Origin of the sequence: Pseudooceanicola lipolyticus (assembly GCF_002786325.1) — a bacterium.
GTDB classification, from domain to species: Bacteria; Pseudomonadota; Alphaproteobacteria; order Rhodobacterales; family Rhodobacteraceae; genus Pseudooceanicola_C; species Pseudooceanicola_C lipolyticus.
The window spans coordinates 1-57,671 of the sequence record NZ_PGTB01000011.1 but is presented as its reverse complement, the minus strand read 5'-3'; the positions used below and the strand labels follow the sequence as shown (position 1 = coordinate 57,671).

Sequence of the window (57,671 nt, the reverse complement as noted above, 5' to 3'; positions counted from 1 at the left end):
GGCAAGGCCTCAGTCTCATAGTGGTGGCTGTCCACATCGCAAATGAAGAAGTCTTTGTAATTGCGATCTTCCGCTTGCTTACGTGCGTTCTTCAGCAGCTTGCTGGTGTTAAATTCCTGGATCGCCGGATCGTTATCCGAGCTGTAGTTCATCGTGTTGCCCGTTAAAGACATTTTATCTCTCTCCCCTCGTGTTACGGATTCAGCGTCTGCCACATGCCCAACTCGAACACCGCCATATCGGCAGCATCGAGAATGCCGGTCGCGGCTATGGCGACAGCTGTCGCCGAGACATCGTTGTCTCGTGGGAATGCGGGCAAGCCGTCATTGGTTTCGCGAAGTTTCGCATATGCGGTCACAACATGTGAAAACAGCGCCTGAAGCTGCTCGGCGCGCAGGCCACTGCTTTCGGGGTTGCGAAGTGCATTCAGGACAGCATCGAGCGATGCCTCCAGAGCAGGAGCTTCAGCGGTTATCTGGTCAAACTTCGACATAGACCTCTCCTCCTCTTTCCACCACGTTGTAACGTTTCATTTTGTACTTCGGATCGCCGACGGCTTCGCCCGTCGCAATCTTGAATTCCCAGCCATGCCACGGGCAAACGAAATGCAGTTCGTCTTCGTTGAAGGTCTGCCGGAGCGTGCGCTGCTGGTCGTCGAGTTCAACGCAGACCTGCGGCATCTTTAGGCCTTCGCATACCGGGCCACCTTGGTGCGGACACACGTTCTTATATGCAACGATGTCTCCTTTGTGCCGAATGACCCCGATCTCGACCCCGTCGACCTCGCAAATTTTTGCCGTCTTGTCGCTCAAGTCCGACACCGCGCATAGCAATCTTTCTGGCATCTTAGCTCCTCCGTCTGTTGCCCAGTCTTGCTTCAAGTTAGTAAGATTGCCTTACTATAAGAACGGCTTTAGAATTGTCAAGAAATAAGACATCTAAATTAGAGGGCGCAAATCGTGCCGCAATCACCTTCTAGGAAACGTGGTCTTGGGGCGTCGCTCCGCCTGGCGCATCATCTTTATGGTAAGCTGCTGCAGGAGCAGTTGCGCGAAACCGGGCTCAGCATGGCGCAGTACATTCATCTTCGGTGCCTGAGAGAGGAAGGCAAACTAAAACAATCCGAGCTTTCCGGGTTGCTGGGCATCGAAAAGGCGTCGTCCACACGCGTCCTGGACGAGCTCGAAAAACGAGATCTTATCACGCGTAACCGCAGCCAGTCCGACCGGCGCGTGGTTCATGTCGACCTGACTGACGCAGGGCTTCGAACGATAGATGGCGCAATGAAATCTGCGCGTCTCGCGGCAGATCACGCCTCGGCGGGATTTGAACCCGACGAGTTGGGTCACCTTTTCGCTGCGATGGACAAGCTGCTGGACAATCTCGCAAGCGCGTGTTGCCAGTCCCACTAACCAAACCTTGGCGCAAGGGCGAGAAGTGTCACACCGGTCGCGGCTAGTGCAGACGACAGGTAGAATCTGGGACCCGGGCGCCGTTCGGTTTTGAAGATATGGCCTGCGAGCCAGGCGGCAAAGAACATCTCGATTGAAGACATGATCGCGACGACGGTCACATCAGTGAACATAAGCGAAAAGAACAGCGCGACTTGTCCGACCGTCATCGAACTGCCAGCCAGAAGTTGCCACCCGCTCGGCCGCTGAATTCGCCAGGCAAACGCGTCGCGCGATTTGAACCGGAACACCCAGGAGACCGCAAACCACATTAGACCCGTCATCGCACCGATGAAAACTCCGGCCAGAGGGTCCGGCAAAGTCTGCATCGCGAGCTTTCGGGAGACGAACGAGCCGCCATACCCGGCGGCGGACGCTACGGCCATCGCCCGGCCCTTGTTCTTCTCTCGAGGGTCAGGATCTCCGACCGCCAAGTCAGAAGCCGATTTGACCGAAGCGCGTGACATCATGATTACCACGCCGCTGGTAACCAGGAAGAAGGCGATGACCACAGGTGTCGTGATGACCTCACCGAGCAGAAAGAACGCCAACAGCGCCGCAAACACTGGTATCAGGCGTCGGATGAAACCGGTCTCGATGGCTCCGGCAAGCTCTACCGAGCGGAACAGCGTAAGACGGCCGACAACGTTGCCAAGCACCCCGGCTGCAACGAAATAGGCCACACCAATGAGTACACCGCGGTTAAGTTCCGGCATCGTTGGGCCCAGGAGCAGCCAAAGCGCCCCAGAGACAACGGCGGTCATCAGGACAGAGATAAGAACGTCGTTGCCGCGGCCCTGAACCGATTGGGAGCTCTTTGCAATGGAAACCGAACTGAAAGCGTAGCAGAACGCTCCGAACACGGCCAAGAGGCCGCCGAACCCCGCGGTCATCGCGCGTGTCGGCGCGGATTGTTCCTGCTACTTGTCATGGGCCAGCAACTGATCCAGGAAGTGGCCTGAAGACATAACCTCGCGCATTGGCAGCGTCTCCTGCTGCTCCATCAGCTCGGTAGAATAGGTCAAGCCCTGACCATCCCAGAACCACCAATAGATGATCTCGCCCTGTTTGTCGCGAATCGGCATCCGGAAAATCGGGAAACTTCTTTCAGAATGCGGAATGTCCGACCTTCCGGCAAGCGCGTGCTTCAACCCTAACCGATTCAATACCCCCGTTAGGGGGACCATGGCCATCGGTGCGGGTTTTTCGGCCAATACAGTCACATTGTCGGGCCGGTGCTCGCAAGGCCCCGGGAGGAACTTGACCACAGGGGGATAGCTCGGATGGGTATGGGTGAGCTGCACGTAAGCCAGCCCCTTCGTTGTTTCGACCTCGACGATATCTCCGGGTGCGTACTCTTCCATTGCGGCGCTCCTCTTAAAGGCTGTAGGCTTCTAGGGTCGAGGGATGGAACAGTTCTTCGATCTCCACTCGGCGTGGGGACAGACCCTGACTCGCGTGGTAATCCAAAAACTTGTTCAGGACATGGGCGTTGCCGCCGACGCCATAGCTCCAGGGGTCGTCACCCATTAGCGCATGCACGCGGTTGAGATTATCCTCGACGAAGGGCATCGTTACTTTCGTTGCCGAGGTGTCAGAAAGTGCTTCTTCTGCCAGCAGCTTCGATTGCGTGAACGCCTTGAGCAGGGCGGCGGGTAGGAATGGGTATTCTTCTGCGAGGCTGCGGCGCAACCCAAGAACATGCATGATCGGAAAGATCCGGGTCTTTTCGAAATAGGCTTCGGCCGTAGCGATGCTGTCTGCAAAGAGCCGACCTACGTGCGGATGCCGCTCGGCGAAACAACGCGGCCAACGCGGGCCGATGAAGCCGTCGATCTCACCGGCCTCGAGCATGCCATTCAACGTGCTGCCCACCGGCGCCTCTTCCATGCGGATATCGTCGGGCAACTGGACCTTGATCTTTTCGGGCCGGCCCGGCGTATCCATACCGCCGCGCACCCAGATGATATCGGAGGGTTTGACGCCGTATTCCTCTTCGAGAATGCCGCGCACCCAGACATTGGCAGACAGCTGGTATTCGGCAATGCCAATGCGCTTGCCCTTCAGATCCTGCGGCGTGTCGATCCCTTTGTCGGTTCGAATGTAGACTGAAGTGTGACGGAACGCCCGGCTCAGAAAGACCGGGATCGCGACATAGTGCGGATTTCCGCGGGCGACCGAGATCGAATACGAGGACAACGAAATTTCGCTGATATCGAACGCTTCGTGGCGGAACGCCCGGAAGAACATTTCTTCTGGGGACAGTAGCATGGGAACGGGATCGACACCGTCTATCTGCACTCTTCCATCCACAATGGCACGCGTCCGGTCATAGTTTCCCATGGCAAGGGATAGTTTGAGACTGCTCATCCTGTTTGTTCCTCCTCACTTGTTTTGCATTGTTGCCGCAAATCGACAGGTTGGCCGGTCGAGGCGGACTGCAGGATCGCATGGCAAACCTCCAGGCTTGCCAGACCCCATGCGCCTGTCTGGACGGGGGCCCTGTTCTGGCGGACAGCGGCCACCAGCGCATCGTTTACGGTTCTACGTGGCGCGGGCCCGAATTTTGCTTCGATGAAGCTGCGCTCGGTGTCACCGAATACTTCGACGCCGTCCGGAGTCAGCTTTAGATCGGCACGGTCGCAAAGCGCGATAACTGGGCCAAAATGCTCGTTGTGCTCTGCGTCGACAGTCTTACCGCTGCCGAATGTGCGCGTCGTCTTGAGGCGTGCCTCGTCATCGGGATCGAGGTCCATCAGTGCCCGCCTTGCATCGCCATAGGCGCCGGCGCGTTTTAGCTGCCCCAGCTCTCCGACGTCGTTCATCCAAATGTCGCTATCGAAATGGGCGTAGCCCGAATAGGTGAGATTGGCGACGCATCCACCCTCAAAGTTCATCAGCGCTGTAAAAGCACCTTCTGTTGGACGCTTTGGATCCCATGCCCCGGTCATGGCATAAATCTTCTCTCCCATGCCGCCTGCAAGCCGTCGGACCACGTCGATCTGGTGGATGGCCTGGCTGAACAGCACACCTCCTCCTTCTTCGGTGCGCAGCTCCTCCGGGCGTCGGGGACGATACAGGAAGTCGGTGTAGTTAAGGGCTTGGATCATTCTCAACTGGCCGAACTTGCCGCTCGCGATCAACTGTGCGGCCAAGTCGACCGGCGGATCGAAACTGTGGCTGGGCCCAACGATCAGGTGAACCCCCGCCGCGTTCGCCGCGGCGACCATGGTCTCGGCGTCTTCCATCGAGATCGCGAGCGGCTTTTCCACGAGAATGTGCTTTCCAGCGCGCGCCGCGGCCAGAACGTGATCTACATGCATTTGGTGCGGGGTGGCGATGTATATCGCTTCTACAGATGGGTCGGCGCATAGATCCTCGACAGTCGCATAGGCGACACCGCCATATTGCTCTTCGAATGCGGCCCGGCTTTCCGCTCGCGGCGCGGCCGCGGCCGTGAGCTTGACGCGTGCGTCGGCATCAAAGGTGGGGACCATCAGCATGAAAGCCCGCCCCAATCCCGCAACTCCGAGGCGGACGGGATCAGAGGTCAAGAACCAGCCTCCCCGATAGCGCGCGCGATACACAAATCATTATATGGTCGCTCTTTTCCTCTTCCATAAGCACCATGTCGCGATGGTCAGCTTCCCCTTCGAGGAGGCGGGTCTTGCAGGTGCCGCATGTGCCACTTTCACAGGAACTGGATGTTGCGAATCCGGCGTCACGCAATGCTTCCAAGATCGAACGATCTTCGGGCACCGTGACGGTTTCGCCACTTTTTTTCAGCTCCACTTCGAAAGAGACATCGTCTTGGCGCACCACATCGACGGGCTTGAAATCCTCGAAGTGAATTCGCCCCTCCGGCCAGTGCCCGGAAACGGCCTTGATTTCATCCATCAACGGTTTCGGTCCACAACAGAATACATGAGTGGCACGAGGTGTGACCAGATCGTCCCAGAAATCGTAGACCGCATCCGGAGCGCCGCCGTCATGGTGCACAATTATCCGGCCATCGAAATCTCTCATCAGTTCATCCAGATAGGCCGATTCCTCCGGACTGCGGCTGACGTAGATGATTCTGAGCATCTTGCCCTTCTTGTCGAGATACCGCGCCATCGACAGAATCGGCGTGATCCCGATACCGCCGGCGATGAGCAGGTATTTCTGAACATCGGTTAGCGGGAAATCGTTTTCCGGGAACTCGACTGTCAACTCGGAGCCGACGGTCGCCTGTTCGTGCATCGACGCGGAGCCCCCGCGCGAATTCGGCTCTTTCTTGATCGCGACAACAAATTCCTTTGGATCGCTGCCATCGTTGATCAGTGAATAGCGGCGCATTGCGCCGGACGGAGTTTCCAAGGTGATGTGAGCACCAGGATCGAAACTAGGGAGTACATCGTCTCCAACCGGCACCAGGGTGAATTCGGTGATGCTCGGGGTCAAGTCACGCCGTTTCTCGACGCGCATCTTGATATTCTCCATGAGGTCCTCCCATTTGGTCGTGATTGTGAAATTGTTTAGATAGCTAAGTTGTGTGTGTCAACCGACCATGTGCTGCGCAGTCATCCTGAACGTTGGGCGAGCCATCGAGAACGTGCAGGTTCTACTGGTGGAGGAACCTGTTATGACCGTCGGGTTTCGACGTTGACACCTGAGACAGCGGACACGGATCGTGCGCCCACAAAGGTCATGGTTCTCGTCATCTCATCTTCAAGGATCGAAAGCGCCCGTGACACGCCCGCCTCGCCTTGCGCCGCCAACCCATAGAGTGGCGCGCGGCCCAGCAGAACGCCCTTCGCACCCAAGGTGAGAGCTTTCACGATATCACTGCCGCGACGAATACCGCCGTCCAGCAGAACCGGGAACTTCCGATCCAGAGCCGCGATGATGTCGGCGAGAACATCGATCGTGGCAGGAGCGCCATCAAGCTGCCGACCACCGTGGTTCGAGACGATAACTCCATCCACGCCGGCGCGTTGCGCGTCAATAGCATCTTCTGGGCACATGATCCCCTTGATCAGCAGCGGGCCTTTCCATTTCTCCCGAATGCGGCGAACATCATCCCACGAAAATTCCGGGTTCCGCTGAGATCGTGTAAACTCGGCCAGCTCGCTGTCGCTAGCGCTGTTTCCGACAAAGTCCAAGAGGTTCTCAAGTCTGGGACGGTGCGGCCCGAGCCAAACGGAGCTCAGCCAAGCAGGATGAAGAAGCCCATCGAGAACAGTCCGCGGGCCAATGCGGATTTCGTGGGCGAAGCCATGCCGCAGATCACGTTCGCGCTTGCCGCCCACGAGTGAATCGACAGTCAGCACCAGAGCCGAGTAACCTGATGCCTGCGCCCGGTCGATCAGCGCTTCGGCGAACGCGCCTTGCCCCCAAGGGTAGAGCTGGAACCAGAGGGGACCCTTGCTCTTCCCTGCGATCTCCTCCAACGTCGTGTTCGAGGCGGTCGAAACCGTGAACCCGACCCCGGATCGTTCGGCCGCAGCGGCGAGGTGCAGATCTCCCTGGGGCCAGTAGAGGCCGTTCAGTCCTGTCGGCCCTATAAAAAACGGCTTGGAGTATGTTTCCCCGAACAGCTCCAAGGTGAGATCGACGCTCCCCCCTTTGAGGATTCGCGGCGTGAGAACGATATCCGTGAAGGAACTGCGGTTCCGCCGCAGCGTCACCTCTGCTTCCGCGCCCCCATCCAAATAGTCGAACACCACCCGTGGCAGGCGGCGCCGTGCCTGCTCCCGCAAGTCTTCAATATTGATTGCTGTCGTCATCACGCCTGTCGCCCGTCGAGCAGAATCCGTCGAGGCAAGCTTTGAAAGTCCGACGGCACCACGAAAAAAGAGCCGCCCAAAACCCCTTGAGGCTCTGGACGGTTCAGGGAGGAAACATGTAGGCGGGTTATTCCGCCGCTTCCGTCTTGCTCGACGTGTCCACAAGTGTTCGCCAATCGACGTCTTTAGGATACACGCCCTCATGAGAGGCGATTACCCTTTGCGGAATCTTCGAGTCAGTGCCGATCGCCTGACCACCTTCGGCGACTTTCTTTGCTGCATCGGCCATCAGCCGACGGAATTCGACAATCGCCAGGTCGGAAGCCCCAAGAATATCTGTGTGGCGCTGCACGCGGCTGCCCATCGAAACCCACATCACAATATCTTCGTTCGGAATGCCGTCCACGCCTGTAAAGTGGCCTTCCTTCATCCTTTCGCGGTCCTGTTTGAAGTCGTTCTCTAAGGTCCGGAGAGAGCGCCATTTGTGGTCGACATCCACACCCGGTACGGCATGGGCAAATTTGCGCCACTCTTCGGTAGAGGGAACGTTAGGTCCGTCGAAGGCTATGAAGTGAAATGCTGTCTCATCGTCATTGATCGGCACGATGACGCTTGCGACTCGGTAGTTGTTGTTGGGCGGAATCAGCGAGTAATAGGGCGCGACAAATTCGGTGATCCGAAGATAGTTGTGCGTCTGAGCGTTTTTGATTGGCTTTCGGATCGCCGCGTAGTGGAAACCGTAGCTCGTGGTTTCAGTCTGCATACGTGGGGATTTGTCGGTCGACGGGCGGTACCATGATTTGTCGTCCGCCGCGGCGCCCTCGACCCGTGCCGGAACCATATTCGACGAATGGAGCGACGACGAGTGCGCGCTGTCGATCTGACCCTCGTGGATCTGCGCCCAGTTTGCAGGAACGCGAATTTTCAGGATCGAAACTGGGGTGTCCTCGGTCGGGGCAAAGGCCGGCGGTTGGAACTCAGGCATGTCATCTTTCTCGCCGAGCCAAGCCCAGACGAAGCCGCCCCACTCCCGCACGGGGTAGGAACGATGTTTGACCTTGTCCATCAATGGACTGCCTTCCGGCTCCGAAGACATGGCGACGACATTGCCTTCGACGTCCATCTTCCAGCCGTGATAAAGGCAGCGCAGCCCACATTCCTCGTTTCGGCCATAGACCAGAGAGGCCTTTCTGTGCGGGCAAAGCTCATCCAGCATCCCCAGACGACCCTTGGTATCCCGGAACGCGACATAGCTCTCGCCGAGAACTTCGACTCGAAGCGGTTTGCCGTCCGACTCTTCAACCTCTTCGATCAGGCATACGGGCGTCCAGTGTTGACGCATGAGTTGCGCCATCGGGGCATCCCCCGTTACGCGTGTAAGCAGTTCATTCTCTTCGGGTGTAAGCATCTGGGCTCCTCCAAGGGCATCCGACTCTTTTAGTGGATGAGTGGTACTCTACCTCTCAAGTATTCTTAGCTCTCTAAGTTTTATCTGTCAACGTAACCTGCAAATTTTTTTGCCCGCGTAGTAGGAACTGACCTCACTTGTTGTCCGAAATAGCGGGTTCTGAACTAGACCAAGCTGACGAGATCGCCTAACCGAGATACTTTCGCGCAATTGTGCTTCTGTACCTCCCCGACAGCGGCTTGCCGGGCCCGTCACTGAGGTGTCATGGCAGCCAGCCTGCGCATGAGTCGCGGCAAGCGCACTATCTCGCTTCACCGTGTGAGCCATGGACGCAATCTCTTGCCCAGAAACGGCGCAACGTAGACACCGTTCACTCCGGTGAGCACCAGCGCAACAAGAAACAATGACACCGGACCTGGAAGGTTTTGCGTGAGCGGTTGCAGCGCGTAGTAGATAAGGATCAGCAGAGGATAGACACCCAGCATGCTGGCGACCCAGGCTTTCCAATAGCGCGGCGCGGCTGGCGGTTTCGGGTCAGTACCGTTGGCTGGCACCTGTTGTCCTACAGTCACCGAAGCGAAGCTCAGCCTCTCTTCGAGATCATGGGCCAAGGCGGCCATTCCGTCTCGGAGCGAAACGGATGCTTCTTCCCCACGCAAGGTCACCGAAAAGATGATCTGGTCATTGACAGTCTGATTCTGTAGCGACATGCGCGCGTCAAATCGGTTCCAATCTAGGTGATCAGGAGCGGCATCGTTGATCGCCTTCGCGACGACCGCGGCCTGTACAAGGGGTGCTCTGATGGTAACCGACAGCACGGAGATCGCGTCGGTGCCGATACTAAGCTGTTTTGGCCCAAGTTCTTCCGGTCCCCGTGTTTCATTCATTTCCTGAACCTCGACGTACTTTGCGCCGGTTGCGAAGTGATCAGTTCCCACCTACGGAAGTAGCCGCCTGTTTTCCGCGTCATAGGCCGAGTCATAGGCCGACCGGCCCGGACCAACCTTAGAAATTGGCCCAGGCCACATGCCGCCTCTGGGTTGAATCCCTCGATGACCAGACTGCACTTCAATTGGGGCAACCTGCTGAGGCGCGACAGCTAGGCTCTGTCGACGTGGGCGCTTTCTGTCGTGAAAGCGATCTGCCGGATTAGCATTGCGACAATCACCAAAATACAGATCGCGGATACCGCCAAATATGGACTTACGGCGCCAATCGCAGCGATGGGAAGTACGCCCCTTTCGATTGCAGTGAGTTGTGTCTTGACCAAGCCTTCCAGAGAGGCTGCGACCGCGAGGGCTCCGGCAAAAGCACCCACGACGGCCAAGGTGTTTGCCAGGGGGCCAAGTTCTAGGAGAATACCTGGGTTCCACACGAAGGCGAAGGGCAGCAGGAAGCCGACGATGGCTAGCCGGACTGCAGAGAACGCGATCTTGAAGGGGTCTTCGTCTGCAATCGCTGAGGCCGCGATTGCAGCCACAGCAATCGGTGGCGTCAGTGCCGAGAGAATCGCGTAGTAGAGCAGAAACATCTGGCTGGGCAACGTCGGGAAACCAAGTTTCGCCAGCGCCGGACCTACTAGCACGGCCGCCAGGATATACGCACTGGGCGTTGGCATCCCGAGACCGAGAACAATCGTGACGAGCGCGGCGATAACGAGAGTCAGCAGTGGTTGCATGTTGCTGACAGTCAAAATGACGTTCGCGGATTTCATTCCAAGGCCGGTCATCGACAGGCCGCCGATCACAAGACCAGCTGCGGCACAAGCGCCTGCGACCGGCAGGATTTGGAGCGTAGTTGCCCCCAGCCCTTCCACCAACTGCCACAGTGACAGCCGTGTGTCCTTCAGGATCATCGCGGCCAGGATGGTTACCAGAACGCCGACACCGGCTGTGAAGGTCGGGGAATACCCCAAGATAAGGGCGACGATGATGCCGATGATCGGTAGCAGGAAAACCCATCCGGTCTTAAACGTTTCCTTTGCTGAAGGAATTTCGTCTGCGGACGGTCGCAGGTTGTGCTTGACTGACCGGAAGTGAACCTGAGCGAAGACACCAGTGTAGTAAAGAAGTGCCGGCACCAGAGCGGCAAGCACAATGGCGTTATAAGAGATGCCGGAATACTCGGCCATGATGAAGGCAGCCGATCCCATGATCGGAGGCATCGCGCTACCACCTGTCGACGCCGCAACTTCTACCGCCCCTGCGAACCGCGCCCGGTATCCGAGACGCTTCATGACCGGTATCGTGATCGACCCAGTCGCAACAACGTCGGATGTCGGGCTCCCGGACATCGTGCCGTAGAGGCCCGACGAAATGATCGCGATTTTGGCCGGGCCGCCGCGCGCATTGCCGGTCACAAGCGCTGCAAGGTTGAAAAAGAAGTCCCCACCGCCCGCTTTTGCTAGGAAAGTTCCGAACATTACGAACAGAAAGACATAGCTCGCAACAACCTGCAGCGGCACACCAAAGAGCCCATCGGTGGTGAAAACTAGAATATCCAAGAGATAGCTAAACTCGCTGACGCGATGCCCGAACGGCGGCGGCAGAAGGTAGCCAAACAGGTTATAAATCAGGAAGAGGACGACAACGCCGGTCAGGCCCAGGCCGGTGGTCCGGCGCGTCGCTTCGATGGTCAGAAACAACAAGGCTGAGCCAAAGAAGAACTGATCGGTGGTGAATTCGTCGAGAAGACTGATCCGGTCCGCAATCGCTCCCGAGGTCACGTAGAAGTACACCCCTGTGGCCAGGCTCAGCGCAGAGAGAAACCAATCATAGATCGGAATGCTATCCGGCGCGCGCGAGGTCGCGCCGATCGCAAGGAAGAGAATCGTGAAAATGCCCGATACAAACAGAATGCCCTGAATGAGCGGATCGGAGATGATGAAGAGGTTTGAGTGGATTACCCAAATCGCGAATGCCGCCGCCAGCACCATGACAATGGTCCTCATCGGCGAGCCTAAACTTCTACGACGACCGGTTTCTGTAAGTGAAGGAAAATTCATGTAGCCCCCGTATCAGGCATAGATGAGAACGGGCCGCGAGGTACAGGCCGCACGATGACGTGACGTGACATCTCACTCAGTCATCGGGGCGCATTGCACCGCGCAGTCGATGAGGAGGCCGGCGCGTGCCGCGGCAGCGCACCGGCCGGATCGTTAGGGTCGACCTTATTCGAGCAAGCCCAGTTCCCTGTAGGCACGCTCCGCACCAGGATGGAACGGCAACGTCGTTTGCGACGTCAGCAATTCCGGTGTGAGCGCCTGCATCGCATTATGCACGCCGCGGATCTCGTCGATATTGGTCGCGATACTCTTGGCGAGCATGTAGCCAGTTTCTTCTGGCAGTACGTCGGAAGTGATCAACATCGCACCCAGTGCGAGCGTGACGACATCTTCGGTCTGGTTTTTGTAGCTGTTGGCTGGAATTGTGTAGGTGCCGGTTCCGAAACGCTCGTTGGTCGCAGCGATGATGTCTTCGGGAACGCTGAGCAGCACCACGTCATTGCCCTCATCGACCTTGCGGAACGACGAATGCCCGACGAAGATGCCGTTGATAACCATATCGGTGCGGCCGTCGGTAATCAGATCCGCTTGCTGTGCCGAACCACCGCGAACAAGCACGCCGCCATTTGCCTCAATCGTGGCTTCGTCATAGCCCGCCTCTTCAAGCATGAAAGTCGTGATGTTGGCGACAATGTTCCCGGCGTTGTTATTCGCGACACGGATCGCTGCGCCAGACGTCGCAAGGTCGTCAATGCTATCAATGCCATATTCTTCGGCGAGGGATCTCTTGATGAAGAAATGCATTGGCGCCCAGTTGTACATATAGCCGACAGCCTGAAGGTTCTCGATCGGTGCGTCGAACGGATCGTCTCCCGCGAGGGCCAATTTTATCTCGGCATCATGCGCTAGTCCTAGGTCGGTCCGTTCACGGCCAAGAAGGCCGATGTTCGCAAAGCCACCGCCGGTGGCCTGATAGGTCACCACGCCGTTCGGGTCATCCGCCTTGACGGCCCGGTCGATACCAGCGCCCAGAAGCGACCAAAGCCCCGAGGGATTGCCGCCTGAAAGGGTCACATTGATGCTGTCTGCGGAAGCAGCGCTCGAAAGTACCGCGACCCCGAGCGATGCGGCAACGGCTTTGATTGGAAATTTCATGTCTTCCTCCCTGTTTTCAGTAGACATCTAATATTAGATGTCTATCTTTAATGCCACTAGTCTATCCACTCACACCCGTCAACCCTGATTGAAGTCGAGACTATTGTTCAGCGAAAGCCACTCAGGTCATAGTTCCTGACGCGGAACACCCTAAAGCTGAATATTCGGCGTGGGTGCTTTGCAATGACACATCGTCAACCGGTGGAACCCCGGGACGGCAGGGCTCATATCCCGTCCCGAGCCGAAAAATCTATCCACAACCGCCACCTAAAGGCCCGCGCCTGACACTCGGCACGTGTGGCTTGCGATTTAGTTTGCTGTGTTGCCCTTGGTCGGAGGTACACGGACCCCTCTCGCGGCCGCATCGTGTTCGTCATTCTCGAGGTTCCGGATCATCACGGAAAGGGCGTTTCGCAAGTCGTCCTGAGCTTTCACGGAAAGGCCTGCCATTGCCGCATCGTTCACTTCAAGCGCCAGCGGTTCGAGAACGTCCCGCAGCGCCCATCCCCTTTTCGTCAGAAAAGCGTGCTGGCGCCGCTTGTTGCCATCGACGTTGCGTCTTTCGATGTACCCCAGCTCTTCCATCTTAATGAGCGCAGTGTGGGCGGTGGGTTCGGTGAGATGCGCCCGGTCGCTCAGTTCGCGTTGCGACAACCCGTCTTCCTGCCAGAGGATACGCAGGAAGATCCACTGACCGAATGTGACATTTTCCGTTTGCAGGCGAAGTTGAAGCGCCCGGTTGAATCCACGGGCTGCCAGTCGTACCAGCCGGGCCATGCGCTCGTCGGGGTGGACAGGTACATGGCTTGATTGCTTATCTTTCTTTGCGTCGCTCATCGCCTGCATCTACACATAGTTTTTGTCCAAACAGCGCGCCCGCTCAGACCTGATAGCTATCAAAACTCCAGTGGCTTTGCTGCACACCTTTTACCGCGAAAAAACACTCGCGTGGCGCGCGAGATATAGGTGCCGAACCGTGGTGTAAAGTCAAGACATGGAGCCTGAAGTGCCTATCATTGGGCCTGAGTTTGCGCCTTCATCCGGCGTATTTTCGCCCCAGTGTCGGGATTGTGTGTGGGGTGCCTTCCGTTTTTCGGCCCTCATGCGTCGAGACCCGTTTGGCTCGCCTGTGCCGCACAACACCGGGGGGCCGTTGTGTAACACCGCCATGCGAACACTAGTCGACTTGGCCGTTCAATCGGTGCAAGGAGCACAGGCTCTCCAGTTTGACGGTGCACGCTGCTCGCACGGTGGGTCAGGTCAGCTCAGATCGCCCAGCTTTTGCCGCCAGCGTTCCACCACATCGGGGTTTCTGACATATTTCGGCAGATCACCTTTCATGATGCGCGTGGCGTTCTCGACCAGCACGTCGGGCATGACCGTGTAGAGATCGACTGTGTGACCGAGAATGTGTGGGGTCAGGATCACCCGGTCGAGGTTGCGCAAGGGATGGTCCTCCGGAAGGGGTTCGGTTTCCGTCACATCGAGACCGGCACCGGCAAGGTGCCCCTCCCCCATCACCCGAACGAGCGCAGCCTCGTCAATCAGCCCGCCCCGAGAGGTGTTGATGAGGATCGCATTTGTCTTCATCGCGCGCAGTTCTGCCTCAGCAATCATGCTCCGAGTCTGCGGGTTGAGCGGCACATGCAGGCTGATCACATCAGACGCGGCAAGCAACTCATCACGGTCCACCAGCCTTACGCCGTCCGGAGCGCTCTGTGGCGTGAGGAACGGATCGTTTACCAAAATCTGCCCTGGGTCGAACGCCTGGAGCCTTTCGATTACCCCGGCCCCGATGCGACCCGATCCGATCAACCCAATAGTGCGCCCCCGCAGCATCCGCGCATACATCTGCTGCGGACGGCTCGCGTTTTCGCGCAGTATACGCTCGGATTCGTGCAGCCGGTAGAGCAGCACGAGCATCAGCATCACCGTCGCCTCTGACATCGCCAGGAAGTTTTCTGGCGTGGCACCGTTAGCGACGATCAAACCGCGAGCGGCACAGGCCTCGAGATCGACCGCATCGACGCCAATGGTCGGAAAGACTAACGCACGCAGGCGCGGCGAAGCATCGAGATCCTTCGCACTCAGCCGCGACCGGGAGCTTGCGACGATTATGTCCACATCCTCGATCAACGCCTGCCGCTGGTCCGCCGACAGGCGCAACGGCACGCCGGGGGTGATCTCTGGTCCGCGCACGACAGTCCAACCGAGGGCAAGCAGTTTCTCCGCAGCGATATCGAGCACGTCTTCCAGCACCGGGTCCTGTGCTATGTAGATCTTCGGCGCCAAGGTCAGTCGCTCCGCGTCAGGCCGGCGACCATATTGGGGTTGTATCCCGGCTGCACCCGCGCATCGATCACCACGCTTTTGCCCGCGCGGACCAATTCGATACCTTCCCTGACCGCCTCCACCAGCTCACCAGCGGTGAAGACCGGACCGATGCCCTCGCAGCCTTGCGCGCGCGCCACGCCGGCGATGTCGATGTCGGGATCGCCGATGCGCTGGCCGATCCACTTGTTCTCCACCGGGCGGCCGCGCGCTACGGCGACCCGTTCCTGGTGGACCTCGTCATTATAAAACGAACGGTTGTTCGAGACGATAGCAAGGAACGGTGTGCCGTAATGTGCCGCTGTCCAGAAGGCAGATGCCGCCATCATGAAGTCACCATCGCCGAGGACTGCGACCGGCAGCCGGTCGCTGTCCTTCAGTGCCAGCGCAGCACCAATCAGCATTCCCGGACCCGACCCGATCCCGGCACCGCCGTCCGAGCCCAGGAAGTCGAGCGGGTGGCGGAAGTGCCAGGCCTCGCCTGCCCAGCCCAGTGGCAGGCGCACGATACTGGCACAAACACCGTCGAGCCCTTCTCCGAGCGCGCCTGCCAGCGTCATGATATCGAGCGCCGCATCTGCCTCCGGCATTCCCAGCGCCGGTTTGACCGGCAGGGTCTCTGGCAGATCGCCCGCACCCACGCCCAGTGCATCGGCAATGGCGTGCATCGCTACATCCGGTGAGCAGGCCAGGTGAAGGTCTAGTGCAGGCAGTCCTTGGTGTTCCATGCCCCAGCCATTGTGCAACTGGTAGTCGAGCGAGGCTTGGATAACCTTCGCCTTAACCTCGCCCGCCAGCTTGATCGTGCCCGCGACATCCAGCCAGTCGAGGCTTAGGATCACGTCAGCCTCGCGCAACACCTCGCCCGCCGCATCGTCGATGAAAAAGGCTGGCTTGCCGCGGTGCTGCACATGGTCGGTCGGGAAAGAGGCCCCGATCCGGATATCGGTGAGGACCTTTGCCCCAAGCGCTTCGACAAGGGCGACGCGTCGCGCCCAATCCGCCGGATCGCGCGACACGCGCCCCGCCAGCACCACAGGGGCCTTGGCGTTCTTCAACAGATCTGCGGCACGCGCTACGCCCTCGGCTGAGGGGGCCGCCGGCAAAGGTGGCTGGTAACGTGCAAAATTAGGCAGCGTCGGGGCCTTCTCGTGTTGCTTTTCCTGGATAGACACGTCGAAGTTTACATAGGTCGGACCTTTCGGCTCGCTCCGCGCAATCACATCCGCCCGCAACATTGATTCCAATGCCGCCTCCATCGAGCCAGGTTGGTCGTCCCATTTGACATAGTTGCGGATCATCGAGGCCTGGTCGCGGCAGGTATGCAGCCAGTCGATCCAGGGCCTGCGCAGCGCCGCATCCACCGGGCCTGTGGCCCCGTAGATCAGAACCGGTACCCGGTCACACCATGCATTGAAGATCGCCATGGTGCCGTGCATCAGCCCCACATTGCTGTGCAGAATCACCGCTAACGGCTCGCCCGTGACCTTGGCATAGCCATGTGCAATCGCCACCGCATGTTCTTCATGAAGGCAGAGCAGCATCTGCGGATCCTCGTTGCCGAGGTGATTAACCAAACTGTCATGCAGACCCCGAAAGCTCGACCCAGGGTTGAGGGCTACATATTTGACCCCTAGACCGCGCAGCATATCGGCAAAGATATCGCTGCCCCAGACCCCGTTGCCGGCAGACCCAACCGGGCGCTCTATCTGTGATGGTCTCTCTTCCGTCATGTGTTCTTCCATATCCATATTAATCTCGTTCAGCCTGCGCTCCGCAGGCATGCTCCCTTCAACCCGAAGACCGGTCTTCGCTAGCCCACACTGGGGCGTAGGCGCGGCGTAGGCGCCACGGGTTTCTATCAGTGACCGTCTCCACTGGCGCACTGTCAATTTCCGGCGGCGTCCGGCCAAACGCGGTCTTACTGACCATTCAGGTTGATGTGGACGTTCTTCTCGTGCGTGAACGAAATGAGTTCCCCGATCCCTTCTTCGCGCCCAATGCCGGATTGCTTGACACCGCCGAACGGCGCTCCGAGGAAATGCCGACCGACTTCGTTTACCCAGACGAACCCAGCCTCGACCCGCGAAGCTGTGCGATGGGCGGTCACAAGGTCGCGCGTCCAGATTGCACAAGTCAAACCCAGTTCGAGGGAGTTGACCTCTTTCAGCATGGCGTTTTCGTCCGACCATTTGCGTACGGCGAGTACGGGACCGAATATCTCTTCACGGGCAATTCGCATCTGTGGTTCGACATCGGCAAAGATTGTCGGCGCGATGAAGCTTCCCTGTCCCAGTGCACCTTCGGTCACCGCATGGCCGCCGGTTACGGCGCGCGCGCCTTCGCTCTTGGCGGATTCGATGAAGTCCATGATCCGGTCGAACTGTGTCCGGCTGACGATCGCCCCCATCGTGGTCTCCGGCTCCGTCGGAATGCCTGGCTTGTACCGTTCGACAGCCGCCTTGAGATGTGAGATGACCGCATCGTGGATGTCTGCATGCAAGAAGGCGCGGCTCGTCGATCCGCAGGATTGCCCGCACCAGCCGAAATTCATGCCGCCGACGATCGCATCGGCGATCTTCTTAGGATCGCTGTCCGGATAGGCGATCAGCGCGTTCTTACCGCCGAGTTCCAACAGCACTGGTTTGACGGTATCGCTCGCGCTGCGCATCACCGCCCGGCCCGCAGGTACCGAGCCGATCAGTGTGACTTTGGCGACGTCGGGATGTTCGGCCAGCCCAGCTCCTGCCTCGACGCCGCCCGGCAGAACATTGAAAGTACCCTTCGGCAGCAGGCCATCGATAAGCTCCGCCAGCCGCAGCGAAGACAGCGGAGCCTGAACCGGCGGCTTGATGATGACGGCATTGCCTGCGGCCAGAGGCGCTGCCATCTTGCCGCCGCAGAACATGAACGGGTGATTAAAGGCAAGAATCCGTGCAACAACGCCCATCGGCTGACGTAAGGTCATGTTGATGCGCTCTGGTCCCATAGGGATCGTATCGCCTTTCATCTCGGTCACGAGACCAGCGAAAAACTCCATCTGCGCTGCCGCGATCGCGGCGTCGCCGCGCATTTCGGTATAGGGGTTGCCACAGTTTGCAGCGTCCATCATCGCCAGTTCATCGCCATGCTTTCGCAAGAGATTTGCGATTTCCTTCAGGATACGTGCACGTTCCAGCGGCACAACATCCCGCCATACCTCGAACCCTTCTTTCGCTGCCGCAACCGCCGCATCCACATCGGCGCGACTTGCCGTCGCAACCGACCCGATCCGTTCACCGGTTCCTGGGTTGAAAGTGTCTTCGTACTTTCCCTCTAGTGGCGGCACCCATGCGCCGCCGTAGTAGAGATGGGCTGGTTCTTGAAGAGAGAGCTTCGCGTCTAGTTTCAGATTTTCCATCTAAGGTATCCTCCCGGCTTGAGGCCCTGATAACTTAGACTTCTAAATAATGTCAATCAGAGAACCCGCCCGAGGGCCGATTGGACGCCAAGCAAGTGCGGCAAGTATGTTTCAATCGTCTGCATCGGTGTCCGGCCGGCAGACGACAAACCGATATTGAGAGCGGCGACGGTCAAACCCTTGCGATCATTCAGCGGAACAGCGATTGACCGTAAACCCGTTTCCACTTCCTGGTCCACAAACGCATATCCGTCCTCTCTTGCAGCATCGATCCGGCACAGGGTCTGAACTGGGTCGAGTATGGAGAACTTGGTCCGCGGGGTAAGGTCCGAGCGTCTGACAAGCAGGTCAGCCTCTTCCCTAGGCAACGCAGCCAACAGAACCCTTCCCATCGAGGTGCAATGAGCGGGGAGGCGTGACCCAGGCATGAGCCCGATGGACATCACACGTTTCTGCGCCGCGCGAGCGATGTACACGATCTCGGTCTCATCGAGCAGTGCTACCGAACAGCTTTGACCAATTTGCTCTGAGAGTTGGTCAAGCCAAGGTTGGACAATCTGCGAGAGTGGCAGGGAGGCAAGTGCGGCCACTCCAAGGCGTAGGATGCGCGGGGTAAGAGTAAAAAACTTACCGTCATAGTCGGCGTAACCTTCGCGGTGGAGCGTCAACAGTACGCGTCGCGTGGCCGCGCGATCCAAGCCGCTGGCGGCAGCAGCTTCGGATATCGACAGACGCGGGGATGTGGGTCCGAAGGCTTCGATCACTTTCAGCCCCTTGGCAAGCGAGGCGATGTAGTCGGTGGGCTTGTTCAACATGCGAACGCTGATATTCACAATTTGAACAAATATCAATATATGAACATTTTGCTCGCTACGGCGGTAATCTAGGGATATTTCGAAGGGTATCTAAGGAGGATCCTGATGAACAAAACATCGCCCAGCCTCGCTGACGCGGTTTCGGATATCCCCGATGGCGTACAGCTTATGATCGGTGGCTTTGGAGGCTCCGGAGCCCCGATCGAACTGATCCACGCTTTGATCGATCGCTTTCGCGCCACCGGCAGCCCCAAGAATCTTACAGTTATCAACAATAACGCGGGAAACGGCGCGATCGGAATCGCCGCGATGATCAAAGCGGGGATGGTCAGGAAGATGATCTGCTCTTTCCCGCGCAGCTCCAACGCCGAGGCATTCAACGAAAAATACCTGGCGGGCGAAATTGAGCTCGAGTTGATCCCGCAGGGTACGTTGGCCGAACGCATTCGCGCGCGCGGAGCAGGCATTCCGGCTTTTTATACGCCTACGTCTTTTGGTACCGAGCTTGCCGAAGGCAAGCCGACAGAGACGTTCGACGGCAAGATGTACGTGCAAGAGTTGTGGTTGAAGGCCGACTTCGCCCTGATCAAAGGTCATGATGGTGACGAGACCGGTAACCTTACTTATCGTTTGGCTGGCCGGAACTTCAATCCGTTGATGGCGATGGCAGCCGATCGCACGATTGCGCAGGTCTCCAACCTCCGCGCACCCGGCTCAATCGATCCTGAGGCGGTAGTCACCCCCGGAATCTTCGTCGACAAGATTGTCGAGGTTCCCACGCCTCAACAAGAAGAAGTACTCGTGCGTAGGGGGGTGGTCTACTGATGTCCGGTTTCAACTTAATGGAAGACAAGCTGACGAACGCGCAGATCGCTTGGCGTGCCGCTCAGGATATCGAAGATGGTTCCTATGTGAACCTCGGTATCGGATTTCCCGAAATGATCGCCAAGTTCCAACCTGATGGCCGCGATGTAACCTATCATACCGAGAACGGCGTGCTGGGATTCGGAAAAGCCCCCTCAGAGGGCGAGGAAGACTGGGACCTAATCAACGCAGGCAAAAAGGCGATTACATTGAAGCCCGGTGCATCCTTTTTCCATCATGCCGACAGCTTTTCGATGGTGCGCGGCGGGCACCTCGATCTGGCCGTTCTTGGCGCGTATCAGGTCGCCCAGAACGGCGATCTGGCGAACTGGCGCGTAGGCACCAAAGGCGTGCCTGCCGTTGGGGGTGCAATGGACCTTGTGCATGGGGCAAAACGTGTCGCGGTTGTGACTGACCACGTAACCAAGGATGGCGGCCCGAAACTGGTCGAGGCCTGTACTTTCCCGCTGACAGGTGTCGCGTGCGTTACCCGCATCTACACCTCTCTGGCCGTAATTGACGTCGAGGACGGCAAATTCGTGCTTCGTGAAAAACTGCCGGGCATCACCCTGGACGCCTTGCAGGCGGTGACTGGCGCGACGTTGCACATTGATGGCGAAGTTGCCGAACTCAATGTTCCCGAGGGAATCTCATGACTGACGTATACATATGCGACTACATCCGCACACCAATCGGCCGCTTTGGAGGTGCGCTTTCCTCCGTCCGCGCTGACGACCTTGCTGCGATTCCGCTTCGGGCCATTGCCGCGCGCAATCCGGGTCTCGACCTTGCCGCGATCGACGAGGTGATCTTCGGCTGCGCCAATCAGGCTGGCGAAGACAACCGCAATGTCGCCCGCATGGCGCTGCTTCTCGCAGGCTATCCCGAGACGGTGCCGGGTACGACGATGAACCGACTTTGCGGCTCGGGTATGGATGCGGTCATCACTGCAGCTCGGGCGATCAAATCCGGCGAGGCCGAGTTGATTGTCGCCGGAGGGGTGGAGAGCATGTCGCGCGCGCCATTCGTGATGCCCAAGGCCACCTCCGCCTTCTCGCGGGCCAATGAGGTCCACGACACCACTATCGGCTGGCGTTTCGTTAACAAGCTGATGAAGGAACATTATGGCGTCGACAGCATGCCCGAGACGGCAGAGAATGTGGCCGAAGATTTTGGCATCTCGCGCCCCGATCAGGATGCCTTCGCCTTGCGCTCGCAGCAGAAAGCGGCCAAAGCCCAAGTCAATGGCCGTTTGGCCCAGGAGATCGTGCCGGTTACGATCCCGCAGCGCAAAGGTGATCCTCTGGTCATCGACATCGACGAGCATCCGCGTTCCACGACTACATACGAAGGCCTGAAAAAGCTTCGGCCCTTCGTGAAAGCCGATGGTACTGTGACAGCGGGCAACGCCTCTGGCGTGAATGACGGGTCTGCCGCTTTGGTCCTTTCGACGAAAGAAGCTGCCGAGAAGCATGGGCTTAAGCCGATCGCCAGAGTGCTCGGCGGGGCGACCGCCGGCGTGGCGCCGCGCATCATGGGCTTCGGCCCGGCTCCGGCCTCGAGAAAGCTTCTGGCGCGTCTTGGCCTGCGCCAAGAGGAGTTCGCAGTGATTGAGGTTAACGAAGCTTTCGCCTCGCAGGGCCTCGCCACGTTGCGTAATCTTGGGATTGCTGATGATGACGTGCGTGTGAACCCAAATGGCGGGGCAATCGCGTTGGGTCATCCGCTGGGCATGTCGGGTGCGCGAATTACTGGCACCGCGATGCTCGACCTCAAGCCTGGTGAGAAATCGCTCTCTACTATGTGTATCGGTGTAGGACAGGGTATTGCTATTGCGCTAGAAGCCGTCTGACTGGATCAACGACAGGTGAAATCCTCTTCAACCCGCCGGTGCAGCAGCCGCGCCAGTAGATCGGCATGGCTGTCTTCGTCGAACGTGAACTTGCGCGTCAGGCCAACCGCCCCGGCCATGTATTCCGATCTTAAATCGAGCGCAGCAAGGCTGCCACGCGCAATTTCCCGCGCCACGACGCCGCGCGAGATGAACCAGAGCATTTCAGAACCTTCGAGAAGCGTCTGCGCCGCTGGCAGGGCCACCGTCTCGAACACCGGTGTGAGATCCGATAACCCCATCGCGGCAAGGTACTGATCCACGCTCTGACGGATGATCGCACCGGGGTTGGGCAGGATGAGGGGATAGCGTAGCAGCGCGTCGGTCACCGGCAGATCCAGCGCTGGATGTCCGGCGCGCGCCACCAGCAAGATCGGCTCATCATAGAGATACTCGAAAGACAGGCCTGCCATGTCGGCTGCCCGTGGCATGCGCCCGACCATAAGGTCAATCTTGCCGCCGCGTAGTCGTTCGAGCAGGTAGTGGTTCGGGCCAGTGATAATACCGATCCGCGCATCCGGGCGCGCCTGCGAGAATGCAAGAGCGGCCGAGGGGAAGAACCCACCGGCCACGGTCGGCAGCAACCCGACCTTCACCAGCCCCGCCGTCGCCTGCCCCGACAGGTCGCGCACCCCTGCCTCGAGGCTTTGCAGCGCGGCGCGGGCATGAGCAAGAAAATTCTCACCTGCTGGGGTTAAGACGGCCCGCCGCCCCGTACGCTCGAAGAGATGCGCGCCAAGTAGCCCCTCCAGTTCCGAGATCGTTTTTGACAGTGCTGGCTGCGACACGTTCCGTTGCCGCGCCGCAGCAGAGATTGTTCCGGCTTGAGCAACGGTTAGGAAAGCTTCGAGATGGCGCAGTTTCAGGCCATTGGGTATATTCATTTGGTTATAGTTTTTGGACAAGATCATATTTTTGTAAAGGAAAAAGTTATGCCAAAATATCGGCAGGAGGATACTATGCAGGCATTGAAACGCGATTGGGGCACCACGCATCTGCGCGCCACTGGCGGCGAAGGTGTCGCGCTTGTCTTCATCAATTCGCTCGGCACAGATCTGCGGATGTGGGACGATGTCGTCGCGCTTCTGCCGGCGGGCTGGTCTAACTTGCGCATGGACAAGCGCGGTCACGGGCTGAGCAGTACCGCGCCGCAGGGATATGGCATTCCAGAGCTGGCCGAGGACGTGCTGGCAGCGATGGACCATATCGGTCTCGCTCGGGCTGTGATCGTCGGTTGTTCCATCGGCGGGCTGATCGCGCAGCACATCGCGCTCATGGCGCCAGATAGGGTGATCGGCTTGGTGCTTTCGAATACCGCCCCAATGCTGGGAAATGCGGATAGCTGGCTGAGTCGGATAGAGGGTGTACGTGCTAATGGCATGGCTGCAATGGCAGACGGCATCTTACAGCGGTGGTTCGGCCCCGAAATGCTTGCGTCTCTTGAAACCGATCTGTGGAGGGCGCTGCTCACCCGGACAGATACGGAAGGCTATATCGCCACTTGTGCGGCGATCGCTGGCACCGACATCACCGGCCGCCTTGGCGAAATCACCCAGCCCGCGCTGGTGATCGGCGGCTATCACGATCAGGCGACGCCGCCGGACGTGGTCGAAAAGCTCGCCGCCGCCCTGCCCCGCTCCGATTTTGTCATGTTCGACCGCTCCGGCCATCTGCCCGCGGTAGAGCAGCCAAAGGTATTTGCCCACACCCTGATGAATTTCGTGGAAAGGATCATCCCATGACAGAGACGTTCGACAAAGGCATGCAAGTGCGCCGCGAGGTGCTGGGAGACGCTCATGTGGACCGGGCAGAGGCAGGCAAGACCGAATTCGACTTGCCGTTTCAGTCGTTGATCACCGAAAGCGCATGGGGAACTGTTTGGGCGTCGGAGCGGATCACCCGACGCGAACGCTCGATGTTGACCCTCGCACTGCTGGCCGCGACAGGAAATTTCGAGGAAATTCCAATGCATATCCGGGCTACCGCTAATACCGGTGCCTCTAAAGCAGATGTCGCCGAGGCGCTGCAACACGTCGCGATCTATGCTGGCGTGCCGAAAGCCAACCACGCGCTGAAGCTGGCCAAGCAGACTTATGCGGAAATGGAGGAAAGTATCTAATGACTGATCAGGGACCACTGATTCCGCGCAACCGCGCGATCCACCCCGAGCCTTATGACCCTGGCTACAAAACGAGCGTCGCGCGCTCGCCCTTCTTGCCGTTGCTCTCGATGGAGAGCACCCCATCGGAAGAGACTGGCCCGAGATTCGGCCACACGAAGCTCGGCGCGCTCGACAACAACCTGATCTTGAACTGGACAAAGGGTGCTGCTCCCGCCGTGGGCGAACGAATCCTGGTGCATGGCCGCTTGCTGGACGAGATGAGCCGCCCGATACCGAACGCGCTGATAGAGATCTGGCAGGCTAATGCGGGTGGGCGCTACCGGCACAAGAAAGACACCTATTTCGCACCGCTCGATCCGAATTTCGGCGGCTGCGGTCGGACCATCACGGATGAAAACGGCTATTACGAATTCTTGACCGTACGTCCTGGGGCTTACCCCTGGCCGAACCGCGCCAATGACTGGCGTCCGATGCACATCCACTTTTCGATATTTGGCCACAGTTTCGGCCAAAGGTTGATCTCGCAGATGTATTTCGAAGGCGATCCGCTCATCAATCACTGCCCGATCGCCGCGACGATCAAGGATCGCAGCCAGCTCGACCGGTTGGTCGCGCCACTCGATTTCTCGAAATCGCGCCCACTCGATTTTCTCGCCTATAAATTTGACATTGTTCTGCGCGGCCGCCGTCAGACCATGTTTGAAAACAAGATGGAGGGCATGTGAAATGGTTCAGAAACTTGAAACACTGATCGAAAGCGCTTCGCAAACGGCGGGCCCTTATGTCCATATCGGCCTGATGCCTACCTATGCGGGAAACGCAGGTTACTATGACGAAGAGATTGGCACCACGCCCTTTCTGGATGAAAGCAAAGCCAAGGGTGAGATCGTTGAGATCGTTGGCTCCGTATTTGACGGCACCGGCTGGGCAATGCGCGATGCGTTGATTGAGAGCTGGCAATGCGATGCCGGGGGCGTGTTCCCGGGGGATAAAGGCGCCGATCCCGCCTTTACAGGCCATTGCCGCTTTGCAGCCGACGCCGAAAGCGGCGAGTTTACCCTGCGCACAGTCAAACCTGGCTCCTACAAGGGGCGCGGTGGTGTTGAGAGCGCGCCTCATATTTCCCTTTGGGTCGTGGCACGTGGGATCAATATAGGTCTCAATACCCGGATCTATTTCGAAGACGAGGACAACGCCAATGACCCGTTGCTGAACCGAATCGAACAGCGTCCACGGGTGAATACCTTGATCGCCAAGAAAACCGGTGACGGCAAATACCGCTTCGACATACGCCTGCAGGGCGAGGGCGAGACGGTCTTCCTCGACATCTGACCAGATCGGGAAATGAGGTATCGAATAGGTTGGTCATCCCGCCCCTTTCGGCGCACCATAAGGAGCTCGATATGAGCGCTTCAGTGTTTGAGAGTCTGTGGCTATCCGGTCTGTTCGGCGATGACGCAATGGCAGCGATCCTCGCCCCGGAACGGCAGCTTCAGCACATGCTCGCCTTCGAGGCGGCATGGTCGCGGGCCTGTGGTCGGGCAGGACTGATTGACGCAACCCTGGCCGAGACAGCTGCACAAGCCATCGAAGTTGCCAATCCCGATCTAACCGATCTTACCAAGGGTACTGCGCAGGATGGTCTGCCGGTGCCGAGTCTGGTCAAACAGCTGAAGGCTATCGCACCTGGAGAAGCCGTCCACATGGGCGCTACTTCTCAAGATGTGGTCGACACCACGACAGTCCTGGTTCTGCGAGAGGCTTCATTTCTCATCACCAACAGATTGATTAAATTGGAGAAACTCCTCAAGGAGCTAGAAGAGCGGTTCGGGGATGAACCGTTAATGGGGCGCACAAGAATGCAGGCCGCCACGCTGATCACCGTACGTGATCGGGTTCTACCCTGGCGCCTGCCTTTGGCCGAGCATCGGGTGCGGCTGGATCAAATCCGTCCCCGTATCGAGCGGGTACAGATTGGCGGGGCCTCCGGCGACCGCAAAGCTCTCCGAAACAAGGCGGATGAAGTTGTTGCCGATGTCGCCAACCAGCTCGATCTTGCGCCGACTAATAAGGCCTGGCACACGATGCGTGACGGGATTGTGGAATATGCCTCTCTGCTTTCAATGATTTCTGGCACTCTCGGCAAGATTGGCCAGGACATCGCCCTAATGGCGCAGCAAGGCATCAGTGCGATCGCGATTTCAGGCGGTGGTACTTCGTCCGCCATGCCACACAAAAACAATCCGATCTCCGCCGAGCTCTTGGTGACGTTAGCACGATTCAATGCGGTGCAGGTCTCGGCTATGCATCATGCTTTGATACATGAACAGGAACGGTCGGGTACAGCCTGGGCTTTGGAGTGGATGGTCCTTCCTCAAATGCTGATGGCAACCGCGAGAGCGTTGGATGCCTGCTGCGCACTCAGTCGGTCAATAACAACAATTGGTGAAGCAGAACCGAAAAAGTAAGATACCAGATGGGCCTGTTCCCTCGCATGCCACACGTACTGTTTGTTCCGATGGAGATTGGGCAGCCCGGTTCACGCCGTCCGGTCCATGCGAAGCTGGTTGCCGACCAAGTATCAGCCGCTCTCAAAGTCCCAACAGTTTCGGTAGGTCAGCCATATCGGTTAACCGTCGTGCGTCGAAGAGGTTCTCTGGTTCCAACGTCGTCTTCGGGTCGTAAGCAAAACAGGTCATCGCAGCATTGGAAGCCGCTTCGAATCCGCTTGCGCTGTCTTCGATTACCACGCAGTGTTCTGGCGCAGCGCGATTCATTTCAGCCGCATGCAAAAACACATCGGGCGCGGGTTTACTTGCGCCGACATCATAAGCCGAATACATCTTTCCTTCGAACCAAGGAAGCAGACCCGACCGCTCCAGAGTGACATGCATCTTTGCCAGAAGCCCATTGGAGGCTACGCAGAGCGGAATGCCAGCCGACGAAATCATCGCCACCGCCTCACGGGCGCCCGGAATTGGCGCAACCTCTGTCCTGAGGGCGTCGAGAACGCTGTCGTAGAAGTCCTGCGGCCATTTCGCTGGAAGGCGGAATCCTCTTTCGCTCACGTAATGTTCGACATCATGTCTGCTCTTGCCGACGAACAGACTGTGGCATTCGACGAGTGACAAACGTGCGCCACTTGAAAGCAAATATTCGTGCAAGACGCGATTGAAGGTGGGCTCGGAGTCGACAAGCACACCGTCACAGTCAAAGATCACGAGTTTCGGAGTGCGTGGCGAAATTGGCAATTCCAGTTCCCGTCCTCTTTGTTTGGTATTAATCATCCAAAGCTGCTTGGAGGACTTAAAGCCATGCAACGTTCCTGCATCCGGAGCAACCCAACTCCTAAAGTTCGGCCAAGCGCCGTCGCGAAACGACTGAATGGTGAACATGCCATATCTGCCCAGTCCAGTCATCCAAATTGTGCAGAGTTTTCAAGCGTCACATTTTTTGGAGCGGCTTCTGGAAGCAGCTGGCCTCGAAAACGGTTGCTCTTACTCTCAAGCACCCGACTCGCACATGCTAACCCATGCAGCATTCGCCGAGCACCCGGTTGGTGTCAGCGCAGCGGATGCCGGTTCGTGAGCGCGCGGTGCAGCATCGCAAACCTCGTGGTCGAACGTGCGACCCGTGCCGAGAGTTTCTGCCGCCAGTATTTTCCCGAGGGGCGCAAGCAGGGCAATTTTTGGCAGGTTGGCGACACCTCTTGCGCTAAGGGGCAAAGTCTCGCCATCCGCCTGCAAGCTGAAGGTGGGCGCAAAGCTGGCTCCTAGGTCGACTATGCGACGGGGTAATACGGCGACTTGATCGACCTGCTGCAGGAACGACATGGCTCGGTTACGCCGAACGAGACGCTGAGGGAAGCCCAGGCACTTCTCGGTGAAGCCCCCTGCCCTACCGTGCCACGAGAGCCGCGAAAAGCTGAGCACCCGGATGGAGCTCCGGCAAACGCATCTCGCGGGCGCGAAAATTTTTCGCCGCTGGCCAGCCGGTGCTCGGGACCCTGGCTGCCACCTATCTGCAGAGGCGTGGCATCACACGTCTTGGCCCGGCCCTGCTCTATCACCCGCGGGTCTTCCTGTGGCAGGGTGAGCACGATACCGATCCGCCGCAAAGGGCCCCTGCCCTGCTGGCCAAGATCACCGACAACCGGGGTCAGATTACCGGATGTGCGCGGTTCTATCTAGATCCGTCCATCGGCCGTTTGGCCGAAATCGAGAGCCCGAAGCGGATCCTCGGACAACCTGCACGGCTATGCCGCCCGCTTCTGGTCCGACACGGGCCGCTCCGATCTCATCGTCGGCGAAGAGCTCGAGAACACTCTCTCGGTCGGCACAGCCCTCCCCGAATTCGATCTCGCCTCCTGTCTTACTGCCAACCATCTCGGCCTTTTCGTTCCGACGCCGAGGATCAGGCGCATCTGGATCGCGCGGGACAATGACGACGCAGGACGCAATGCATCAATGAGATTGCGTAACCAAATAGAATTGCTCGGAATTGACTGTGGCGATCTCGTGCCAGCCAGGGGCGATTTCAACGACGATCTGCGGGCATTTGGAAGAGATGCACTGCCCCGGTACCTGCTAAAGGCCATGAAAGCACAAGGTCAGGAGATCGAGGACGGGTGACCGCTAACCTCCCCTGGGATGCCTGACAGGGCAAATGTTCCGCGGGTTCGATCTGATCCCGGTTGGAAAAGGTAGCGATGGACCGGCGGGTCGGGACTGAGCGCCACTCGTCCGGGCAGCAATGCGCACCGCACCAGAAATTTCCCCTGCCCCTTTGGGGCATTACTCGCGGGAACATGTGTGGACACCCATCGGTCAAGCATTTTTCGAAATCCGACTTCCAGTTCAGTGCGCTCATGTGTCCGGCCTATTCGTCGCGGCGGAATCCGCTGGCCCTGATGAAGTCCGCAGATCATGGTCCCTATCAATCTTACGCATATGACAATGCGGTCTCGCGTACGGGTTTTCCTGATCTCCGGCTGGCACCGGTTTTCATCATTCGAAGTACACGCTCTCCCGGTCTCTGTGTTTCTCGCCTTGCTTAAACGGTGAGCACCGCCTTCTCAGATTTATTCTCGGCCTTCCCGGTCATGACTGACCAGACGGTCCTCGCAATCTTGTTGGCCAGAGCTACGGTCACCAGCTGCGGTGGCTGGCCAGTATTGATCAGGCGTTTCACCCAGCCATAGAGCGGCGTTTCCCGCCCTGAAGTCACCCGCCTGATGACAGAGCTCGCACCGAGCTCCAGCAGCGTTCTCAGCGTCCTGTCCCCGTCTTTCGAGATCTTCCCGTTGCGTTCTTTCCCACCTGAACCAGGACGATCCGTCCCAGCAGGCGGTCATCCCCTAGTGCCCCAAAGACGCTGAGTAAGCTATCAGCCAGACCGCTCCGGCGGTCTGACTTTTCCTCGTTTCGAGGTTTTTGCACGCGTGCAAAAACAACTCGGCGGCTCAGGTTGCTGTCCGTATTTTCAATCGGAGTAGCCCATATTGTGCGCCGGAAATCCTGTAGGCGTACAATATCTGTACATTTCCTCAAAAACCGTGCTATTTACAACTCGGAGCGATTCCTTGAGAGAGTCGAAATGAGAGCGGTGTAATGGGCGGCAGTATAGAACAGTTCCTTCAAGAGCTCGAGCGGGGCCTTGGCCGGACCATGGTCTCGGTCAACAAGGAGTTGACTATGCGTGAGCGCATCAAGCGCTCTTGGTCGATGCGCCAATGTGCTCGCTTCCTGAACATTAGCCATCAGCATCTGACGAAGTTCGCTAAGGACAATGAGGATTTTCCTGCCGGCAAACATGTAGGGCGCGAACGTGTTTTCACCCTGACGGAGCTGATGCACATCCGGGCTTTGATGGCTGCCTCAGCAAAGCGGCCTGAGCATTTTCTTGCTTGGCGCAAACTCGACGATCCTTTGCCCGTCATTTCATTTGCAAGTCAGAAAGGTGGAACTGCGAAGTCGCTTAGTGCTGCGCACTTCGCTCAGTTCCTGAGTCTGCACTACGGCATGCGAGTCGGCGTCATGGACGCTGACCCCCAGAGCACGATCACGCTCTATTTTGTTGGCGGCGAAGAAATGCCAACTTTGCCAGATGACGAAACTCCGACGATGGTTGACTTCGCGGGGCTGTTTCAGACCGACGAATCCATCCCCTACACTGACTATGATGCGGAGACGCTTGACGGGTTTTTCAAGAAAACCTCTTGGCCGGGCGTGCGGCTAGTACCTGCGCATGGCGAAACTTCAGAAGGTGAAATTCAGATCGCTAGGTTGTTGCGAGCGGGCACCCCGGAAAAGCGGTTCTACAGGTTCCTAAGAGACTCCATAGATCGTTGGAATGAGGGGCATCCACCGGTCACCCGTCCGAATGAACTTGTGAGCAACGGTAGGGTCGACCAAGCGAAGCTTGAAAGTGCCCTCAACGAGACCTTGGACTGCATCATTATCGACTATCAGCCTGCGCTGACACTGTTCCAGCTGAATAATGTGATGGCGTCTACTTCGTTGATTATCCCGCAGACGATGAAAGGGTTCGACATTGCGACCTTGTCCACCTTTGTGACTGGTCTCCTCACCATGCTGCGCCACATTTTCGCGACGGATCGGATCGATATGGGCGGTGCGGCACATATGCTGTTGCCCACGATCGTGCAGAGAACAAATGAGCAAGATCTCACACAGGTCGGCAACCTGCTCGAAAACTGCCCAGATGAGGTGCTGCCGGTATTCTATCTTCGCTCTGATGCTATTTCGAACGCATCGGACGTTTATCAATCCGTCTACGAGTACGACCCAGATACGCCAGGCAAGCGAAAAGGCATCAACAGGTTCATCGAGAATGCTGACGCAGTGAATGACGCCATCGTCTCACGCCTCTGGCCCGGTCTTGAGCGTGGCTATGCCGAGGATTGGATGCAGAACTTCTACAATTTCGAGGAGGAAGCCGAATGAAGCGAACACTGAGCAGCTCGGTCCTCAAGAAAAAGCCCACGCGCCCAGATGAAGATGTGTCTGCGGCTCCTGAATCTGTTGCAAGCGAACAGGTTCACGAAGACGAAGCGAAACTGGTTGGTGGGGTTAAGCCAAGACTGGGCGGCTCTGGCAGTGCTTGGAAGGCCGGAGCGCTTTCAGACGCCAGCCAGATGCTTCACGTTGAGCGCGCACAGATCGTGGAGCGCATTCTCGCGGGTCGACATGAGTTGCAGATTGATCCGTCTCAGATCGTGGACGTGATTGGATCGGACCGGCGTGAAGATTGGCGCGACCAAGAGGCATTCGAGAAGCTCAAAGAGAGTATCGAGAAGAATGGTCAAGATACGCCCATTCATATTCGGCCAGCGGATCCTGATTGGCGACCGGATGAACGTGAGCCCGAGAACATAGAAGGCGTGACGTTCCAGTTGATCGTGGGTCGGCGACGCCATGCGATCCTTGAAGCTTTGGGATTGCCTGTCCGCGCCATTCTGGTTCCACAATCCCTTCGGGGTTCCCGTGAAGAGCAGTTCGAGATGCTATTCATGCGCTTCCGGGAGAATGAGGAACGTGAAAACCTCAGCGCTTTCGAGCGACTGGTTTCGATAGGCGAGATGTTTGAGCGGCTACAAGATGCCAAACCGGACGAGAAGATAACTGCAACCGAGTTCGCCAAGCGTGTGGGTGTTCATAACAGCGCGGTATCACGTGGTCGCGCTGTCTATGCCGCTAGAACTGAGATTTTGCACGCGTGCAAAGATGTCTACGATCTCAGCCACCGTGACCTCGAAAAGGTTCTTGGTGACCTGACTGAGAAGCAGTCCAAGCCTGCAAAAAAGAAATCGCAGAGCCCCAAGAAACTCACTGTACAGCGAAAGATCGGTTCGCGGAAATTGAGTATTACAGGGCAGGGCGGGAAGCTCTCGGTCGCCGCCACGGGGCTAACATTGGACGAGGACATTCTCAGAGGTTTGAGTGATGTCATCGCTGAGTATTTGGAGAAACACGGATCGAAGTAAGAGGCAGGAGCCGCGGAGACGGTGGTCTTCGATCCAAACGAGGTAAGAAACAGGAGCGGATATGCTTTGAGATAACGGCAAAAGAAAAGCCCCCAAGCTGAGGGCCTGAGAGCTTATCAAGATTAGTTTGGTCGCTATCAAGATAGTTCTCTGGCGAATCACTGTCAACAGCAACGCTCCTGAGCGAACGGGATTCTTTTGCCCTCCATCAAGCAGAGGAGGCGAGAACTATCCATGAAACATACAGGTTGGCGCAAGCCGACACCGGGTCTTGGCATTGCAGAGCAACTTGCCCAAGCCGGTGAACAGGTAGCTGTACCCAAAACGCGGGCCTTCGTGGCCGTGAAGCGGGTCGGTGCATATATTGGCCTCAAGGCCGGAGACATGATGCTCCTCGACACGCTCGGGGCCTTTACCCAGGCCCAGGACTGGGAGGAGGGGCAGCGCCCGATCGTCTGGGCGTCGAACGCCTATCTGATGGAACAGACGGGCTTCTCGCTCTCCGCACTCAAGCGCCATGCACGGCGCCTGGCCGAGATCGGCGTGATCTCCTTTCAGGACAGCCCAAACGGCAAGCGGTGGGGCCGCAGGGACGCCGAGGGGCGCATCGTCGAGGCCTACGGCTTCGATCTGTCGCCGCTGTCGGCGCGTGTCGAGGAATTCGAGGAGCTTCATGCCGAGTTGCAGGCTGAACGCGAGCTCTGCCAGCGCCTGAAGCGCCAGATCACGGTTGCACGCCGTATGATCCGCGCTCGGATCGAAGCGGCCGTCAGCAGCGCGCTGCGAGGACCCTGGACGCAATTCACGGGTCTCCTCGAGGAGCTTCTGGACCGGCTTCCTCGCCGCCATGAAGCTTCAGAACAGCTTGAGCGGCTGCTAACCTGGTTCAAGGAGCTCCAGGAGCGCGTTGAAGCTGCCTATCTCAAGGCAACAGAGGTCGTTCAACCTGTGGAAAACACGCCGGAAACCAAGGAGCAAGTTACTAAGACCACTCAAGAAATGAACCCCAGGGAGGTCATTTCTGACCCCCATATACTAATTACAAACCAACTTGATCCTGTAACTCGTAATTCCTCAGAAAATGAGGAAGCCGTGGCCGTGGTGCCCAATGCTCGACCCGAAGATCAGGTTGATAGGGAGCTGGAAGAATGGGTAGCCGAGGTGCGCAAGAAGCGCGCAGCGCTGGATCTGCCCACTGTGATGCAGGCCTGTCCCGAATTCGCGTCGTGGGCGCGCAATTTGGGCGGGTTCCTGAAGGATTGGGGCGATCTGCACCGGGTTGCTGGTCAACTCAGGCCGATGATCGGCATTTCTGAACATGCCTGGAACGTGGCACAGGACCGGCTGGGCAAACAGGTGGCGACAGCGGCGCTCGCGCTCGTCTTCGAGAAGCATTGTGCCGGCGAAGTTTCCTCGCCGGGCGGCTATCTGCGCGGCATGGTCGAGAAGGCCGGGGCAGGGGAGCTGCATCTCGAGCGGAGCTTCTATGGCAGGCTCAGCGGTCAGGCGGCGTGATGGAGCAGGGGGTCAGAGACCTGCGGCTTTGCTCAGGTTCACGCGGAACCGGTCACGACGGCGCTGGTAGCGGCGGGTCATCTCGGCCGAGGCGTGACCGAGTTGCTTCTGGACGTAGCGCTCGTCAACTTCGGCCGAACTGGCGAGGCCGGCGCGCAGCGAATGACCGGAGAACAGCGCCAGTCGGTCTTTTTCGGGCAGCTCGGATCGGATACCCGCGTCCAGCACCGTACGCTTGATCAGGCGCGCGACGTGCTTGTCGTTCAGTCTGGTTTCGGTCGCGCGTTTGCCATCCCGTGAGGTGCCGACGAAGACCGGGCCGAAATTGATCTTCGCGAAGTGCAGCCATTGCTCGAGCGCATGCACGGGGCAGGTCTGATCCTTGGAGCCCCGGCCGATCTCGACTTCACGCCAACCGGTCTTGGCGTTGAGGGTCAGGAGGGCGCCTTTCTCGAAGATCTCGATCCAGCCGCCGGAATCCGGCGTATCGTCTTTGTGCACGTCGAGGCTGACGATTTCCGAGCGGCGTAAACCACCGGCGTAGCCCATGAGCAGGATCGCCCGATCCCGGAGCCCGCGCAGGTCGAAAGGAAGGGTGGCCACCATCGCGAGGATGTCCTCCGCCAGGATCGCCTCCTTCTGCACCGGGGGACGCGCATGCTTGCGCTTGATCCCGGCCAGCACGGTGGCGATGTGGCGGTTTTTGCGATCAAGGTTGAAGCCGCGTTGCGCGTAGTTCCAGGCGAGGCCCGACAGGCGGCGGTCGATGGTCGAGACGGATAGGGCAGGGGAGGGGCCCGACCCTGATGCCAGATTGGCAAGGTAGAGCCCGATCATCTCCGGCGACGGGGGCAGGGGCTCGGTGCCTTTCATCCGGCACCACCGAGCGAAATGCGCCCAGTCTTTTGCATAGGCCTTCAGCGTGTTCTCGGAGGCCGCGGCGCGGGCATAGTCTCGGGCCGTGTCCACCAGCCGATCGAGACTGCCGGAACCGGCGACAAAGGACGGCAGGCTCAAGGCCCCGCCGTCAGGGAGATCTCTCTCGTTGTCCTCGTTGGACGAAGGCCCGATTGGCGCTTCGGAGCTGTCGCGTAGCCCTTAATTGTGAGATGAGAAATCCAACGAAATCAACGGCCTTGCTTTGCCCTTAAATATGATATTTTGCCTTTAAATCCGATATTTTTGCCCTTAAACCTGAGACAGGGTTCGCAGCTTCGTGTGGCAAATATTGATGGATGATGATCGCGAAGACTTCGTTGCCGCTGGTGCTGAGGAGGCGCGCAGGGCGGCCGTTCTGCGTCCGCTTGTTCAGGCATATCTCAAAGGAACTGGCAGTCTGGAAAGTGGCATCAATGACGCCGTTTGGGAGCTTGGTGTCAGCAGGGCGACTGTCTGGCGCTGGATAAAGCGTCTGGCCGAAGAGGGTGGGCGCACCAGCGCGCTGGCTTCTCGGAAACGGGGCCGCCCGACTGGTACAACCTTGATATCCGGCAAGGTGGAAGCGGTGATCGAAGAACATCTTCGCCGTTATTTCTTACGGCGGGAACGCCCAAGCCTGTCGCGCATCGTGACAGAAATCCGAAGCGCGTGCTGGCAGCAGGGCTTGCAACCGCCGACACGTCGGACGGTTCAGCGCAGGCTGGATGCAATGGATGCCCGTGAAATTGCCAAGGCACGCGAAGGCGCAAAGGCGGCCCGCCAGAAATTTGCGCCGGTCGTAGGCGACAACAAGGCAAACCGGCCACTGGAGGTCGTGCAAATCGACCATACGCCTGCGGACATCATTCTCGTCGACAGTTTTGAACGCAAACCAATTGGGCGGCCTTGGGTCACGCTGGCGATCGACGTCGCAACGCGGATGGTGACCGGATATTACACCTCTCTCGAGGCACCTTCGCGTCTGTCGGTGGCGCTTTGCCTGACACAGGCTGTGGCCCCCAAGGCGGAACTTCTGGCGGAATTGGTGCGCAATGTTCCTTGGCCCGCGCAGGGTAAACCGCATAGCATCCACGTCGATAACGGGCGCGATTTCCGGTCGCATGCCTTTCGGTCGGCATGTGCAGAATGGGGGATCGATCTGGTCTATCGGCCGCCAGGCAGTCCTCATTTCGGAGGGCACATCGAACGATTGATCGGCACGATGATGGGGGCCGTGCACCTGTTGCCTGGAACAACGCAATCCTCGGTCGTGGCCAAGGGCGACTATGACGCCGAGGGCATGGCCACGATGACCTTAAGCGACTTCGATCGCTGGTTTGCTCTGGAAATCTGCCGCTACAACAACAGCATTCATTCAAGTCTTGGCTGCACGCCCGTTGCCAAATGGGAGGCGCTCTCAGAGCAAATGATGGGCGATATCCCCTTCGAGATTGAAGCCTTTCGGGTGAGCTTTCTGCCAAGTGAACTGCGCAAGGTCAGGCGTGACGGCATCCATCTGTTCCAGATACGGTACTGGTCCGATGCGCTTGCAGGCCACATCGGGCGCGGGGATGGAAAGGTGGTCGTCCGCTACGACCCTCGCGACCTCTCGGTGATCTGGGTCGAACTGGATAATGACCGATACGTCGAAGCTCGGTACCGAAACCTGGAAATTCCGCCTGTGTCGCTCTGGGAATATCGCGAAGCCATGAGGAATGCCCGTGCCCTTGGCAAGTCCGGGTCCAATGAGCTGGTCCTGGCTGAGCTGATCCGACAGCAACGCCAAATCGAGTCTGAAAGCCGGAGCCTGACGAGGGCCGAACGCCGATCCCGTGAAAGAAAAGGGACATTGGAGGGCGCCAACTCGGCCGTCTCAACAACCGAAGGGCTGCGCGCGATCGATACGGGTGATACATCGCGCCCATTGTTCAAGGTGGAGAGATGGTGAATTGAGGGCAGGAAAAACAGAGGAAGACGGTCGGATCACCCTCATTCAATCGGATATCTGGATTGGCTTTCCGCGGGCCGAACAAGTTCTGGACCGTTTGCAGTGTATGATCGAAGCGCCAAGGCAAACCCGTATGCCTGGCCTTCTTGTGCATGGCGCGTCCGGGATCGGAAAGACGATGATCGCCCGCAATCTTTCGCGCAGATATGCACCGGAATATGACCCAGCATCGGGAATTACGCGAACGCCGCTGTTACTGTTACAAGCACCACCAGCTCCCGACGAACGACGGTTCTATCTGCACATCCTGGCGACCGTCGGGGCACCGGCCACGGCACTGAGCGCGCGCGCTCAAAATGTGGCCTCCCTCGAAGTCCGTGTCGTCGCGCTCTTGCGCGACCTTGGCCTGCGGATGATCATGATCGACGAAGTCCACAACCTCTTGGCCGGGACCCACCGCGAACAGCGCCGCTTTCTCAATGTTCTGCGGTATCTCAGCAATGAACTCGAAGTGTCGCTGGTCTGCCTGGGGGTCAGCGAGGCCGTCGATGCCATCCGTGGTGATATCCAGCTTGCCAGGCGGCTGGACGAACATCACCTTCCAAACTGGCGCGACGACGCCGAGTTCTCGGACATGATCCAGACACTCATCGCGGCAATGCCCCTCGAGAAGAAATCCAATCTGAAGGTCAAGTCACTAAAGCAGATACTTGCGCTGACCGGCGGGGTGACCTCGCGCATCTTCGCCCTGATCAAGGATCTTTCCATCGACGCCATTGTCACAGGTGATGAATGCATCACCGATGACGCAATCGCAAAATGGACGCCGGTTTGGTCGCGCCATGCGAACCCCCATCGGCGGCTCGAGAAGTCCGGGGTGTGAAGCCGCACCCGCTGCCCAAGACTGTCGCGCCGCTGCCCGACGAGTTGTTGTCAGGTTGGTTGTCTAGGCTGGCGGCGGCCAACTACTGTGATGATGCGGAACTACTGGCTCATCTCAGAATCGATACCGCGCATGGCACCGCCTTGAACTTCAACGTCGACGCGGCTGCGGCGGCGAAGATTGCCAACGCCGCACGGATTGACCCAGATGTTGTGCGATCTTTGACCTTCCCAGCAATGACGACACGAGAAGCCTCGCTGACGGCCCAGATACCATTCCAGCATTGCCTGCAATGTTCCAGAGAGGGCCTTTCGCTCAAGCATTGGAGGCGAGCCTGGGCATTCGACTGCCAGGTTTGTGGGACGAGACTTGTGCCGACGCTCGGCAAGGCCAGTGGCGAACAGATGCCCGAAAAGCTGATAAATCGTGCGCGCAACGGCGCCGCGCGGCTTGAATACGCCGCGCGATTACGCAGCTCCAAGCAATTTCGGCGCGCAATGCGCGCGGTCACCTTTGCCATATCATTAAAGGCCTTCCGCGGAGATCCGTTATACGCTCTTCAGGGCCACAGGCTGGAAGTAAGGCTGTTTTGCCTTGCTGCAATTGATGCAGCCCAATCCCGTCCACTGGTCAAAGCGGCCATCTCAAGCTCCGGCATCGACGACTATGCAAGGGTTGCTCTATTGCGCGCCTTCGATAAGGAGCCACGTCTGCTTGCCGCGGTCGATTACATCGCCCGGCAGCGCGCGAAAAGCATAGGCGCGATGGCAGTGGAATCTCATAATTAAGGGCAAAAAATATCCCCGAACGCGTCGTGTCTCAGATTTAAGGGCAACGCGACAGTTGCCTGACCATGCTGCGGCTGCCATCCATGCGTTGATCTGCCAAGCGGAGGCGATTGCCGATCAGGCTGAGGCCCTGGAGAAACGGATCCTCGAGTGGCACCGGACGCACGAGACGAGCCGGCGACTGGCGACCATTCCCGGTATCGGACCGATCACCGCCAGCGCAATTGCTGCAAATGTTCCGGATCCGAGCCTGTTCCGCTCGGCACGACAGTTCGCGGCCTGGCTAGGCCTGACGCCACGGGCGAACTCAAGCAGTGGCAAGGATCGACAGACCGGGATCAGCAAGCAGGGTGATGGATATATCCGGCGACTGCTCGTTTCCGGCGCGACTGCGGTGCTTCGCTTTGCAAGGCAGGGCGATGCCGGCAAGGCTTGGATGCTTGGGCTTAAAGCACGCAAGCGACCGAAAGTCGTTGCGGTCGCGCTCGCCAACAAGACTGCCCGGATCGCTTGGGCGCTCCTGCGCCGCAACGAGATCTACGCGGCCCCTGTCTCCTGAGCGCGGAACCGCTGACGGAATGCGTGAAGCTGAGAAGAGATGACAAACCGGTCGAACCGGGGATCGGGACACCCCAGGGGGTCAAGGCGCAGAAAGCGCGCAATTTTGATTGGGACCCGATCCGCGGACTTCATCTGGGCCAGCGGCTAGACCGCACCACAAAGGCCGTAGACATGACTGCTTTCGGCATAGGCGCGTCAATTCCCAGCTTGCGCAGCAGGGGTCGTCCAGACATGGGAACACTTGCCCTCGCCAGAGATGCCCACTGCGCGTTGGCGACGGTCCACCAATGACTTGCGCCACCGGACCTGTGGGGGAACCGGCGCAGCGCCAGTTCCCCATCGGCTCATTCTGCCGGAACCCAGGGCCGGTTATAGGCTGCCACGCGCCAATCACCGTGTTCGATGAACCGGGGGGCGCTCCCGGTTTCCAGCGCCTCGGCTGCGGCGTTCAGCGCCTCGGGCGATGTCTCGGGCCAGGCGCCCGTTTCGATCCGTTCGACCAGGGTCTCGACGATGGCCGTGCTTTCGGCAGCCGTGAACTCGCAATGGCCCGTGCCCTGGACCAGCGCCTGCCGATACAGATCGCCGGTACCCTGCTCCTGCACCAGCGCGCCGTAGCCTTCCATCAGCGTGTAGGGAATGGCCCAGTCGCCCAGCATGTGGATGCGGATCGCCGGAACCTGCAGATCGCCGGTCGTCGTGCGCCCGTCTGCGGCCCAGAAATCGCGCGCATAATCCGAGGCCGCGATGCGGGGGGCGGCGTTGATCCTGGCAATGTCGGCCTGAAGGTCCAAACCGGCCTGTTCGTAGAGCGCCTCAACCGTCCGCGCCATCGCGGGTGCGGCATTCTGGTAGAAGGCGGCATAGTCGACCCCCTCGTTCCCGGAAAGTTGCTGCCCCGATGCGGCGTTTTCGAACAGAAGCCGCGAGGTCCCGCCAACATTACCGCCGATGCGCAGCGCCGAGGCCACGATCATGTCGGCCATGGCGCCGGCATCCGCGGTGTCGGGTAGTTCGGTCCCCTCGACCATCCACGGCGACCACTGTCCGATGGCGAAGGCAAGCGCCAGCCGCGCGCGGCCCTCCGGGCTTTCGCCCGCCGTTTCGATGGCGGCCATCCAGGACGCACGGATCGCGTCAAGGCTGCGCTCGCCACCCGCTCCGGCATTGGGCAGGCCGACGATGGCGAGATCGCTGGCCGGACCGTGCCCAGCGGCCTCATAGCTTTCGCCCAGCAGGGTCTGCATGGCGAACCAGCCATCCAGGAAACTGCTCATGATCCAGACCGGCGTATGGGCGGCAAGCACGGCGGCACCGTCGATCCTGTCCGGGTAATCCTCGGCCGAAGCGAGGCTGTCGAGCCCTCCGCCAGAACAGCCGTATTGCAGCACCATGTCAGGAGCGCGCTCCAGGTCCGTGAAAATGTCCTGAACAGCTTGTAGATTCAGGATTTCACGCTGCGGATCGTATTGCCACAGGCGCAGCGGGTGCCGGGCGAGCCCGGCGAAGGCATAGCCACGACCGAGCAGGTCGTCATACCGCTGGACCGCTGACGCGACCGAAACGTTGCTGGCGAAATCCAGATCCCTGAGTAGTCGACCATTCCAGTTCTCGGGCACGCGGATCAGCCATGCCGTCCCGTCCGGCAGGGTTCCCGCATGTTCGTTGAAGGCGGGCTGCTCCTGCGCCGACGCGAGCGGGGCGAAGCCCGCGGTCAGAGCGAGGCAAAGCACCACCATTCCGGTCCGCGAACGCGGGCCGGCCAAATTGGCTGTCCGTGACATGAATTTCCTCCAGTTTGATGCAGCGATGAAATCCGGCTCCTCTTCCGGGGAACCATAGCCGGGAAAAACATAGATAGCTAATTATTAGTGTCAAGGGCTCTGATGCACAAATCGGCTTAAGGCCGAGGTTCCCCTTTCCCCGGACGGACTTATCCCACAGCTTCCGTGACGGGTATTCCGAGCGCGGTGTAGCCGTTCAGGACGGCGATGCGGACCTGGAGTTCGGCGACCTGTCGATCGAAGTCCCGTGCCATGAGCCGCTGGCCCAGCAACTTGATACAATGCATCTTTGTCTCGACGCGGCTTCGGCGGTGGTATCCACTCCATCGTCGCCAGAGCGCGCGGCCCAGGTATTTCGCCGCGCGCAGGGCCTCATTTCGCGCCACGGCTCCGGCGGTGATCGTCTTCCAGGGCTTCGCGTTCTTGCGGGGCGGGATGACGGCATGGGCACCGCGATCTGCAATCGCATCGTGGCATTTGCGCGTGTCGTAGGCGCCATCAGCCGTAACGCTACCGATTTCCTGGTCCTGCGGGATTTGGTCGAGAAGGTGGGTAGGATGGGCGCATCACCGATGTGGCTCCCGGTGACTTCGACGGCCCGGATCTCCAACGTTTCTTCATCGATCCCAAGGTGGAGCTTGCGCCAGACGCGCCGTTTCGGGCCGCCATGCTTGCGTGCGTGCCACTCGCCTTCACCTTCGACCTTGATCCCGGTGCTGTCGATCAGCAGGTGCAACGGCCCCTTGGAGCCGCGGTAGGGGATGTTCACGGCCAAGGTCTTCTGGCGGCGAGATAGCGTGCTGAAGTCGGGCACCGTCCAGTTCAGGCCGACCAGCCGTAGCAGGCTCTCGACGAACCCGGTCGTCTGCCGGAGCGCCATGCCGAACAGCACTTTCATCGAGAGGCACGTCTGGATAGCGGCATCGCTGTAGGTCTGCTGGCGGCCACGCCTGCCTGTCGGCGCGGCATCCCAGCTCATCTCGGGGTCAAACCAGATCGTCAGCGAGCCCCGGCGCTTGACTGCTTCATTGTAGGCTGGCCAGTTCCTGGTCTTGTAGGTCGGGGGTATGGGTCTGCTCATGCAGCCTGACTAACAGACTGGATTCGCAAGGTGAAACCTTCACAGCATTTGCGCAACATGTATAACCGCCCCTTGCGCAAGAGGGTTTCTGGATCAGTTTCGCGCGGTGTCGGGTGCTGACATGTATCCGGCCTCTGTTGCGGCCATCATCACGCCGCGGGCCCGTATGGTGTTCGCAGGTCGGGTCCAGATCAAAGCCGCGTGCTCGATGGCACTCTGTTGCGCTCTGGTTCTCCCGATCCCGTCTCACGACCGTGCGCCAAACGTCTCCTTGCCCTCTTCCGCTCCGACGTCCTCGCGACCAGTGACGGCTTACGCCGCAGCGGTCGGAGACTGGTAGGCGCCGCCTCGGGCCATCAGCGCCCAGACGATCCGCGCCATTTTGTTCGCCAGCGCGACCCGCACCAGCATCGGCGGCTTGCGCGTCAGCATCTCGCCAAGCCATGTGCCCGGCCGGGCAGCGGCATGAACATGCCTGTCGCGTAGCCCTTAATTGTGAGATGAGAAATCCAACGAAATCAACGGCCTTGCTTTGCCCTTAAATATGATATTTTGCCTTTAAATCCGATATTTTTGCCCTTAAACCTGAGACAGGGTTCGCAGCTTCGTGTGGCAAATATTGATGGATGATGATCGCGAAGACTTCGTTGCCGCTGGTGCTGAGGAGGCGCGCAGGGCGGCCGTTCTGCGTCCGCTTGTTCAGGCATATCTCAAAGGAACTGGCAGTCTGGAAAGTGGCATCAATGACGCCGTTTGGGAGCTTGGTGTCAGCAGGGCGACTGTCTGGCGCTGGATAAAGCGTCTGGCCGAAGAGGGTGGGCGCACCAGCGCGCTGGCTTCTCGGAAACGGGGCCGCCCGACTGGTACAACCTTGATATCCGGCAAGGTGGAAGCGGTGATCGAAGAACATCTTCGCCGTTATTTCTTACGGCGGGAACGCCCAAGCCTGTCGCGCATCGTGACAGAAATCCGAAGCGCGTGCTGGCAGCAGGGCTTGCAACCGCCGACACGTCGGACGGTTCAGCGCAGGCTGGATGCAATGGATGCCCGTGAAATTGCCAAGGCACGCGAAGGCGCAAAGGCGGCCCGCCAGAAATTTGCGCCGGTCGTAGGCGACAACAAGGCAAACCGGCCACTGGAGGTCGTGCAAATCGACCATACGCCTGCGGACATCATTCTCGTCGACAGTTTTGAACGCAAACCAATTGGGCGGCCTTGGGTCACGCTGGCGATCGACGTCGCAACGCGGATGGTGACCGGATATTACACCTCTCTCGAGGCACCTTCGCGTCTGTCGGTGGCGCTTTGCCTGACACAGGCTGTGGCCCCCAAGGCGGAACTTCTGGCGGAATTGGTGCGCAATGTTCCTTGGCCCGCGCAGGGTAAACCGCATAGCATCCACGTCGATAACGGGCGCGATTTCCGGTCGCATGCCTTTCGGTCGGCATGTGCAGAATGGGGGATCGATCTGGTCTATCGGCCGCCAGGCAGTCCTCATTTCGGAGGGCACATCGAACGATTGATCGGCACGATGATGGGGGCCGTGCACCTGTTGCCTGGAACAACGCAATCCTCGGTCGTGGCCAAGGGCGACTATGACGCCGAGGGCATGGCCACGATGACCTTAAGCGACTTCGATCGCTGGTTTGCTCTGGAAATCTGCCGCTACAACAACAGCATTCATTCAAGTCTTGGCTGCACGCCCGTTGCCAAATGGGAGGCGCTCTCAGAGCAAATGATGGGCGATATCCCCTTCGAGATTGAAGCCTTTCGGGTGAGCTTTCTGCCAAGTGAACTGCGCAAGGTCAGGCGTGACGGCATCCATCTGTTCCAGATACGGTACTGGTCCGATGCGCTTGCAGGCCACATCGGGCGCGGGGATGGAAAGGTGGTCGTCCGCTACGACCCTCGCGACCTCTCGGTGATCTGGGTCGAACTGGATAATGACCGATACGTCGAAGCTCGGTACCGAAACCTGGAAATTCCGCCTGTGTCGCTCTGGGAATATCGCGAAGCCATGAGGAATGCCCGTGCCCTTGGCAAGTCCGGGTCCAATGAGCTGGTCCTGGCTGAGCTGATCCGACAGCAACGCCAAATCGAGTCTGAAAGCCGGAGCCTGACGAGGGCCGAACGCCGATCCCGTGAAAGAAAAGGGACATTGGAGGGCGCCAACTCGGCCGTCTCAACAACCGAAGGGCTGCGCGCGATCGATACGGGTGATACATCGCGCCCATTGTTCAAGGTGGAGAGATGGTGAATTGAGGGCAGGAAAAACAGAGGAAGACGGTCGGATCACCCTCATTCAATCGGATATCTGGATTGGCTTTCCGCGGGCCGAACAAGTTCTGGACCGTTTGCAGTGTATGATCGAAGCGCCAAGGCAAACCCGTATGCCTGGCCTTCTTGTGCATGGCGCGTCCGGGATCGGAAAGACGATGATCGCCCGCAATCTTTCGCGCAGATATGCACCGGAATATGACCCAGCATCGGGAATTACGCGAACGCCGCTGTTACTGTTACAAGCACCACCAGCTCCCGACGAACGACGGTTCTATCTGCACATCCTGGCGACCGTCGGGGCACCGGCCACGGCACTGAGCGCGCGCGCTCAAAATGTGGCCTCCCTCGAAGTCCGTGTCGTCGCGCTCTTGCGCGACCTTGGCCTGCGGATGATCATGATCGACGAAGTCCACAACCTCTTGGCCGGGACCCACCGCGAACAGCGCCGCTTTCTCAATGTTCTGCGGTATCTCAGCAATGAACTCGAAGTGTCGCTGGTCTGCCTGGGGGTCAGCGAGGCCGTCGATGCCATCCGTGGTGATATCCAGCTTGCCAGGCGGCTGGACGAACATCACCTTCCAAACTGGCGCGACGACGCCGAGTTCTCGGACATGATCCAGACACTCATCGCGGCAATGCCCCTCGAGAAGAAATCCAATCTGAAGGTCAAGTCACTAAAGCAGATACTTGCGCTGACCGGCGGGGTGACCTCGCGCATCTTCGCCCTGATCAAGGATCTTTCCATCGACGCCATTGTCACAGGTGATGAATGCATCACCGATGACGCAATCGCAAAATGGACGCCGGTTTGGTCGCGCCATGCGAACCCCCATCGGCGGCTCGAGAAGTCCGGGGTGTGAAGCCGCACCCGCTGCCCAAGACTGTCGCGCCGCTGCCCGACGAGTTGTTGTCAGGTTGGTTGTCTAGGCTGGCGGCGGCCAACTACTGTGATGATGCGGAACTACTGGCTCATCTCAGAATCGATACCGCGCATGGCACCGCCTTGAACTTCAACGTCGACGCGGCTGCGGCGGCGAAGATTGCCAACGCCGCACGGATTGACCCAGATGTTGTGCGATCTTTGACCTTCCCAGCAATGACGACACGAGAAGCCTCGCTGACGGCCCAGATACCATTCCAGCATTGCCTGCAATGTTCCAGAGAGGGCCTTTCGCTCAAGCATTGGAGGCGAGCCTGGGCATTCGACTGCCAGGTTTGTGGGACGAGACTTGTGCCGACGCTCGGCAAGGCCAGTGGCGAACAGATGCCCGAAAAGCTGATAAATCGTGCGCGCAACGGCGCCGCGCGGCTTGAATACGCCGCGCGATTACGCAGCTCCAAGCAATTTCGGCGCGCAATGCGCGCGGTCACCTTTGCCATATCATTAAAGGCCTTCCGCGGAGATCCGTTATACGCTCTTCAGGGCCACAGGCTGGAAGTAAGGCTGTTTTGCCTTGCTGCAATTGATGCAGCCCAATCCCGTCCACTGGTCAAAGCGGCCATCTCAAGCTCCGGCATCGACGACTATGCAAGGGTTGCTCTATTGCGCGCCTTCGATAAGGAGCCACGTCTGCTTGCCGCGGTCGATTACATCGCCCGGCAGCGCGCGAAAAGCATAGGCGCGATGGCAGTGGAATCTCATAATTAAGGGCAAAAAATATCCCCGAACGCGTCGTGTCTCAGATTTAAGGGCAACGCGACAGGAGCTCGATTTCTCGGTGTTTTCTGACATGCCGCTGAGCATATCATTTTGTGTCCGATAATGCAAACTTATTGGACATAGTGTAGAACAGCAAGGTGGGGCGGTTTATACATCATATTGTGGACGAAAGCGCCGCGAGAGACTAGTGTTGTGGCATGACATATCAGCCCGCCACGATCTCCGACGACCTGAACAGGCTACCGCAGCTACCCGGCTGGGTCACTTCCGGACGTACCGAAACCCTTGAAACTGTGGCCTTTCGGTCGGGGGGGGCGCTCACGGTACTCGACCAGCTGGTTTGCGATCCGCGATATGGCGTGCCGGTGAAGCTGCTCGCCAACCGGCTGGCGCTGAGTGCCGCGACGGCGACCTCAAAACTTGAAGGCCGACTTGCGCGGGAGGCCGATATTCGCGACGCCTATCACCTGACACCGCCGGGCGAAGCCCGGGGGCCGGATGGCGATCTGCTGGCCTTCTGGCGCGAGGCCGTGCGCCTGAGGACGGGTGGGGCAGGCGAAATCGCTGACCTAGTCGGCGAGCATCTTGCGGGCGAGGTGGGCGTCTGGCTCGACGCGGGAACGGAGCGGGCCCGGACCCATGGGCCGCTGGCTGGGTGCGCGGCCATGCTGCGAAGCGTACTCGAGGCCGACGACCGGGCGGAGCGGGTCGCTTGCTTGCTGTCCGATATCGTCCTGGCGCGGGCGTCAAGCTGGAAGACCGTGCTGCCGATCTCGGCGCAGCACCTCACCAAGACAGCACTGCGTGATCTGGCCGCATGCGGGCAAGGGGCCGAGATGGCGGTTCAGGCGCGGATTCTTGAGAGCATCGAAAAGACGATCCGGCTGGCGCGGGATCTGGCTCGCCGTGCGGAAGCGCTTCGCGCCGTAGCCCCGAAGCTCCGGGCAAAAGGATCAGACGCGGCCGTCAATCTGTTTCTGACCGAGGATGCCGTGGCGCCGACCTCGATGCTGTCGCCGCGCATCCGTTGCACCCATATTCCGATGACGGACCGCGCGGCGCGGCGGTTCTGCGACCGGCTGGTCGAGTTGGGCGTGGCGCGGGAACTGACTGGGCGGCCGACCTTCCGGCTCTATGGGCTATGAGCATGGCCAGCGAAAGTGGGAACCGGTTTCGCGGTTCGGCCATGCGGCCGCTGAAGGGTTCGCCATGACGACAGCGACCAGGAAACGAAAACCGGCGGATGAGGGCGCCGCCGTCTTCGACAGGGAGTTGGATAACCTGCCGCCGGAGTTGCGCTGGCGCGAATGGATGGGCCGGATCGAGGCCATTCTCTTCGCCAGTGCCTCACCGGTTGACCGCGAAGACCTGGCGCGCGTGGTGGGGCAGGGCGCCTCGGTGGAGATGCTGATCGAGGACATCCAGGCCGAGCTGACGGGTCGTCCTTACGACCTGGCCCAAGTGACCGGCGGCTGGATGTTCCGCACCAAGACGCAGTTTGCAGATGCCATCAAGGCCGCCGCTGATCTGGGCGACCAGTCCCTGGCTTTTACCGAGATGGAGATGGGCGTGCTCTGCGCCATCGCCTATCATCAGCCGATCGACCGGGCGGGCCTCGCCGACATCTTCGGCAAGGAGGTCAGCCGCGATCTGCTGGCCCGGTTGCGGTACAAAGACCTGATCGCCTCTGGACCGCGCTCGCCGCGGCCGGGCGCGCCACATACCTTCGTGACGACCGAGACGTTCCTGGTGACATTCGATCTGCAGAGCCTGCGGGACTTGCCGGAGCTGGAAACTCTCTACGAACAGTCCGGGTAGTGCGCTTGGTTTGGAGGTGCACGTCGTTCGTCGCGCCAGCACGCCAAATCGCTTGGCAATAAGCGGCTGCATATCAATATCTTGTGGTCAGCATCCCAAAGTTGAGCTACAAATTTGGCCAGGAGGTTGCGGCATGGCGCGTGGCGAATTGATGAAGAAATTGCTGCTCAACTATGGGCGTGAGGATGAATTCCGCGCGGTCGTCGAGCAGATCATTTCTGAAGAAGAAAAGAAGAATAACCGCGTACTTGCGCGTGGCCTTCGCAATGCTCTCGAGACCATCTCGTCTGCGCAGCTACCCAAGGAGCTGAATCGGCTCGTTCCGTTTCCGGACGATGCAAAGGAGTTCATTCAGCGTATCGAACCGCGCTTCAGTCCCGAGGACATTCAGCTGAGCGTCGAGAACCTCAGCCTCTTCACAGGATTGATCGATGAGTTCCGCAAGTCAGAACTTATCAAGCGGAACGGCCTGCCAGTTCGCTCAAAGCTCCTGTTCTGCGGACCTCCCGGAACTGGGAAGACACTGTGCGCCGAGATCTTCGCCGGTCAGCTGGGGCTGCCGTTCTTCCACGTCAAGCTCGATCGGCTCATCTCCTCCTTTCTGGGCGAGACCGCGTCCAACATTCGCAAGACCTTCGAGTTCGCCCGCCGTCAACCCTGCGTCTTGTTTTTCGATGAGTTCGACGCGCTCGCCCGCTCGCGCGAAGAGGGAAGCGATCACAGCGAGCTGCGCCGCGTCGTCAACTCCCTGTTGATCTTCATCGATCAGATCCAGCCGAGTGGGTTCCTCATCGCGGCCACCAACCTAGACGGGCAACTCGATCCCGCCATCTGGCGCAGGTTCGATGAAGTCGTATGGTTCGATCATCCGGATGAAGCGATGACACGGCGGTATCTTACCAACGCAATGAAGAACTCTGAACTCGAATTCGATATCGAAGACATGGTTCAGGGGACCATGGACTATTCCTATGCCGAGCTCGAGAAGATATGCAATCAGGCCAAAAAACTGGCACTGCTCGATCGCAAAAAGTCGATCTCGAAGAAGCATTTCAGAGAAGCCATTCGTTATGCCGATCGACGGCGCATGCGGATTCGCAAGATTGCCAACGGTTCGTGAGTTAAACCTTGCCCCAACATCAGCACCTGCCCCTGGTGCGCCTGCCTGAGAATTTTGCCCGCCGCAAGCATGGTAGAGTGCCCAGCCCCCCAACCCGAGGCGGAGGTCACGGCGGCCGCATCCGGCAGGAGGTTGACGCCGCCGTCCAAAACCAACGTGCGCAGCAGCCTCCTCCGAGGTTCGTTGACCCGGCGCTGATCCTTCGGGTGGAGATGAGCGGGGCAAGCATGGAGGAGGATTGGGAAGGTCTTGGCCTGACCGTGCTGTCCACAGATGAAGACAACACCCTGGTCCTGTTCTCGTCGACGGATGATTTGCAGGACTTTCGGACCCGGCTCGACGAATATGAGGGTCCAATACCGCAGGGTCAGCGCAATCGTCGCTACGCCGGTTTCATTGACAGGATTGGCGCAATCGGCACGATTGAAGGTCGCGACCGTCTAGGCGTTTTGGCGCGCGAAGAAGGCTTTTCCGAGGTCCAGGACTTCCAGGACGATACGGACTACGTCGTCGATATCGAGTTATGGGAGTTCGGTCCTCAGGCGGCCCGTCGGTCGCTCGGCGAAGAAATCGTCGAATGGGTCGAGAGCCAGGAAGGGGAACTCTACGACCACTATTGTGGGCCTTCCATCAGCATCATCCGGGTGCGAGCCTCCGGCCAGACCATTCGGCCGATCCTTGCGATACCCCAGGTCGCATTTGTCGATTTTCCGCCACAGCCCGATATCCAGATGGAACGGCCTGAGGCCTTTGCCGTTGAGGATATGCCGCCGGTGTCACCGCGCGAGGTGGAACTACCTGTGGTTGCCATTCTCGACAGCGGTGTTAACGACAATCCCCTGCTCGAAGACAATATCGTCGCGCGTGAGGCCTTTCCGGCAGAGCTTGGCGAGGCCGACATCTTCGGTCATGGCACGGCTGTCGCCGGGGTCGCGTGCTACGGCGACCTCCGGAACCATCTCGATCAGCCAGAACTTGTCCCCGCCGCTCGGATAATCTCGGCGAAGGTTGTGACAGATCAGGGCCAGTTCTTCGAGCGCCGTACCTTGCCGACCCAGATGCGGATGACCATCGAACGCATTCGGGAAGAATATGGGTGCAAACTCTTTGTCATTTCGCTTGGGGATACTCGTGCACGCTTCGAGCGCGGTCGGGTCGGGCCGTGGGCCGCGACCCTGGACGAGCTCGCGCGCGAACTTGATGTCCTGATTTTCGTATCTGCAGGCAATCGCGACCCCCGGGGCGGTACGTCTTTGGAGCAGGGCGTCACACAGTATCCGGGCTATCTGCTGGAGAATGCCAACCGCGTCTGCGAACCGGCAGGTGCCGTCAACGCCTTAACAGTCGGGTCTCTCGCGCATTCCAATGGGCTCGGACCGGCGCACGAGTTCGATGTCCACATCCAACGCATCACCGAACCGGATGAACCGTCGCCGTTTTCGCGTTCTGGCCCGGGTGCCGGCGGCATCAAGAAACCAGATTTCGTTGACTACGGTGGAACATTGGTTTTCGACGCGGTGGCCAGGCGCTTGCAGCGTGCGCCCCGCTTGGCAAATGCGGGCATTTTGACCACCAACGCTGACTTCCAGCGGCAACTCCTTGTGAGCAAGACGGGCACATCTTTTTCCGCCCCGCATCTGGCACACAAGGCGGCGCAAGTTTTGCGTTATCATCCGGACGCATCGGCGAGCCTCATCAAGGCGTTTATGGCCAGTTCTGCCCGCGTCCCTGAAGCCACGCAGCGCAGGTTGGGCGGCATGATCGAGGCCGAGCGAGACCAAATTCATGGAAACGGGGTTGTAAACCCTGCCACAGCAACCTTCTCTGATGATCATCGGGTCGTCCTCTACGCCGAAGACGCGCTCGGAATGGACCAATTCGCTGTTTACCAGGTCCCGATCCCCGCCGAGTTCCAAGGCAATGGTCCCCGCTGGATTCATGTCTCGCTGGCCTTCGACCCGCCGGTGCGACGAACTCGCGCTGAATATGTCGGCACGCGAATGAACTTCCGGTTGATCCGGGGACGCACCGCGGATCAGGTCTTTGAGCATTTTCGATCCCATGCGGGCGAAGATACGGAGGCGCCAGAGATGGCGGGGCGTTTCAACTGTGGTCTTAGCCCAGGACCGCAACGTCGCGACCGCAACACGCTACAAACGGCGAGTGTAAAATTCACCCAAGATACTCCGCAGTACGGCGCCGACTATTTCCTCGTGGTGCGGTGTGTCGGAGGCTGGGCTGCAGATCAGGAAGTCCGTCAGCGATATGCGATCGTTGTCGAACTGGAACACGAAGCCCCAATCGAGCTCTACGCACGAGTGCAACAGCGCGGTCGCATCAGAGTATAGTGGCCTAAATCCTTTGGTTTGAGATTGCAGATCACAGCTCGCAGCTCATGGGTGCATGAGCTAGCCGGCCTCGATATCCTCCTCTTTTGTCATGATGCCGCTAATTTCCGGACGCAGGCGTCAAAAAATTGAGCAAATTGAACAAAATTTTGTGCCCCTATTTCCTGGACTGTATCATTAATGGCTGGACTGCGCCTTTAATTCCCGGACGGTTCGTTTTGTGGAAAAGTTGGCAGGTCGTTGGCTTGGTGACCCTTCGGAACGCGGTAAACAGCCCTGTTCTGATCTGGTCGTCCCAAGAATGGGCCACCTCCAACCTGTGGATATCCAGCAATTGAGGGCACAAAACTCGCCCGATTTCTCACCAATGCAAGTGCGTCCAAGAATTAAGGACACAGTGGCACGCGGTTTCGAATGCAACGACAACTTGAAGCCCGGCGCAGCTTTCTAACGCTCGCATGCGGTTTGCTTGACAAACTTAGCATGCTTGATATAGTTAGCAAGGATGGAGGCCCTAGATGAGAGATCTTGCTGTTGCCCTGGGAACGGACCGGAAGAGTAGGGGATATACCCTGCGACAGGTGGAATCTGCCACTGGCGTTTCAAACGCTTATGTCAGTCAGTTAGAGACAGGAAAGATCAAGACGCCATCACCGAGCACGTTGCACAAGCTCGCTGTGCTTTATGAAGCATCTTATGAGAGGTACATGGGACTAGCCGGGTACCCGGTACCGAAAGGAACTGACCCGGAACTGCCGCAGGCAGCTAGTCAACTGGCGTCACGTATTGGGGATGTCAGCCCCTCCGAAGCGGATGCGTTGGTTGATTACTTGAAGTTCCTTCGTCAGCGGAGTGCTGAGGGATCATGACCTGGTCCTATTCGTCTCAGCGAACCTTCGCGCGATGTCAGCGGCAATGGTTCTACAGCAATTTCGCAGCGCAACCTCGCGTGAAGGACCCGATGAGACGGCGTGCCCTTTACTACGGGCAACTCAATACAATCAGCGCGTGGCGGGGCCGATTGGTCGATACAGTGATTTCATCATATGTTGTTCCGTCGCTCAGCGACCCATTGAGCGAAGAGCCTATGCAATTGCAGGACGGTCTTCGCATTGCGCGCCGCTTGTTCGATGAGCAAAGGGCCTATGCCTGCCACAACAGAGCGGCGACGACAGAGGTCACCATCAGCAAAGAGGGAGAGAAATTCGCGCTCCTTTTTGAAAATGAGTACCAAGCGCCGCCGTCTGAAGATGACTTTGACAACGCATGGATCGAGGTTGAGACGTCGCTTGCCAACTTCTGGGAATCCGATGCCATTTGGTCTGTTCTAAACGAGGCGACTGGCCTCATTTCGCAACCGCGCTCAATAAGTTTTGAGCTAGCCAACGGTACGAAAGGGGTTGCGTTTCCCGATCTGATAGCATTTTTTGCAGATAAGCCGCCTACAATCATCGATTGGAAAGTGCACGCTAACGCGGGCAACAACGCGCGCCGACAGCTCGCAGTTTATGCTCTTGCGTTAAGTATGTGTAGTAAAGCGCACTTTGATTTTCCACCAGATTGGAAAAGACCGGCGATAGAAATCAAACTTATTGAGGCGCAACTGCTTCTAGATCGCTTGACCCACTATGAGCTGGACGACGAGGATATCGCAGAGGTTGAAACGTTCATTGCGTCATCTGCCTATGAGATGGAGTGCCTTGCGGAAGGAAAGAAATTTACTGAGTTGGATATGGGCGACTTTCGAACGGCACATGACGGCACAGCTTGCGAAGTCTGCGTTTACCAGGCGATTTGCACGGAGGCAGTTCAATGACATTAGAAACAACACTTTTCCCGCTTGAGGGTTTGGAAGGGCTGACCGCCTCTTATCAACTCTACGCCGTAAAGGGCCTCAGTGGCCTCGATGAAACTGAGTACCATAAGAACGTCAATCTCTTGGTGCGGCGGTTGTCTTTCTCGATGAAAGCTCCGTTTGTGGCCCTTTCTCGCGACGGCGAGCAGTTTATTGCGGTGCCGAACTATGTCACCGAATTTCCAGTGGATCATCGCGTCGTGAGAGCGATGGTAAAGTTGGTTCCAACTGGTGAGCCATTGAATCTCCGGTTTGATGCCGCGGATGACGAATACGACGGGCTGCGATTGCGGTACCTGGATTTTGTGTTGCAGCAACCGCTCTTTGCAAACCATCACCTTTGGCAACCGGGTTCAGGCCAGCCCTTCTTTCACAAGAAACCGCTTAAGCGCCTCGATGACGTGGATCTCTATGACGGGGTGTCGGTCAGGGCAGCTAAACATCCTGAGGGGGGCTTCGGAATTGTCTGTGATGCACGCAGCAAGTTCATCACGCATACCCCAATTGGAGCACGCGCGGATCGGAAGCGCCTCGGCAAACTCATCAATCGCAGTTGCCTCTATAAGATGGGAGATCATTGGTACCAGTTCCGCATCGACGCGGTCTCAGATTGGAAGGTTGGAGAACCGTCTCTGTTTGAGGGCAATGTGCCAATCAGCTTGGCGCAACAGCTTGTCAGAACTGCCGGTAACGCCGCCCCAAAATCGATCATTGATCTTGATCCCGAGGGAGGCGCGCTGGAGTATTTCACGTCGACGAATGAGCGTCGCATGGCCCCTGCGGAACTGTGTTTCCTGATCGAGGATACCCATGGAAGGAGGGCAGCGAAACTTCAGCGCCAAACGATCCTTTCGCCATCGGAACGTCGCGCAAGGGTGAACGGTTTCATCCGCCGCTATCTGTCTGAATTGAACATCGGCGGCGCAAAGCTTTCGGCCGGCGCGCGGGCCCACGCATTCTTCACCGAAACCCACATGCCACCAGCCCTCAGCTTCGGAAACGGTACGGTTTTGGCGCCAGATACCTCGAAAGACCGGTTTCAGGCGATGCAGGAATACTCGAGCATGCGTCGAACTATGATGCTCGACAAGAAAGTGGGGTTCTTTCATCAAGATGTCTTCCCACCGCAGACGCTATTGCTCCCCGAAAGTGTGAAGAAAAGCTGGGGCCCTGCTTTTGCCTCTGATTTTGTAGGGACCGTCCAAGAGCTCTACCCAGCAGGCGGATACCGCCCAGAGATCATCGAGTATAGAGACAAAGCTTACGGCGGCGGAGTACCAGGGCAAATGAAGGCGCTGTTAGAAGTTGCTGAGCGTGGAGAGATAAAGTCAGGCGATGTGCTCGTGATGCTGCACCGGATTAACGGAGCACCAAGAGCGCAAGACAAGCTTGCAGCCATGGTTTGCAATGAGTTTGAGAAACGGTTCGGGAAGCGTGTCCAGGTCATTCATTCAGATAGCCCTGGTCGTGGTTACAAGCGCATCTTCAAAAATGACAAGCCCACCTATGTTCAACAGAGAGGGCGGGGCGTTAACATTAAGGGCTACCTGAAGGGTGCTGCGTTGAACAAAGTGTGCCTCGGAAACAGCCGGTGGCCTTTCGTCCTCAGAGATCCGCTCAACGCAGATGTTACCATAGGGATTGATGTTAAGAACAATATGGCCGTGTTCACGATGGTCGCTGAAGGTGGCCGGATTGTACGGGTTCAACGATCCCGCTCAAGGCAACGCGAGCAATTGCTTGAAAGTCAGGTCACGCAAGTGATCACCGAGATGCTTTCAAAAGAACTTCCCGAGATAAAGAAACAGGTGCAACGTGTTGTCATTCATCGCGACGGGCGCGCCTGGCCAGCAGAAATTGCTGGTGCGCGAAAGACGTTTGCAGACATGGCAGAATCCGGTCTGATTGCTGTTGATGCTGACGTAAGCGTATTTGAAGTGCTGAAATCCTCACCGGCACCACTGCGCCTCTTTAGCTTTGAAGAGCCAACCCAGGAGAACCCAAAAGGAGTGATCAATCCCGTTTTGGGCTCTTGGCTCAAGCTTTCAGAGAATGATGGCTACATTTGTACAACTGGTGCACCGCTATTGCTGCAAGGAACCGCAGACCCGCTGCACGTCCGCAAAGCATTTGGCCCAATGGCTATCGAAGATGCGTTAAAGGACGTTTTTGATTTGAGCTGTCTGACGTGGCCTAAGCCTGACAGCTGCATGCGGTTACCTTTGACCATTAAGCTCTGTGATATCGCGTTGTTTGATGACGCAGCTGAGTATGACGTGGACGTGGTGCGCTTCGCTGATGGCAACACCGGGGAGGCATCCGCGTGAGCGGAAATACACGCCTATCGGTGGTTGCGGACCGGCTAGACGAATACGGTCTCTTGGCCGCAAAGGCTCGACGCGCAACATTGTCGCTCACGACGCCAGATACAAAGTCGGTATCGGCATTTGCAGATTTGTTGGAACCACAAGAGCGAGACAACGTGGCTCTTGATGCCGTGGTCTTTCAAGTCTTCCTGAGAACTAGGCTCGGGTTCAAAGATGCCGACCTACGAGAACTTCGGCAGAGCCTTTTAGATGATAGTATCTCGGAGAAAACCAGCGAGCGCCTTAAGTGTATCGCGGAATCTCTTGAAAGGGAGAGGTCGGCAGCACGACACCGGCTCGGTGGAGCATAGCTTTATGGTGTTTGATCTCTTTCTGGGTGCGCTGCTGCAGGTCAAAAAGCGCGCGCTACATTTGCAAGAGGTCGCGGTCACTAATCCACGTTCGGACCTCAGGGACATCCAAAGACAGTGCATTGAGAAGCTGAAACAAGCGTTGGCGGAAATCGACGGTCTCATAGTCGAAACCGAAACTATCTGGCGTCAGGATCCTTCGCTTGCGCTGGACCTGTACCGCCATCTGTCTGATCAAGTTTTCATCATCGAGCGAAACGGCGTGTTTTCTCTGATCCACTCACCGGAGAGTGACGCGTTTCTGACAAAGCTGATTCAACAGATTTGCAGAGACATCGGTTTTCCTGTTCTTGCTCCTACCGTCAGCCAAACCTCTCGCACCCACTATCGGTTTGAGCGGCAGTTTAACCTCATGTTCGTGCCACCCTTAGAGAGCCGGTTCTTGCTGCATCTGCCAGACCTCTATCATGAATTATGCCATCCACTCTTTTCCAAGGAGTACAAGCAACTCCCGAGTTTGCAGCCGTTTCGCACGCAATTCTCAAACATGGTGCTTGATCGAACCCAAGCACTTACCCAACAGATGCAGATGCTTGATAGACGGGAAGGGCCTGCAGAAGAGATGCTGCGGCTGAATACGTGGCTCGCGTCTTGGGCTCCAGATTGGCTGGAAGAGTTCTATTGTGATCTCTTTGCGGTTTTCACGCTTGGTCCTGCATATGCTTGGGCGAACTGCTACCTGTGTCTCAAGCTTCGGGAAAACCCGTTCGCGACGCCAAGCGAAGTGAAGGTGGAGCACCCGCCAAACGCCGCGCGAATGAGTATAATGCTCATGGGTCTACGTCGTTTGGGTTTTGACGACGCGGCCGACGGATGCTCTGCACTATGGGCCAATCAGGTACAGACTACGGGATACTCAGAGGACATGGCATTTGGTCAATGCTTTCCCGATACTGTGCTGGAAGACGTTGTCAGCAACGCGTTCAAAGCCTTTGAGGACATTGGACTGAGGCGGTCAGAGCCTGGAAAACATGCCGGGGTCGCCCTCTGCTTGAACCAAGCATGGGACAGTTTTTGGACGGATCCAGAGGGGTTTGGTGAGTGGGAAACAAAAGCCGTCACTCATCTACAAAAGGAGCTAGCTGGTGCCGCTTCTTGACAAACGCCCACACGATTACTATAGTACCTATAGGTTCTCACGGTCATCTAGGACCTCTAGGTTCAAGGTATCAGGCAGGAGATAAGGATGAAACTCGATTTTTCAGACCTCCCAGTAGGAGAAAAAGGGCTGTCATCTGAGTTGGTAGACGAAATCTGGTCACAGGTGAGTGGCTCTCTCGAGCGAAAGGGTGTTGAAGAGTTTCGTCGCGAGCAAAGAGGGATTGTTGGCCGTGTAAGTCACAATGCCTCGGGTGCGATACTGACCTCCTACGGCAAAGAAGTCGCGACGATTCTCCCCATAAAGTATTCGAAAGTTGCCGTCGCACTTGTCCATTTGATGGAGAACGCACGAGTAAACGCTGCGATGGATGAGGCAGATCGAAACCCTGACCAGACATTCTATGATTTAGAAGACGTCATTGCCGAGCAAGGCAGCTAAGAGGCATTCTGCGGTCCGTTGAGTAGTTCAAGACGAGTAATTCTTCGCGCAACGGCTCGCAGCGTGTTCAACGGACTAGATCAACGTTCAAAGGACGCGTTGATCCCCGAACTTCGTGCGCTTGTCGCCAACCCAATACCGCCAGACGCGATATCAATTTCAAACGAATTACCTCGGTATCGACTTCAGGTAGCCGATTTGACGGTCGGTTATGAGTTTGATCCCCAGCTCGACGTGGTGGAGATAAAGGTCATTCTACCTGATTCAAGCCGACAAACGGATGACGCACTGATGCTCCGGCTCATGCGTGGGTTGTCTGGGGACTAATTGGCCTCCTGAAAAGTCACCAATCCGGCCAACCATTGACGATTGAATTCGTCCACAACGACGATTTTTCGTTTGGCGCGACCACGGGACAGTTTCGCCTCCGGGAAGTCGCCGAGAATGCTCAGCTCCGCCGCGCCGGTTCTCTCAATCGTTTGAGTGATCTGGACCCCATCTCCAGTTCCAATTGCAAATTCGGTGACTCTGGCGTCTCTGATTGTGACCTGCCCCCCTTCGGTCCCTCGTTCATAACGAGAGTCTGCGGGTTTGATCTTGATAATCATGGGTTTCGGTTTG

At 58.2% G+C, this 57,671-nt stretch carries 51 protein-coding genes and 5 pseudogenes (1 of these 56 running past the window's edge); 30 read left to right on the top strand and 26 right to left on the bottom strand.

All coding sequences use genetic code 11. The annotated features are described in order from the left end of the window. The 3 genes in view from CVM52_RS05985 to CVM52_RS05975 are tightly spaced (at most 41 nt apart) and all read right to left on the bottom strand, a layout consistent with a single transcriptional unit that may run on beyond the window. On the bottom strand, window positions 1-152 hold the beginning of the coding sequence (locus CVM52_RS05985) for an amidohydrolase family protein (protein WP_229743358.1). 1,066 nt of this gene lie to the left of the window's left edge; the window shows 152 of its 1,218 coding nt (coding positions 1-152); it begins with the start codon at window positions 150-152; its stop codon lies off the left edge, out of view. Between the two features lie 41 nt (window positions 153-193). Further along, window positions 194-493: a hypothetical protein gene (locus tag CVM52_RS05980; protein WP_065818597.1), complete on the bottom strand. Its 300-nt coding sequence runs from the start codon at window positions 491-493 to the stop codon at window positions 194-196. Next, window positions 480-845, bottom strand: coding sequence for a Rieske (2Fe-2S) protein (locus CVM52_RS05975; protein ID WP_065818598.1), 366 nt, complete (start codon window positions 843-845; stop codon window positions 480-482). Before CVM52_RS05975 ends, CVM52_RS05980 begins: the two co-directional genes overlap by 14 nt. A gap of 114 nt (window positions 846-959) precedes the next feature. Between CVM52_RS05975 and CVM52_RS05970 the strand changes: the two genes are divergently transcribed. Next, on the top strand, window positions 960-1,412 hold the full coding sequence (locus CVM52_RS05970) for a MarR family winged helix-turn-helix transcriptional regulator (protein ID WP_210180108.1): 453 nt from the start codon (window positions 960-962) through the stop codon (window positions 1,410-1,412). Here the strand turns inward: CVM52_RS05970 and CVM52_RS05965 are convergent. The 15 genes from CVM52_RS05965 to CVM52_RS05895 form a co-directional block, all read right to left on the bottom strand. Further along, window positions 1,409-2,344, bottom strand: a complete 936-nt coding sequence (locus tag CVM52_RS05965) for an EamA family transporter (protein ID WP_065818599.1) — start codon at window positions 2,342-2,344, stop codon at window positions 1,409-1,411. The genes CVM52_RS05970 and CVM52_RS05965 overlap by 4 nt on opposite strands. A gap of 27 nt (window positions 2,345-2,371) precedes the next feature. Then, a complete protein-coding gene (locus CVM52_RS05960; RefSeq protein ID WP_065818600.1) occupies window positions 2,372-2,815 on the bottom strand; it encodes a hypothetical protein in 444 nt (147 codons plus the stop codon). A gap of 13 nt (window positions 2,816-2,828) precedes the next feature. Next, window positions 2,829-3,821, bottom strand: a complete 993-nt coding sequence (locus CVM52_RS05955; RefSeq protein ID WP_171900128.1) for an ABC transporter substrate-binding protein — start codon at window positions 3,819-3,821, stop codon at window positions 2,829-2,831. Next, complete coding sequence (locus CVM52_RS05950; protein ID WP_255446371.1) at window positions 3,818-5,038, bottom strand: Gfo/Idh/MocA family protein; 1,221 nt, start codon at window positions 5,036-5,038, stop codon at window positions 3,818-3,820. Before CVM52_RS05950 ends, CVM52_RS05955 begins: the two co-directional genes overlap by 4 nt. Beyond that, window positions 4,995-5,933 (bottom strand): PDR/VanB family oxidoreductase, encoded by a 939-nt coding sequence (locus CVM52_RS05945; RefSeq protein WP_008335720.1) that lies wholly within the window; start codon window positions 5,931-5,933, stop codon window positions 4,995-4,997. Before CVM52_RS05945 ends, CVM52_RS05950 begins: the two co-directional genes overlap by 44 nt. Before the next feature lie 140 nt (window positions 5,934-6,073). Beyond that, window positions 6,074-7,219: an alpha-hydroxy acid oxidase gene (locus tag CVM52_RS05940; RefSeq protein WP_008335721.1), complete on the bottom strand. Its 1,146-nt coding sequence runs from the start codon at window positions 7,217-7,219 to the stop codon at window positions 6,074-6,076. A 127-nt stretch (window positions 7,220-7,346) separates the two neighbouring features. Next, complete coding sequence (locus tag CVM52_RS05935; protein ID WP_040885915.1) at window positions 7,347-8,627, bottom strand: Rieske 2Fe-2S domain-containing protein; 1,281 nt, start codon at window positions 8,625-8,627, stop codon at window positions 7,347-7,349. A 311-nt stretch (window positions 8,628-8,938) separates the two neighbouring features. After that, a complete protein-coding gene (locus CVM52_RS05930; protein ID WP_121632689.1) occupies window positions 8,939-9,514 on the bottom strand; it encodes a putative antibiotic biosynthesis monooxygenase in 576 nt (191 codons plus the stop codon). A 212-nt stretch (window positions 9,515-9,726) separates the two neighbouring features. Beyond that, the gene (locus CVM52_RS05925) at window positions 9,727-11,577 is read right to left on the bottom strand and encodes a TRAP transporter permease (protein WP_008335724.1); all 1,851 of its coding nucleotides are present in this window, start codon (window positions 11,575-11,577) and stop codon (window positions 9,727-9,729) included. Between the two features lie 219 nt (window positions 11,578-11,796). Beyond that, the gene (locus CVM52_RS05920) at window positions 11,797-12,786 is read right to left on the bottom strand and encodes a TAXI family TRAP transporter solute-binding subunit (RefSeq protein WP_008335725.1); all 990 of its coding nucleotides are present in this window, start codon (window positions 12,784-12,786) and stop codon (window positions 11,797-11,799) included. A gap of 309 nt (window positions 12,787-13,095) precedes the next feature. Then, entirely contained in the window at window positions 13,096-13,623 is a 528-nt protein-coding gene (locus CVM52_RS05915) for a MarR family winged helix-turn-helix transcriptional regulator (protein WP_210180110.1), read from the bottom strand. A gap of 423 nt (window positions 13,624-14,046) precedes the next feature. Next, on the bottom strand, window positions 14,047-15,078 hold the full coding sequence (locus CVM52_RS05910; protein ID WP_065818601.1) for a 2-hydroxyacid dehydrogenase: 1,032 nt from the start codon (window positions 15,076-15,078) through the stop codon (window positions 14,047-14,049). Between the two features lie 2 nt (window positions 15,079-15,080). Further along, the gene (locus tag CVM52_RS05905; RefSeq protein WP_232237197.1) at window positions 15,081-16,868 is read right to left on the bottom strand and encodes a thiamine pyrophosphate-binding protein; all 1,788 of its coding nucleotides are present in this window, start codon (window positions 16,866-16,868) and stop codon (window positions 15,081-15,083) included. Window positions 16,869-17,038: 170 nt separating this feature from the next. Next, entirely contained in the window at window positions 17,039-18,517 is a 1,479-nt protein-coding gene (locus CVM52_RS05900; protein ID WP_065818602.1) for an aldehyde dehydrogenase family protein, read from the bottom strand. Window positions 18,518-18,573: 56 nt separating this feature from the next. Further along, window positions 18,574-19,332 carry an IclR family transcriptional regulator domain-containing protein gene (locus CVM52_RS05895; RefSeq protein ID WP_065818617.1) on the bottom strand — a complete coding sequence of 253 codons (759 nt, stop codon included), beginning with the start codon at window positions 19,330-19,332 and terminating at the stop codon, window positions 18,574-18,576. A gap of 105 nt (window positions 19,333-19,437) precedes the next feature. Here CVM52_RS05895 and CVM52_RS05890 point away from each other — a divergent pair, with 105 nt between their 5' ends. From CVM52_RS05890 to pcaF, 3 genes are read left to right on the top strand one after another with little or no spacing between them, the layout of a single operon-like run. After that, on the top strand, window positions 19,438-20,157 hold the full coding sequence (locus CVM52_RS05890; RefSeq protein ID WP_065818603.1) for a 3-oxoacid CoA-transferase subunit A: 720 nt from the start codon (window positions 19,438-19,440) through the stop codon (window positions 20,155-20,157). Window positions 20,158-20,174: 17 nt separating this feature from the next. Next, entirely contained in the window at window positions 20,175-20,852 is a 678-nt protein-coding gene (locus CVM52_RS05885) for a CoA transferase subunit B (RefSeq protein WP_088941595.1), read from the top strand. Next, complete coding sequence (gene pcaF, locus CVM52_RS05880; protein WP_065818605.1) at window positions 20,849-22,048, top strand: 3-oxoadipyl-CoA thiolase; 1,200 nt, start codon at window positions 20,849-20,851, stop codon at window positions 22,046-22,048. Before CVM52_RS05885 ends, pcaF begins: the two co-directional genes overlap by 4 nt. A gap of 5 nt (window positions 22,049-22,053) precedes the next feature. Here pcaF and CVM52_RS05875 read toward each other — a convergent pair whose 3' ends face one another. Beyond that, window positions 22,054-22,971: a LysR substrate-binding domain-containing protein gene (locus CVM52_RS05875; RefSeq protein WP_164933052.1), complete on the bottom strand. Its 918-nt coding sequence runs from the start codon at window positions 22,969-22,971 to the stop codon at window positions 22,054-22,056. Between CVM52_RS05875 and pcaD the strand changes: the two genes are divergently transcribed. The 5 genes from pcaD (at window position 22,939) to CVM52_RS05850 (ending at window position 26,677) form a co-directional block, all read left to right on the top strand. After that, a complete protein-coding gene (gene pcaD / locus CVM52_RS05870) occupies window positions 22,939-23,829 on the top strand; it encodes a 3-oxoadipate enol-lactonase (protein WP_210180111.1) in 891 nt (296 codons plus the stop codon). The two genes, CVM52_RS05875 and pcaD, sit on opposite strands and share 33 nt — an antisense overlap. Further along, on the top strand, window positions 23,826-24,206 hold the full coding sequence (gene pcaC, locus CVM52_RS05865) for a 4-carboxymuconolactone decarboxylase (protein WP_065818607.1): 381 nt from the start codon (window positions 23,826-23,828) through the stop codon (window positions 24,204-24,206). The genes pcaD and pcaC overlap by 4 nt, the downstream gene beginning before the upstream one ends. Continuing rightward, on the top strand, window positions 24,206-24,934 hold the full coding sequence (gene pcaH, locus CVM52_RS05860) for a protocatechuate 3,4-dioxygenase subunit beta (protein ID WP_065818608.1): 729 nt from the start codon (window positions 24,206-24,208) through the stop codon (window positions 24,932-24,934). Before pcaC ends, pcaH begins: the two co-directional genes overlap by 1 nt. A gap of 1 nt (window position 24,935) precedes the next feature. Then, the gene (pcaG, locus tag CVM52_RS05855) at window positions 24,936-25,541 is read left to right on the top strand and encodes a protocatechuate 3,4-dioxygenase subunit alpha (protein WP_065818609.1); all 606 of its coding nucleotides are present in this window, start codon (window positions 24,936-24,938) and stop codon (window positions 25,539-25,541) included. 71 nt (window positions 25,542-25,612) lie between these two features. Next, window positions 25,613-26,677, top strand: coding sequence for a 3-carboxy-cis,cis-muconate cycloisomerase (locus CVM52_RS05850; protein ID WP_065818619.1), 1,065 nt, complete (start codon window positions 25,613-25,615; stop codon window positions 26,675-26,677). A gap of 123 nt (window positions 26,678-26,800) precedes the next feature. Here the strand turns inward: CVM52_RS05850 and CVM52_RS05845 are convergent, their stop codons facing one another. Next, window positions 26,801-27,604, bottom strand: coding sequence for an HAD family hydrolase (locus CVM52_RS05845; protein ID WP_171900129.1), 804 nt, complete (start codon window positions 27,602-27,604; stop codon window positions 26,801-26,803). A gap of 599 nt (window positions 27,605-28,203) precedes the next feature. Between CVM52_RS05845 and CVM52_RS28180 the strand changes: the two are divergent. Together CVM52_RS28180 and CVM52_RS27645 are read left to right on the top strand one after the other, a co-directional pair. Then, window positions 28,204-28,401: pseudogene (locus CVM52_RS28180) on the top strand (DUF7146 domain-containing protein); the annotation flags it as partial. Next, complete coding sequence (locus tag CVM52_RS27645) at window positions 28,400-28,840, top strand: toprim domain-containing protein (RefSeq protein WP_210180112.1); 441 nt, start codon at window positions 28,400-28,402, stop codon at window positions 28,838-28,840. The pseudogene CVM52_RS28180 and the gene CVM52_RS27645, both read left to right, overlap by 2 nt. Window positions 28,841-29,261: 421 nt before the next feature. Here CVM52_RS27645 and CVM52_RS26545 read toward each other — a convergent pair. After that, a pseudogene (locus CVM52_RS26545) lies at window positions 29,262-29,519 on the bottom strand (IS110 family transposase); the annotation flags it as partial. A gap of 299 nt (window positions 29,520-29,818) precedes the next feature. Between CVM52_RS26545 and CVM52_RS05835 the strand changes: the two are divergent. The 3 genes from CVM52_RS05835 to repC all read left to right on the top strand — a co-directional run bounded on the left by CVM52_RS05835 (window position 29,819) and on the right by repC (window position 33,729). Further along, a complete protein-coding gene (locus CVM52_RS05835) occupies window positions 29,819-31,174 on the top strand; it encodes a ParA family protein (RefSeq protein ID WP_197922730.1) in 1,356 nt (451 codons plus the stop codon). Next, entirely contained in the window at window positions 31,171-32,214 is a 1,044-nt protein-coding gene (locus CVM52_RS05830; RefSeq protein WP_100161598.1) for a ParB N-terminal domain-containing protein, read from the top strand. The genes CVM52_RS05835 and CVM52_RS05830 overlap by 4 nt, the downstream gene beginning before the upstream one ends. A gap of 234 nt (window positions 32,215-32,448) precedes the next feature. Then, window positions 32,449-33,729, top strand: coding sequence for a plasmid replication protein RepC (gene repC, locus CVM52_RS05825; protein WP_100161597.1), 1,281 nt, complete (start codon window positions 32,449-32,451; stop codon window positions 33,727-33,729). Window positions 33,730-33,741: 12 nt separating this feature from the next. On the opposite strand, the gene CVM52_RS05820 is transcribed toward repC, so the two are convergent. Beyond that, complete coding sequence (locus CVM52_RS05820) at window positions 33,742-34,800, bottom strand: tyrosine-type recombinase/integrase (RefSeq protein ID WP_100161596.1); 1,059 nt, start codon at window positions 34,798-34,800, stop codon at window positions 33,742-33,744. Between the two features lie 160 nt (window positions 34,801-34,960). Between CVM52_RS05820 and CVM52_RS05815 the strand changes: the two genes are divergently transcribed. The 4 genes and pseudogenes from CVM52_RS05815 to CVM52_RS05800 all read left to right on the top strand — a co-directional run. Beyond that, window positions 34,961-36,595, top strand: a complete 1,635-nt coding sequence (locus tag CVM52_RS05815) for a TnsB C-terminal domain-containing protein (RefSeq protein WP_024099411.1) — start codon at window positions 34,961-34,963, stop codon at window positions 36,593-36,595. 1 nt (window position 36,596) lies between these two features. Then, the gene (locus CVM52_RS05810) at window positions 36,597-37,478 is read left to right on the top strand and encodes a TniB family NTP-binding protein (RefSeq protein ID WP_024099410.1); all 882 of its coding nucleotides are present in this window, start codon (window positions 36,597-36,599) and stop codon (window positions 37,476-37,478) included. Then, window positions 37,475-38,266 (top strand): TniQ family protein, encoded by a 792-nt coding sequence (locus CVM52_RS05805; protein ID WP_007803196.1) that lies wholly within the window; start codon window positions 37,475-37,477, stop codon window positions 38,264-38,266. Before CVM52_RS05810 ends, CVM52_RS05805 begins: the two co-directional genes overlap by 4 nt. Before the next feature lie 43 nt (window positions 38,267-38,309). Continuing rightward, window positions 38,310-38,825 (top strand): annotated as a pseudogene (locus CVM52_RS05800) (IS110 family RNA-guided transposase); the annotation flags it as partial. 346 nt (window positions 38,826-39,171) lie between these two features. Here CVM52_RS05800 and CVM52_RS05795 read toward each other — a convergent pair. From CVM52_RS05795 to CVM52_RS05785, 3 genes and pseudogenes are all read right to left on the bottom strand, one after another. Next, window positions 39,172-40,611 carry a hypothetical protein gene (locus tag CVM52_RS05795; RefSeq protein WP_240620873.1) on the bottom strand — a complete coding sequence of 480 codons (1,440 nt, stop codon included), beginning with the start codon at window positions 40,609-40,611 and terminating at the stop codon, window positions 39,172-39,174. Window positions 40,612-40,760: 149 nt separating this feature from the next. Further along, window positions 40,761-41,692, bottom strand: a pseudogene (locus tag CVM52_RS05790) (IS5 family transposase). Between the two features lie 312 nt (window positions 41,693-42,004). Beyond that, window positions 42,005-42,169, bottom strand: a pseudogene (locus CVM52_RS05785) (IS110 family transposase); the annotation flags it as partial. 145 nt (window positions 42,170-42,314) lie between these two features. On the opposite strand from CVM52_RS05785, the gene CVM52_RS05780 reads away from it, so the two are divergent. From CVM52_RS05780 to CVM52_RS26540, 12 genes are all read left to right on the top strand, one after another. Beyond that, a complete protein-coding gene (locus tag CVM52_RS05780; protein WP_024099411.1) occupies window positions 42,315-43,949 on the top strand; it encodes a TnsB C-terminal domain-containing protein in 1,635 nt (544 codons plus the stop codon). 1 nt (window position 43,950) lies between these two features. Next, entirely contained in the window at window positions 43,951-44,832 is an 882-nt protein-coding gene (locus tag CVM52_RS05775; protein WP_024099410.1) for a TniB family NTP-binding protein, read from the top strand. Next, window positions 44,829-45,620 (top strand): TniQ family protein, encoded by a 792-nt coding sequence (locus CVM52_RS05770; protein ID WP_007803196.1) that lies wholly within the window; start codon window positions 44,829-44,831, stop codon window positions 45,618-45,620. The genes CVM52_RS05775 and CVM52_RS05770 overlap by 4 nt, the downstream gene beginning before the upstream one ends. 209 nt (window positions 45,621-45,829) lie before the next feature. After that, window positions 45,830-46,777, top strand: a complete 948-nt coding sequence (locus CVM52_RS05765) for a DUF1403 family protein (protein ID WP_100161594.1) — start codon at window positions 45,830-45,832, stop codon at window positions 46,775-46,777. A gap of 64 nt (window positions 46,778-46,841) precedes the next feature. Continuing rightward, window positions 46,842-47,450: an SMC-Scp complex subunit ScpB gene (gene scpB, locus CVM52_RS05760; RefSeq protein ID WP_100161606.1), complete on the top strand. Its 609-nt coding sequence runs from the start codon at window positions 46,842-46,844 to the stop codon at window positions 47,448-47,450. Between the two features lie 133 nt (window positions 47,451-47,583). Continuing rightward, window positions 47,584-48,570: an AAA family ATPase gene (locus CVM52_RS05755; protein WP_100161593.1), complete on the top strand. Its 987-nt coding sequence runs from the start codon at window positions 47,584-47,586 to the stop codon at window positions 48,568-48,570. A gap of 35 nt (window positions 48,571-48,605) precedes the next feature. Then, a complete protein-coding gene (locus tag CVM52_RS05750; protein WP_503128390.1) occupies window positions 48,606-50,918 on the top strand; it encodes a S8 family peptidase in 2,313 nt (770 codons plus the stop codon). 518 nt (window positions 50,919-51,436) lie between these two features. After that, window positions 51,437-51,787, top strand: coding sequence for a helix-turn-helix domain-containing protein (locus tag CVM52_RS28075; RefSeq protein ID WP_100161592.1), 351 nt, complete (start codon window positions 51,437-51,439; stop codon window positions 51,785-51,787). Continuing rightward, a complete protein-coding gene (locus CVM52_RS05740) occupies window positions 51,784-52,734 on the top strand; it encodes a PD-(D/E)XK nuclease family protein (RefSeq protein ID WP_100161591.1) in 951 nt (316 codons plus the stop codon). Before CVM52_RS28075 ends, CVM52_RS05740 begins: the two co-directional genes overlap by 4 nt. Continuing rightward, window positions 52,731-55,100, top strand: coding sequence for an argonaute/piwi family protein (locus tag CVM52_RS05735; protein ID WP_100161590.1), 2,370 nt, complete (start codon window positions 52,731-52,733; stop codon window positions 55,098-55,100). Before CVM52_RS05740 ends, CVM52_RS05735 begins: the two co-directional genes overlap by 4 nt. Before the next feature lie 354 nt (window positions 55,101-55,454). Then, entirely contained in the window at window positions 55,455-56,609 is a 1,155-nt protein-coding gene (locus CVM52_RS05730; protein ID WP_172720922.1) for a hypothetical protein, read from the top strand. Between the two features lie 87 nt (window positions 56,610-56,696). Beyond that, entirely contained in the window at window positions 56,697-57,050 is a 354-nt protein-coding gene (locus CVM52_RS26540; RefSeq protein WP_133119796.1) for a hypothetical protein, read from the top strand. 323 nt (window positions 57,051-57,373) lie between these two features. Here the strand turns inward: CVM52_RS26540 and CVM52_RS05725 are convergent. Next, on the bottom strand, window positions 57,374-57,671 hold a 298-nt coding region (locus CVM52_RS05725; RefSeq protein ID WP_205964892.1), incomplete at its 5' end, for a hypothetical protein.

What these genes read in the sequence shown, in the direction of transcription:
- CVM52_RS05980 (WP_065818597.1), bottom strand. Translation starts at nt 493, where the DNA reads ATGTCGAAGTTTGACCAGATAACCGCTGAAGCTCCTGCTCTGGAGGCA.
- CVM52_RS05975 (WP_065818598.1), bottom strand. Translation starts at nt 845, where the DNA reads ATGCCAGAAAGATTGCTATGCGCGGTGTCGGACTTGAGCGACAAGACG.
- CVM52_RS05965 (WP_065818599.1), bottom strand. Translation starts at nt 2,344, where the DNA reads ATGACCGCGGGGTTCGGCGGCCTCTTGGCCGTGTTCGGAGCGTTCTGC.
- CVM52_RS05960 (WP_065818600.1), bottom strand. Translation starts at nt 2,815, where the DNA reads ATGGAAGAGTACGCACCCGGAGATATCGTCGAGGTCGAAACAACGAAG.
- CVM52_RS05955 (WP_171900128.1), bottom strand. Translation starts at nt 3,821, where the DNA reads ATGAGCAGTCTCAAACTATCCCTTGCCATGGGAAACTATGACCGGACG.
- CVM52_RS05945 (WP_008335720.1), bottom strand. Translation starts at nt 5,933, where the DNA reads ATGGAGAATATCAAGATGCGCGTCGAGAAACGGCGTGACTTGACCCCG.
- CVM52_RS05940 (WP_008335721.1), bottom strand. Translation starts at nt 7,219, where the DNA reads ATGACGACAGCAATCAATATTGAAGACTTGCGGGAGCAGGCACGGCGC.
- CVM52_RS05935 (WP_040885915.1), bottom strand. Translation starts at nt 8,627, where the DNA reads ATGCTTACACCCGAAGAGAATGAACTGCTTACACGCGTAACGGGGGAT.
- CVM52_RS05930 (WP_121632689.1), bottom strand. Translation starts at nt 9,514, where the DNA reads ATGAATGAAACACGGGGACCGGAAGAACTTGGGCCAAAACAGCTTAGT.
- CVM52_RS05925 (WP_008335724.1), bottom strand. Translation starts at nt 11,577, where the DNA reads ATGAGGACCATTGTCATGGTGCTGGCGGCGGCATTCGCGATTTGGGTA.
- CVM52_RS05920 (WP_008335725.1), bottom strand. Translation starts at nt 12,786, where the DNA reads ATGAAATTTCCAATCAAAGCCGTTGCCGCATCGCTCGGGGTCGCGGTA.
- CVM52_RS05915 (WP_210180110.1), bottom strand. Translation starts at nt 13,623, where the DNA reads ATGAGCGACGCAAAGAAAGATAAGCAATCAAGCCATGTACCTGTCCAC.
- CVM52_RS05905 (WP_232237197.1), bottom strand. Translation starts at nt 16,868, where the DNA reads ATGGATATGGAAGAACACATGACGGAAGAGAGACCATCACAGATAGAG.
- CVM52_RS05900 (WP_065818602.1), bottom strand. Translation starts at nt 18,517, where the DNA reads ATGGAAAATCTGAAACTAGACGCGAAGCTCTCTCTTCAAGAACCAGCC.
- CVM52_RS05895 (WP_065818617.1), bottom strand. Translation starts at nt 19,332, where the DNA reads ATGTTGAACAAGCCCACCGACTACATCGCCTCGCTTGCCAAGGGGCTG.
- CVM52_RS05890 (WP_065818603.1), top strand. Translation starts at nt 19,438, where the DNA reads ATGAACAAAACATCGCCCAGCCTCGCTGACGCGGTTTCGGATATCCCC.
- CVM52_RS05885 (WP_088941595.1), top strand. Translation starts at nt 20,175, where the DNA reads ATGGAAGACAAGCTGACGAACGCGCAGATCGCTTGGCGTGCCGCTCAG.
- pcaF (WP_065818605.1), top strand. Translation starts at nt 20,849, where the DNA reads ATGACTGACGTATACATATGCGACTACATCCGCACACCAATCGGCCGC.
- pcaD (WP_210180111.1), top strand. Translation starts at nt 22,939, where the DNA reads ATGGCGCAGTTTCAGGCCATTGGGTATATTCATTTGGTTATAGTTTTT.
- CVM52_RS05875 (WP_164933052.1), bottom strand. Translation starts at nt 22,971, where the DNA reads ATGAATATACCCAATGGCCTGAAACTGCGCCATCTCGAAGCTTTCCTA.
- pcaC (WP_065818607.1), top strand. Translation starts at nt 23,826, where the DNA reads ATGACAGAGACGTTCGACAAAGGCATGCAAGTGCGCCGCGAGGTGCTG.
- pcaH (WP_065818608.1), top strand. Translation starts at nt 24,206, where the DNA reads ATGACTGATCAGGGACCACTGATTCCGCGCAACCGCGCGATCCACCCC.
- pcaG (WP_065818609.1), top strand. Translation starts at nt 24,936, where the DNA reads ATGGTTCAGAAACTTGAAACACTGATCGAAAGCGCTTCGCAAACGGCG.
- CVM52_RS05850 (WP_065818619.1), top strand. Translation starts at nt 25,613, where the DNA reads ATGAGCGCTTCAGTGTTTGAGAGTCTGTGGCTATCCGGTCTGTTCGGC.
- CVM52_RS05845 (WP_171900129.1), bottom strand. Translation starts at nt 27,604, where the DNA reads ATGTTCACCATTCAGTCGTTTCGCGACGGCGCTTGGCCGAACTTTAGG.
- CVM52_RS05835 (WP_197922730.1), top strand. Translation starts at nt 29,819, where the DNA reads ATGGGCGGCAGTATAGAACAGTTCCTTCAAGAGCTCGAGCGGGGCCTT.
- CVM52_RS05830 (WP_100161598.1), top strand. Translation starts at nt 31,171, where the DNA reads ATGAAGCGAACACTGAGCAGCTCGGTCCTCAAGAAAAAGCCCACGCGC.
- repC (WP_100161597.1), top strand. Translation starts at nt 32,449, where the DNA reads ATGAAACATACAGGTTGGCGCAAGCCGACACCGGGTCTTGGCATTGCA.
- CVM52_RS05815 (WP_024099411.1), top strand. Translation starts at nt 34,961, where the DNA reads ATGGATGATGATCGCGAAGACTTCGTTGCCGCTGGTGCTGAGGAGGCG.
- CVM52_RS05795 (WP_240620873.1), bottom strand. Translation starts at nt 40,611, where the DNA reads ATGTCACGGACAGCCAATTTGGCCGGCCCGCGTTCGCGGACCGGAATG.
- CVM52_RS05780 (WP_024099411.1), top strand. Translation starts at nt 42,315, where the DNA reads ATGGATGATGATCGCGAAGACTTCGTTGCCGCTGGTGCTGAGGAGGCG.
- CVM52_RS05765 (WP_100161594.1), top strand. Translation starts at nt 45,830, where the DNA reads ATGACATATCAGCCCGCCACGATCTCCGACGACCTGAACAGGCTACCG.
- scpB (WP_100161606.1), top strand. Translation starts at nt 46,842, where the DNA reads ATGACGACAGCGACCAGGAAACGAAAACCGGCGGATGAGGGCGCCGCC.
- CVM52_RS05755 (WP_100161593.1), top strand. Translation starts at nt 47,584, where the DNA reads ATGGCGCGTGGCGAATTGATGAAGAAATTGCTGCTCAACTATGGGCGT.
- CVM52_RS28075 (WP_100161592.1), top strand. Translation starts at nt 51,437, where the DNA reads ATGAGAGATCTTGCTGTTGCCCTGGGAACGGACCGGAAGAGTAGGGGA.
- CVM52_RS05740 (WP_100161591.1), top strand. Translation starts at nt 51,784, where the DNA reads ATGACCTGGTCCTATTCGTCTCAGCGAACCTTCGCGCGATGTCAGCGG.
- CVM52_RS05735 (WP_100161590.1), top strand. Translation starts at nt 52,731, where the DNA reads ATGACATTAGAAACAACACTTTTCCCGCTTGAGGGTTTGGAAGGGCTG.
- CVM52_RS05730 (WP_172720922.1), top strand. Translation starts at nt 55,455, where the DNA reads ATGGTGTTTGATCTCTTTCTGGGTGCGCTGCTGCAGGTCAAAAAGCGC.
- CVM52_RS26540 (WP_133119796.1), top strand. Translation starts at nt 56,697, where the DNA reads ATGAAACTCGATTTTTCAGACCTCCCAGTAGGAGAAAAAGGGCTGTCA.